This window comes from Frankia sp. RB5 (assembly GCF_059816245.1).
The window spans coordinates 56571-113372 of sequence record NZ_JCBATA010000019.1 but is presented as its reverse complement, the minus strand read 5'-3'; the positions used below and the strand labels follow the sequence as shown (position 1 = coordinate 113372).

The window sequence follows — 56802 nt, the reverse complement described above, 5'->3', positions numbered from 1 at the left end:
CGTCGACGTCCGGGACACCGGCCGGGGCGGTGGTGTGCCGGGGGCGGGATCGGGTGGCCAGGGCCTCGTCGGCATGCGGGAGCGAAGCGCCGTCTACGGCGGCACGGTGCTGGCCGGGCCGGGACCGGAGGGCGGATGGCGGGTCAGCACCCGGATCAACGTTGGTGGGAAGGTGCCCGGGTGACGTCCACCGGTTCGCCGTCCGCCGCCCCGCCCGCCACCACCGTCCTGCTGGTGGACGACCAGCCGCTGCTGCGGATGGGCTTCCGGATGGTGCTCGACTCGCAGGCCGACATCACCGTCGTCGGCGAGGCGGGGGACGGCACCGAGGCGGTCGCGCTCACCGCGGCGCTGCGACCGGACGTGGTGCTGATGGACGTGCGGATGCCGGGGATGAACGGCATCGAGGCGACAGGCCGCATCGTCGCGGCCGGCAGCGCGTCGCGGGTGCTGATCCTCACGACCTTCGACCTCGACGAGTACGCCTTCGCCGGGCTGCGGGCCGGGGCCAGCGGATTCCTGCTGAAGGACGTCCCTCCCGCCGACCTGCTCTCGGCGATCCGGGCGGTCGCGACCGGCGACGCGGTCGTCGCCCCCAGCATCACCCGCCGGCTGCTGGACGCCTTCGCCCACCGCCTCCCCGACGCCGCCGCGCCGGCCGGGTCGACTGGTTCCGGGACCGGCGGCTCCGGCATGCCCGCGACCGGTACCGAGGTCACCGCGACGTCCGGGACCGGCATCACGGGTCCGGGGTCATCGCCGGAAGACCAGCCGGCCGGCCGGTCTCGCGACCGACGCCTGGACCGGCTCACCGAGCGGGAGCGGGACGTGCTGGACGAGGTCGCCGCCGGCTACTCCAACGCCGAGATCGCGGCCCGGCTGGTGCTCTCCGAGGCCACAGTGAAGACCCACGTCGGCCGGATCCTGGCCAAGCTGGAACTGCGGGACCGGGTGCAGGCGGTCGTCTTCGCCTACGAGACCGGCGTCGTCCACCCCTCCGCCAACCCGCCCCGCCCGGACTGAACGGACGACCCCCGGCGGCGGGCCCCGTCCGGACGACCCGGATGGTGGCTCGTCCGCCCGGTGCCGGCGGCGGTACGTCGGGCGGCCGTGGGGTGCCGGGGCGAGACGGATCCGCGCCGGGACCGACGACGACGTGTTTCCCGTGACCGGCGAGGATCCGCTGCGTACGATGGAGCCCAATTGAACAGCCGATGGCTTCCGGTGGCGATCAGAATGCCGGTGAATTCGTGTTGCCCTGACTCTCGTGCACTGCCCCGAGGGCGTCGAGGGACCGGCCTGAATCATGCGGCCGGCCGTGGGATGACCGAGGAGTTGTATATATGGGCAGTCACGAGACGTTGCCGTTCGTCGATACCGACAGTGCCGCCTTCATGCGCGATCCGGCAGGTGCGTCGGCCGAGGCCGGGGCCGTGCGGGGCATCGCTCGCGGCCCGCACGGCGTCGAGGTGTTCGCCTACGACCAGGTGCGCGCGCTGTTAACCGACAAGCGGCTGCGCCCGCCCAGTGCCGCCTATTTCCAGGGCAGGGGCGCCACCGCGCCGATTCTCGAGTTCATCAACGACGGCCTGCTGCTGATGATGGACCCCGAACGGCACGAGAAGCTGCGGAAGATTCTGGTGAAGGGCTTCCGGCCGCGCACCATCGACCTGACCCGGCCGATGATGGCAGCCTTCGCCGAGGAACTGGTCAGCGGTTTCTCCGACCGTCGGACAATAGATTTCGTCGCGGACTTCTCACATCACTACTCCATCGGCGTGATCGCCCGTTACATCGGCGTCGAGCCGGCCGACGTGCCGATCTTCGACAGCGCCACCGTCGAGCTGCGGGTGCTCGCCGAGAACCCGATGACGCCGCACGTGTCGCGGTTGGAGAAGGCTCTCGCGGAGCTGCGCGTCTACACCCGGGGCCTGGTCGCGGCCCGGCACGAGAACCCGCGGCCCGATCTGATCAGCGACCTCATCGAGGCGCAGGAGCTCGAGGGGAGGATGACCGAGACCGAACTGATCTGGGCGGTCGTGAACGTCCTGCTCGCCGGGCACGACACCACCCGCTACCAGCTCGCCTCCTGCGTGCGGGCGCTGGTGGAGGCGGGGGCCTGGGAGCGGGTCGCGGCCGATCCCGGGCTGATCCCGTTCGCCGTGGACGAGGGCATGCGGCTGTGGCCCGTGACGACCCGGGTCGTCCGGCTGGTCACGGAACCGATGGAGATCTGCGGCGAGGCGTTCGACGTCCACGAGCCGGTGGCCCTCAGCTTCCAGGCGGCGGGGCGCGATCCAGCGGTCTTCGCCGAGCCGAACGGCCTGAACCTCGGCCGGGAGCCGGGCTGGGACATCGGCTTCGGCCGCGGCGCCCACTACTGCCTGGGGCACGCGGTGGCACGGACCGAGATGTGCGAGGCGCTGGCGGTGCTCACGCGGCGCCTGACCGACGTCGACCTCGCGGACGAGATCGTCATGCCGCCGGACTCGGCCGCCTTCATGCGCGGGCCGGCATCGCTTCCCCTTGCCTACGCGGTCCGGCCGGCGATCGGCGGTGACCGGCCCGAGCCCGTCCTGGAGCCGTCGAACCACTGAGATACGCACGTGGGGGACGCCTGGGCGCCCGTCCCCCACGTGCGGCATCGCGGCATCCTCGGCACCGCCGAGTCCACCCCTATATTAGACGAGGATCAATAGGGTGGATACCCGCCAGACGGCGTGGCGCCGGCGGGCCGTGAAAGGTTGTCGGGGTGTGGAGATGGACAGCGCGCGCAAGGGCCGCCGGCGCCCGACCCGCGACGAGGGCCCGGCGGTCACGCGGGAGCAGATCGTCGACGCGGCGTACCGCATCGCCCGCACGGAGCATCTCGACCAGATCCAGATCCGCAGGGTCGCCCGCGAGCTCGGGGTGTGGCCGCAGGCGCTCTACCACTACGTCCCCAGCAAGTCCGAGCTGCTCCGGCTCGTCGCGGACCGCGCCCTCGAGACCCGGCGGCCACCCGGCCTGCCCGCGACCGCGCCCTGGGACGAGAGGCTCCTCGACCTGTTCAACCGGACGGAGGAGGTCTTCGCCGCGCATCCGGGCCTCGTCCAGTTCCTGGTCCTGCGGCCGGACTTCGTCGGATCGGCGCACCTGGGCGCACTCGCGGAGGAGGCCCTGGGACTGCTGTTCGAGGGTGGACTGACCCCCGGCCAGGCGCTCGGGGCCTTCGGGGGCCTTGCGTCGCTCATCGTCGGCAAGGCGCAGCTGCTGGAGGCCTTCACCTCGGGGGCGCAGGTCTCGGCGCCCACGGCCGACGAGCAGCGTTTCCCCTGCCTGGCCCGAACCCTCGGCGAGGCCGCCGGCGCGGAGGTCGACCTCGCCGACGACGTCGCGACCTACATAGCCGGCCTGGCGAGTCTGTACGGCCGCGGAGAACCGCGGCGACGGAGGCACCGGTGACGACCCCCGGTCGGGCCGGGTCCGCTCCTGACGACCGGCAGCCCGCGATGGTCGGTCGACGCCCGCGTGCCGATGCCGACGAGACCAGGCTGCAACTCCTGCGGGCCGCCGAGCGCCTGTTCGCCGAGCGCGGCATCGAGGCCGTCTCGCTGCGCGACATCCACCAGGCCGCCGGCCAGCGCAACACCAGCGCGGTGAACTACCACTTCGGCGGCAAGGAAGGACTCATCCGCGCGATCATCGAGGCCCGGGCGGACGTCACGAACGCCCGGCGGATGCAGCTGCTGGCCCAGGCGGAGGCGTCCGGTCGCGGCGAGGACGCCCGGAGCCTGGTCGACGCGCTCGTCTGGCCGTTGGCCGAGGAGATCCGTCAGGGCACCTACTACGTCGGCTTCCTGTCCCGGCTGATCGTCGAGCGCGATCTCGACCGGCCGGTGCGGTACGCCGCGGACCCGGTGTGGTCCAGCGCGGTGGTGGTCGGGCGACGGCTGCGCTCCCTGCTGGCGCACGTCGACCGGTCCGTCTTCGACCTGCGCTTCCGGCTCGCCTTCGACCTGGTCGTCCACGCGCTGGCCACCGAGCAGGCCGCCGGCCGGCGCGGCGGGCCCGACCGGCTGCTGCCGTTGGACGCCTACGTCACCCACCTCGCGGACGCCGTGACGGGCCTGCTGAGCGCGCCGGGTTCGGCGGCGGATGCCTGACCCGACGGGCGGCGTCGCGCGGCCGGACGGGGCCCGCGGCCGCGCGGGCGATGACCGGCCGGTCGTCGCGGCGTTGCCCGGAAGTCATGATGGGGAGATGGCCAACAGTGTCGATGTTCGTTCGCGTCGCAGCTCGTCGACCGTGCGTGAGCTGGTGCTGCAGGCGGCGCGGGAGCTGTTTGACGGGCGGCCCTACGAGGAGGTCGGCACCCGGGAGATCGCCACGCGGGCGGGGGTGACGCACGCCCTGGTGTTCCGTCATTTCGGTACCAAGGCGAACCTGTTCGTCGAGGCCGCGTTCCAGCCCTTCCGCGACTTCGTGACCAGCTACCTCGACCAGTGGGTGCTGGAGGGGCATGGGTCGAGCGGATCGGCGCACTACACGGAGACGTTCGTCCACGGCCTGTACCGGCTGTTGCTCGACAACCGGCCGCTGCTGGTCGCAATGGCCGGGCAGTCCGGTGGCGGCTCGACGGAGCTGCGTGAACGCGCCGCCGCCTTCCTTCAGGAGATCTTCGAGCGGCTGGAGCGCGAGTCGGAGCTGGAGATCGAGGTGAAGCGCACGGTCGTCATGGACATCCGCTGCGCCGTGCGGTTCTCGTTCGGTCTCGTCTACGGGATCACCCTGCTCGACCCGCTGCTGTTCCACGACGCGTCGTCGGCCCCGTCGCGGGAGACGATCGCGGAGGAGATGTCGGGGTTCGTGCTGCGTGGAACGCTCCTTCGGACCGAGGGCCTTGCGGACCCCGGCTGACGCGGGTGACGGTGCCGCCGCACCGCCGTCACTCCGGCACGACGGCAAAGGAATCCATGTCCTACATTTCTACTGGCGCCCGACGAGAGTGCAGGCTATGTTGGCGTTGATCCTGGATAGCTAGCCCTGATCTTCAGGGTGCTGGCCGTCGCATCACGGTCGACCCCCTCGGTGCGTGGCCTGCCGTCGTCGCGGTCGCGCCGCGAGAATGAGGTGTCCGAAGATGAGTGAGCCCTCCGCGAGAAGCGGGCCGGTGGCCGCGGTCGTGGTGATCGTGGCGAAGTCCGGGCGTGCCGACGACCTGGCCGCGCTGCTCACCCGGATGGCCGAGGCGGCGACCGACGAGGGCACCGACGCCTACGCCGTGCATCAGGACTCGCGTCAGCCCGAACGGTTCTTCCTGTTCGAGCACTACCGCGACCGGACGGCCTTCACGCTGCACCGCGGCAACGAGACCCTGAACAGCCTGGGCGAGCAGCTCGGGGAGCTGGCCGAGTCGACGGAGATCATCCTGGGTCGGCCGCTTCCCGGGTCCCGCCCGCCGGGTGCCTCCCCGCGGGGCTGACGGTGGGGGCGAGGATGGCGCAGACGGCTCGCGAGGATCCGGCGGGCGACCGCGGCCACGAGGATGACGACAGCGACCGGGAGTCACTGACCGCGTTCCTGGACCGGGCCCGGGTGTTCCTCGCCGGCGCGCCCGAGGTCGGTCGGCGGTCCGAGACCACGGGCCTCGCCCGGAGCGAGGCCGGTGACGGTGAGCGGGTGGGGGACGGGGACGGTGGTCAGCGCGCGTCACGTCCGCCGCTGGTCTGGGGCGAGGGCTCGGACGAGGTCAACCTGCTGCCGGAGCACAGCCCCGAGGAGGACGAGCGGATCGTCGCCGCGGCGCGCCGGTTCAAGGCGGCCGAGTACGCCGCCGGCTTCGGCTGGATCGACGGGCCGACCGAGTACGGCGGTGCCGGCCTGCCCGTCTCCTACCTGGACGCCTACCTCGACCTGCGCGGCCAGTACGACGTGCCGGACCTCGCGGTCTTCGGCCTCGGCCTGGGCATGATCTCCCCGACGCTGCTCGCCCACGGAAGCGAGTCGGCGAAGCGCATTTACCTTCCCCGGCTGCACGCGGGGGAGGCGATCGGCTGCCAGCTGTTCAGCGAACCCGGCGCGGGGTCGGATCTCGCCTCCCTGCGCACCCGGGCCGTGCGCGACGGCGACGAGTGGGTCATCACCGGGCAGAAGGTCTGGACCACGAACGGGCACCTCAGCGACGTCGGCGAGGTCCTGTGCCGGACCAGTCCGGAGGCGCCCAAGCACCGCGGGATCACCGCCTTCCTCGTCGACATGCACGCCCCCGGGGTCGAGGTGCGGCCGCTGCGCCAGATGACCGGCGGGGCGAGCTTCAACGAGGTGTTCCTGACCGAGGTCCGGGTGCCCGACGAGAACCGCCTCGGCGCCGTGGACGACGGCTGGCGGGTCGCCACCACCACCCTGATGAACGAACGCAGCACCGCGAGCGACCTCGGCGGCAGCCTGGCCGCCATCCTCGATCGGCTGATCATGCTGGCCCGCTGGTCGGGGCGGCTCGCCGATCCGGTGGTGCGGGACCGGTTGAGCGACACCGTCATGCATGTCCGTCTCGCCGGCTACGCCACCGAGCGCGCGCACCTGGCCCGCACGGCCGGCACCCCGGGCCCCGAACACTCGGTCGGCAAGCTGGTCTGGACGAACAACCTGCGCCGCATCTCCGACCTGCTCACCGACATCCTCGGCCCGCGCCTGATCGCCGACACCGGCGAGTGGGGCACGTTCGCCTGGACGACGCTCGTCCTCGGTGTCCCCGGCATCCGGGTCTCGGCCGGCACCGACGAGATCATGAAGAACATCCTCGCCGAACGGGTCCTCGGTCTGCCGCGCGAGCCCTCGCCGGCCCGGACCACCTCGGCACCGGGCGGGAACGGGAAGGACGGGAATGTCTGACGACGCGGCCGCCGAACGGCGGGAGCTGCGGGACACCGCCCGGCGGTTCCTGGCCGAACGCTCCTCGGAGCAGGACGTCCGCCGGCTGATGGACGACCCCGGGCACGACCCGGCGCTCTGGGAGCTGATGGGCCGTGACCTGGGCTGGCAGGGACTCGCGATGCCCGAGGCCCACGGTGGCGCGGGATACGGCTGGGACGAGCTGGTGATCGTCTTCGAGGAGATGGGCCGGGCGCTGCTGGGCGCGCCGTTCCTCGCCACGGTGGCCCTCGCGGCGGGCGCGCTGCTGGAGTCGGGAGACGTCGAGGCGCAGGCCCGGTACCTGCCCGACCTCGCCGCCGGCCGGGTCGTGGCGACGCTCGCCGCGGCCGGCGACGACGGCCTGCCTGACCTCGAGGCGGTCGGTGTGCGGGCGACCTGGGCGGCGCAGGGTGGATGGCGCCTCACCGGCCGGGTTCCGTTCGTGCTCGACGGCCAGCATGCGGCGCTGGTGCTGCTGCCGGCGCGCACCCCCGACGGCGTCACCCTGTTCGCTGTGGACGTCCCCGGCGCGGGCGTCGAGGTGACCGCGCTGGAGACCCTGGACCTGACGCGTGGCCTGGCCGTCGTCCGCGTCGACGACACGCCCGCGCGGCAGGTGGGCCGGTCCGGCGACGGCGCCCGGATCGTCGGCCGGGCGCTGGAGTTCGGCAGCGTCGCGCTTGCCGCCGAGCAGACCGGCGGGGCCGCCCGATGCCTCGACATGGCGGTGGGCTACGCCCGTACCCGGGAACAGTTCGGCCGACCGATCGGCTCCTTTCAGGCGGTGAAGCACATCTGCGCCGACATCTTCGTCGCCGTGGAGGCCGCCCGCAGCGCGCTGTTCGAGGCCACCCGGCAGGCGAACCGGCACGTGGCCGGGGCGGCGGCGGAACTGTCCGCCGCCGCCCACCTCGCGCAGGCCATCTGCTCGGAGTCGTTCGTCCACGCGGCGACCGCGAACATCCAGGTCCACGGCGGCATCGGCTTCACCTGGGAGCACCCGGCGCACCTGTACTTCCGCCGGGCCCGCAGCAGCGAGATCCTCCTGGGTACCCCCGCCCATCACCGCCGTGAATACGCGCGCCTGCTTGGGCTCGCCGCCTGAGCACCCGCCTCAGGCACCGCGGAAGTGGGGCGCGCGACCTTCGCTGAAGGCGAGGAAACCCTCGTGGGCGTCGGCGGTCTCCAACAGGTGATGGTGCCGGTCCATCTCGATCTCGATGAAGGTCCCGAAGTCGGTCTTCTGGGCGGCCAGGTAGTGGCGCTTGAGGGAACGGGCGGCGAGCGGGGGCAGCGCGGCCAGCCTCGCCGTCAGGGCCCCCACGGCGGTGGGAAAGTCGTCGTCGTCATGCACGCTGTGGACCAGACCGTAGCGGAGGGCCTGCTCCGCGTCGATCTTCTCGTCCAGCAGCGATATCCGCTTGGCGGTGGCCTCGCCGACCAGCCGCGGCAGCAGCCACGGTATTCCCATGTCCCCCGCTACGCCCACCGACATAAACGCGGATCGGAACACCGCGCGCCGGGCGGAAATCCGGAGGTCGCAGGCAAGCGCAAAGCCCAGCCCGGCACCCGCGCAGGCGCCGTTGATGGCGGCGACCGTCGGCATGGGGTATTCGTACAGCCGTTTGGGCAGGGAGTTGTCCGCGGTGACCGGCGAGATGCCGGGGCCAGGGCCGCCAGCCGCGCTGAAGCCTCTCACGTCGGCTCCGGGGCAGAAAGACCGTCCCGCGCCGGTGAGCACCAGAACGCGCACATCGTCGCGGCTGGCTGCCTCCGTCAGCGCCCGATCCAGCTCGCCGGCCATGATCAGGTTGAGGCCGTTGAAGTTGTCGGGACGATTGAAGGTGATGGTGCCGACACCGTTGGGGTCGACGGAGAAGAGAATCGACGAGTATCCTGACATTGCGTTCCTCACAACAGCCGCGCGGAATGGGGGCCGGGAAAATATCCCGTCGCCGTGCGATGTACCGTAAACGTATACAGGGATGGTTCGATAACGTCGACAGGGCAGGGATCGTGAGAGCCGACGACCACGGGGCAGCCACGCCGGGCACGGACGCGGCCGGGCCCCCGAACCGCACGCGCGCGGCGTGGGTGGCGCGGCAGATCGAGGCGGACATCATCGCCCGCGGCTGGCCGGTGGGGGAGGCGCTCGGTTCCGAGGCCCAGCTCATCGAGCGGTTCGGGGTGGGGCGGCCGGTGCTGCGGGAGGCGTTCCGCATCCTGGAGAGCCGGTGGGTCGCCAAGCCCCGCCCCGGTCCGGGCGGGGGGCTCGTGGTCACCGCGCCGCGACGCAGCAGCGTGCGCGATGTGGCCCGGCTGTTCCTCGACTATGTCGGATTCGCCGATGACGACCTGTACAGCGTGTGGGAGATCCTCGAGGTCGCCGCCGTCGCCCAGCTCGCGATGCGGATCGACGACGAGGGCATCGCCGCGCTGCGGGCGGCGGTGCGCGTCGAGGAGGACGTCACCGACCTGCGCGAGCAGATCGTCACCGTGCATACCGAGATCGGGCGACTGGTCGGCAACCCGTTCATCGAGCTGTTCCTCTACATCGTCAGCGACCTCAGCCGGGTGCACGGCGTCGACCCGACCGACGAGCAGCGCCGCTGGCTGCACACCCGGCATGTCGAGCTGGTGGAGGCGATCGTGGCCGGTGACGTCCTCGGTGCCCAGCGCCTGACCCGGCGGCTGCTGAGCGCGCTGGCCAGAAGCCGGTCGCTGAACGTCGTCCGCCCGCCCGACCCTGGACGCCGTCAGCAGGACTGACGGCGTGCCGGCCGCCGCCCGCGCGCCTGGGTGATCCGCGAGCACGCTGATCATCAGTCCTGGTCCGCCGCCTTCGTGCGGGCCTCGTGGACCACGCCCTCGGCGATCAGGCCGTCGATCTCGTCCTTCGCGAAGCCCCAGCGCGCGAGTTCCGTGCGGCTGTCCGCCCCGGGTGCCGTCGGCGCCGGCCCGATCCGGCCGGGGGTCCGGGACAGCCGGGGCGCCGGCTGCGGCTGCATGACGCCGAACGCCTCGGTGAAGGTGCCGCGCGCGGCGAGATGGTCACCCGCCGGCGCCTCCGACATGCTCATCACGGGTGAGACGCACGCGTCGACGTCCGTGAAGACCTCGGCCCACTCGTCGCGGGTGCGGGCGGCGAACGCCTCGGTGAACATCGCGCGCATCCGCGGCCAGCCGGCCTGGTCGTGCTGCGCCGGCACGTCGGCCAGCTCCAGCGTCCGGACCAGCGCGGCGAAGAACTGTGGCTCCATGGCACCCACCGCCACGTACCGCCCGTCCGCGCAGCGGTAGGTGTCGTAGAAGGGAGCGGCGCCGTCGAGCAGGTTCGCGCCGCGCTCGTCGGCCCACATCCCGTTCGCGAGCGCGCCGTAGGCCATCGCCATCAGGTAGGAGGCGCCGTCCACCATCGCCGCGTCGACGACCTGGCCGCGGCCGCTGCGCTCCCGCTCGAGCAGGGCGCCGAGGACGCCGACGACGAGGAACATCGCGCCGCCACCGAAGTCGGCGACGAGGTTCAGCGGCGGCACCGGCGCCTCGCCGCGGCGGCCGATGGCGTGCAGCGCCCCGGTGACGGCGAGATAGTTGATGTCGTGCCCGGCCCGCGGGGCCAGCGGACCCTCCTGCCCCCAGCCGGTCATCCGCGAGTAGACCAGCCGGGGATTGCGGGCGACGCACACGTCGGGCCCGACGCCCAGGCGCTCGGCGACACCCGGCCGGAACGCCTCGACGAGGACGTCGGCCCGCTCGACCAGCCGCAGCACGACCTCGGCGCCGCCCGGTTGGCCGAGATTGACCGCGACGGACGGCCGGGAGCGGTGCATGACCTCCCGCTCGGGCGGCGCCCACACCTGGCCGCCGGGACGTTCCACCCGCACGACCTCGGCGCCGAGGTCCGCCATCAGGGTGCAGGCGAGCTGGATCGGGCCGATGCCGGCGAGCTCGACCACCCGGACGCCGGCCAGCGGACCGGGCGGGGTCGGGTCCGTCGCTGCGTTCGTCACGTCGGTCTCCCTGCATTCCAGTAGCTGGATTTCTCGCAGCGGACTGCTGCGTATCGGCTGTCCTGCGGTGGCTGCCCGTCGGAGGCTCGACAGTCGAAGCCTATTCCGACACCATGTTTGCCGTCGAGAGATCCACAGCCGGCCGGGTCGCGGGCCGGGTTCGGAGGTCGTCCGTGAGCCCTCGTTCCAGCCTGACGGATCGTGAGTCGTGTGTGCTCGGCGCGGTGCTGGAGCGCCAGGCACGCACGCGCCCGGACGCGGACTTCGTCCTCTTCGAGGAGGCCGGCGACGCCGGGGGCGCCATGGGCGCCGTGCGGTGGAGTTACGCGGACACGTGGCGGCTGGCCCGGCGCAGTGCCGCCGGGCTGCAGGCGCTGGGCGTCGGGTTCGGTGAGCCCGTGCTGTCCTGGTTACCCAACGGTCCGTGGGCGCTGCGGACCTGGTTCGGGGCCAACCTGCTCGGCTCCGTGTACACGCCGGTGAACACGGCCTACCGCGGCGCCCTGCTCGAACGCGTCCTGCGCAACTCCGAGGCCCGGGTGCTGGTCGCCCACCCGTCCCTGCTCGAACGGTTGCGCCAGGTGGACACGGCCGAGTTGCGCACCGTCGTGGTCGTGGGCGGGCCGGCGGGCGAGGCACGGACGGCGGCCGGGCTGCCGGCGGGCATCGAGGTGCTCGACGTGGACGTCCTCGACCGGGACGACGACGACTGGCCCGGCCCGGCCCGCTCGCCCGAGCCATGGGACACCCAGTCGATCATGTACACGTCCGGGACGACCGGGCCGTCCAAGGGAGTGCTGATCTCCTACCGGCAGCACCACGCGGCCGCCCGGGCCGTCGACGGGATGGACGAGACCGACCGCTACCTGGTCAACACGCCGCTGTTTCACTCCGCCGCCACGCTGCCCATCGCCAACATGCTCGCGGTCGGCGGTTCGGTCGCGGTGGTGCCCGGGTTCCGCACCCAGGACTTCTGGTCGACCGTCGAGCGGACCGGCGTCACCCAGTGCAACCTGCTCGGCGCCATGACGTCGTTCCTGGTCGCGGATGAGGGGGCCGACTTCCGGCCGGAGCGCCACCGGCTGCGCGGCGTCTGCGTCAACCCGTTCACCGCCGACGCCGTCGCCTTCGGCCGTCGGTTCGGGGTCCGGGTGTGGACCGCCTACAACAGCACCGAGCTGTCGACCCCGATCCTGACCGGCGCCGACCGGCCGAGCACACCGGGGACGTGCGGACGGGCCCGCGCCGGCTTCGACCTGCGCCTCGTCGACGACGTCGACCAGGAGGTCGCGGACGGCGAGCCCGGCGAGTTGATCATCCGCGCGGACGAGCCGTGGACGATCAGTACCGGCTACCACCGGATGCCGGCGGCGACCACCGCGGCGTGGCGCAACGGCTGGTTCCACACCGGCGACGCGTTCCGGCGCACCCCGGACGGGGAGTACGTGTTCGTCGACCGGCTCAAGGACGTCATCCGGCGGCGTGGGGAGAACGTCTCGTCGATGGAGGTGGAGGCCGAGGCGGTGACCCATCCTGCGGTCGCCGGCGCGGCGGCGGTCGGCGTGGCCGGCGAGCACGCCGAGCAGGAGATCCTGCTGGTCGTGCAGGCGGCGCCCGGGCGGGAGGTCGATCACCGGGCGCTGGTCGAGCACCTGGCCGGCAGGCTGCCCTACTTCATGGTCCCGCGGTACCTGCGGACGGTCGACGAGCTGCCGCTGACGCCGACCGGCAAAGTGCGCAAGGACGTGCTGCGGGCCGAGGCGGTGACGGCCGACACCTGGGACCGGGAGTCGGCCGGTCTGGTGTTCCGCCGCGAGCGGCTCACCTGAGGCGTTCGCGCGCGCAAACGGGGGCGAAGCGGGTGGTCGACTGACAGAGGTGGGTGCTGAGTCGCTGATGGCATTGACAACGGTTTTCATTTTTTGGAAGCTGTCGGTGATCGATGACTGACTCATCCCCAGCTGGAGGTACCGCATGTCGCTGACCGTCTCTCCCGACCTGCTCGCCGCCGCCGAGGCCGGCGACGTCGACGACGACGCGTTCGTCGCCTGCGTGCGCGACTCGCTGCCGTACGCCTACGGCCTCGTGGCGGACCTGGCCGGGCGGCTGTCCGCGCCGGTCGACCTCGCCGACAACCTCGTCGCCCCGCCGGACGAGCGGGCGCAGGGCGAGCTGCTGCGCGCGATGGCGAGCACGGCCATCCGCGGGGCGCTGGAGCGGCACTTCGGCGTGGCGCTGGCGTTCCAGAACTGCCACCGCGTCGCGGCCTTCCGGCCGCAGGCGGTGGGAGGCGAGGCGTACCGCCGGTTCGTGTCCGTCGAGGGCCAGGTCCTCAACCAGCAGCCGGAGTTCGTCAACTGCTGACGAGGCCGGTGCCCCGGCGGCGTCCGGCTATCGTGGCGGGACCGTCATGGGCGTCCGCCTCGGCCGAACCCCTGCGCCTCGGCACGCGCGCCGTTCACATCGTCCTCTCACGGCTGATGTCCTCGCATGGCGGACGGCCGGGCATCGGCATCGGGGCGTAGCGAGGGGCAGGTGGGGGCGGCGGCGTTCGGGATGGGCCCGGGTGGCCGGCGGCGGCTGGTCAGCGGCGTCGCGGTCGTCGCCGCCGGCGCGCTCGTGGCGCTGCTCGTCCTCGCCGCCGGGCACGACGGCGGGTTCCGGTGGGAACTCGCCGTGCACCGGTGGGCGTTGCGGCACCGCGCGCGCGGGCTGACAGACGCCGCCATCGCCGTGACCACCACGGGCAGCGGTGTCCCGGCCTACGCACTCGCCGCGCTCGCCGGGGTGCTGGCGGCGGGCCGGGGGTCGGCGCGGGCCCGGGTGGCCGCCGTCGGCGCCATGTTCGTCCTCGTCGCGGGGCAGCTGGTGCGGTTCGGGCTGTCCAGGCTCATCGATCGGGCCCGCCCGCCCGCGGCGGACTGGGCGTGGCAGGCCACCGGCGCCGCCCTGCCCTCCGGGCACACCACCACGTCGGCGCTGGTCGCCGCGGGACTGGCCGCGGCGCTGCTGCGGCACGCCCATCGGCGCGGCACCCGGATCGCGGCGGTGGCGCTGCCGCTGGCCTGGGCGTGCGCCGTCGGGCTGAGCCGGATCTACCTCGGCATGCACTGGCCGCTTGACGTGGCCGCCGGCTGGCTGCTGGCCACCGTGCTCGTCAGCGTCACCTTCCCGCTGCTCGCCCGAGCCGGCCGGCGGATCGCGCCCCCGAACCCACCGCCCTCGACGCCGCGCTGACCGGACTCGCCGGCGCCATCGCCGGGCAGGTGCTGCGGCCCGGCATCGACGCCTACGCGGCCGCCGATCCCCGCGTTGAGCGGTGGCGGCGGTCAGCGGGCGCCGACGGCCTGGGCCTTGTGGCGGGGGTGGGCGTGGACCTGGCGGTGCAGGTGGTAGATCCACGGCGGGATCGTCGCCCAGTAGACGAGGATGTTGCCGATCACCACCCCCTTGGCGCCGCCGATCAGCAGGCCGGCGACCGGGCAGGCCAGCAGGAACGGCACGAAGAACAGGTTGATCCAGAAGGTGAGCCTGGTCCGCCCGAAGGCGTAGAGCACGGCCGCCGGGCCGACCGCGAGGCACGGGCCGGCCTGCGCGATCACTCCGAGCAGCAGCAGGTCGTGGGTCTGCCGCCAGGTGTCGCCGAGCAGCGCGGAGCCGAAGTTGCTCGGCAGCACCATGAACGCGAGGCCCCACAGCGTGCTGGAGACGAGCACGAGCCCGCTGACCAGGTGGGCGCCGCGGATGACGGTCCTGGCCGGGAGGTGCTTGCGCCGGGAGAACTCGGGGATGGCGAAGCTCATCAGCGCCACGGCGAGGTTCGTGGTGGGGGCGAGCAGGGTCTGCAGCCCGCGCAGGGCTCCGACGAGGGAAGTGGAGCCGACCGCCCCGATCACGAGGGTGGACGTCTGCTGGGCTCCCTGCAGCGAGAGGAACTCGGCGGTCATGAAACCGGTGGTCTCCCGGTGGCCGGTGAACCAGGCTCGCGCCTGCTTCGGGTCGGGCCACGCGTGGTGCTGCGCGACGCCGACCAGCGCGGCGGCCGCCGCCGCCACGCCCCAGATCAGCACCAGCGCCGCCGCGCCCTCGTCCCCGGGGGCGAGCCTGGTGAGCGAGACGATGCCAACTCCCAGCGCCACCGCCCAGACCAGGTCGTTCGCCACGGCGAGCAGCGGACGGCCGAGGGCGAACGACGCGTAGCGCCAGGCATCCTGCACCAGCAGCGCCGGCATGATCAGGCCCATCGCGACCAGGTTCAGGCCCACCGTGCCGCGCAGGGCGGCGCCGACGAGCAACAGCACCAGCCCCACGGCGGCGCCGAGGGCCAGCGCCGTGCCGGCCGCGCCGCGCACGGCCCGGCGGAACGCCGAGGTCGAGACATCCGCGTAGCTGATGCCCAGCGGCGCGGTCGCCGCGGCCCGGGACAGCCCGACGACCATCGCGAAGATCGTGTAGGCGATGGCGAACGCGCCGAACTCGCCGGAGCCGACCCGCCGCGCGATGACGAAGTTGATCGACGCGTTCGTGCCGCTGGACACGACCTGGTCGAAGACCGTCCACAGGGCGTTGGCCCGGCTGCCCGAACGAGCCGGCGCGGCCTCCTCCTCGGTCGCGGCCTCGCCGGCCGTCGCTACCCGGGCCGTCGCCAGCGGCTCGGTCGGCGGCTCCGGAAACGCCGGCGGCTCGGGCCGAGCCGCCGGCTGCGGGTGAGGTGGGCCCAGGCCGGGAGCGCTCGCGCGCCTGGGCTGCGGCACCGCGCCGTCCACGCCGGTGGGGCGCTGTGCGCCGAACCTCACGTCGTCGTCCACGCCTGCCGACCCCCGTCCGGACTCCAGTCACGTCATCGCGGCTCCGCCGATGCCGGGCTCAACTCTACTGTCACGTAAGGGTCGTCCTGGGTGAGCTTGGTGGCGAAGGTGGATGGTGGCGGTCAGCGCAGCGCAGCGACGATCGTGCGAGTGTTGTGCTCTTCCATGTGGATATAGGTGTCTCCGTCGGACCCCGGAGGTCCGAGTGCGTCTCCGTAGAGAGAGTCCTCGCCCGCCTCGACGCGGACTCCGGCCTCCGCCGCGATCGTGCGCGCGGTCCGCGGTGGCAGGGACGACTCGGAGAACACGGCCTTGGCGCCCGTCTCCCGAATCCGGGCGACCAGCTGTTTGATGCTGCTCCCCGACAGCTCGGCGGCCGTGTCGAAGCTCGGGATGATCGAACCGACGAAGGTCAGGCCGTACCGGGCGATGTAGTACCCGAACGCGTCGTGGTTGGTGACCAGCTTGCGGTCGGCCGGGGGGATGGTCGCGATCTGGCGACGGATGTCGGCGTCGAGGGCGTCGAGCCGGACGTCGTAGGCGGCGAGGTTCGCCTGGTAGGCATGAGCGTTCGCGGGATCCGCCCGGGAGAGACCCCGCTCGATGTTCGCAGCCATGATCTTGACGTTGAGCGGGTCGTGCCAGATGTGCGGATCACCGCCCTTCTCCTCGCTGCCGCCGTCACCGTTGCGGATGCGCACACCCTGGCTGGAGTCGACGCGCACGCCGTGGAAGCCGCCCGCGTCGATCGCGTCGTCGAGCCAGCTCTCGAGGCCGACGCCGTTCTCCACGAGCACGCCGGCGTCGCCGATGGCGCCAAGGTCACGCGGGGTGGGCTCGTAGTCGTGCGGGTCGACGCCGGGACGCAGGATCTGGGTGACGCTGACCCGGTCGCCCCCGACGGTGCGGGCGAAGTCGGCGACCTGGCTCGTCGTCGCCACCACACCGAGGCGCCCATCGGCGCCTGAACCGCCGCTACCCGATCCGCACCCTGCCAGCGACGCGGCCAGGGCGGTGACCAGTAGCCCGAGAGCGGCGAGCCACGCCGCCGGTCGTCGCGAGAGGAGGGAGCGGGCGGACCGGGGGCACGGGGGGCGGTGTGGCGGGGCAGGCACGGACTCGTCTCCTCGTCGGCGGCGGGCTACGCCTCTGATGAAAACGATTTCCGATACGTCTGTCAATAAGTGACATCGCTACGGCGTGATCGCCGGCTGCTGCTGGGTGACGCAGTGCACCCCGCCGCCGTTCGCGAAGAGCACCCGGGCGTCCACCGGCTCGATCCGCCGTCCCGGATACAGCCTGGCAAGCAGGCCGAGGGCCTCGACGTCCCGCGGGTCGTCGAAGACGCCGGCGACGACGAACCCGTTGCCGACGTAGTGGTTCAGGTACGAGTAGCCGGCCGCCCCCCCGTCGACCTCCAGCACCGTGGGCGCGGCGATCTCCACGACCTCCAGCGGCCGCCCGGTGGCGTCCCGGCCAGCCCGCAGCACCGCGGCGAGCTCCTTCATGGGCACATGATCAGGATGATCCGGGTCGGGCTGGGCGTGCGCCGCGACGAGGCCGGGCCGGACGAACGCCGCGACCATGTCGACGTGGCCGCGGGTGCCGTACCGGTCGTAGTCGCGGGTGAGGCCCCGCGGCAGCCACACGGCCCGGGTCGTGCCGAGCTGGGCGTGCAGTTCGGCCTCCACCCGGGCCCGGTCCCAGCCCGGGTTGCGGTGCGGGTCGAGCTGCACGGTCTCGGTGAGCAGCACCGTTCCGGCACCGTCCACGGCGAGGCCGCCGCCCTCGTTGGTCAGCGTCGAGGAGCGCACCCGTGCGCCCGCCCGTGCCGCGACGGCGCCCGCGAGCGCGCGGTCGGCGTCCCAGCACGCCCAGTCCTGGGCGCCCCAGCCGTTGAACACCCAGTCGACCGCGCCCAGCCGGTCGCCGCCGTCGACGGTGAACGTCGGGCCGGTGTCGCGGGCCCACGCGTCGTCGAGGGGCTGCTCGACGACGGTCACCGCGGGTGGCACCAGCCGGCGCGCGGCCGCGGCGGCCCGGCCCGGGCCGGCGAGCAGGATGACCGGCTCGTAACGGCTGATCGTGGTGGCCACCTCGGCCCAGGCGGCGCGCGCGGCCTCGAGACCGGGCGAGCCCTCGGCGCCGAAGGTGGCGTTCGGCGGCGGGAAGGCCATCCAGGTCCGGCGGTGCGGCTCCCACTCCGCCGGCATCCGGCGGCCGGCGGGCAGGGCGCTCATCCCGCCATCATCGCAGGCCCGGCGCACACGACCGGTCACGTACGGCTCCGACGCCGCCGCCGCGGGCGTGAGACCATCGGAGCATGCTGACGATCACCAGCGTCGGCGCCCCGGGATCGCCCGCTCGGGTCTCGCCGCCGACACGTGCGCCACTGCGCATCGCCGCCGTGCAGCACCGCTGGCATCCGGATCCGGCCGAGCACGTCGCCGCGCTGCGCGATGGTGCCGTCGAAGCGGCGCGGCTCGGCGCCCGGCTGGTCTGCTTCCAGGAGCTGACGCTGTCGCGGTACTTCGCGGACACGCCGCCACCCGCCGGCGCCGGGGTGCCCGCCGCGCTCGCCGAGAGCGTCGACGACGGCCCCACCCGCCGGCTCGCCGCCAGTCTCGCCGGCGAACTCGGCATCGCCGTGCACATGTCGCTCTACGAACGGCCCGAGGGCGGGCGGGCCGACGGTGAGGGGCCGCACGGTGAGGCGCGGGACGGTGAGGGGCCCGATGGCCTCGGGTTCAACACCGCGATCGTCGTCGGACCGGACGGCACGCTGCTCGCCCGGACCCGCAAGCTACACATTCCGGTCACCGCGGGCTACCACGAGGACCGCTACTTCCGCCCCGGGCCGGCGGGGCCGGGCAGTTTCCCGGTCGTCGCGCTGGAGCAGGGGCGGCTCGGCTTCCCCACCTGCTGGGACCAGTGGTTCCCGGAGCTCGCCCGGGCCTACTCGCTGGCCGGCGCCGACGTGCTCGTCTACCCGACCGCGATCGGTTCGGAACCGGACCATCCCGGTTTCGACACCGAGCCGCTGTGGCACCGTGTGATCGTCGCCAACGGGATCGCGAACGGCCTGTTCATGGTCGCCGTGAACCGCATCGGCACCGAGGGGGCGCTCACGTTCTATGGCAGCTCGTTCATCAGCGACCCGTACGGGCGCGTGCTGGTCCGGGCGCCGCGCGACCGCCCGGCCGTGCTGGTCGCCGATCTCGATCTCGACCAGCGGCGGGACTGGCTCACGCTGTTCCCGTTCCTGACGACCCGTCGCCCTGACGCGTATGGCCCGCTGGTCGGCGGTGAGGCCGCCGTCGCCGGTCAGCCGCCGCCGGCCAGGGCGGCCAGCGCGCGGGCGTAGCGGGCCGCGCAGTACGGCGTGGGGTGGACGAAGTCCGCGATGCAGCGGTGGCCGTCCAGTGTGGTGGTGAACGTCATCGCCGGGTGGATCGACCGCGCGGCGCGGTCCGAGTAGCGCACCTCGTCCGGGAACGAGGCGGCGAGCTGGCGGTAGAGGTCGTTGAGCCGCGCGCTGCCGAGCATCCAGCCGCCGCGCGCGGAGTCCGGCGAGGTCCAGTCGACCTGCCGGCCGTCGCTGTTGAACGACGACGGCAGCGCCGCCGCCAGCACGATCCGCCGCACCCCGTGCGCCAGGTACCAGCGGATCTGCGCGGTGAGTTCGGCCCGGTAGTCGGCGACGAGCGCGGTGCCGATCAGCAGGCGCGGATTGTTGCCGTTCCAGTTCATGATCACGGTGCGTGGCCGGCCGGCGGCCGCGAAGTCGTCCGGGAGTAACGGCGAGGTGGTGCCGGCGTACACGTCGGGGGCCAGGCCGGGATAACCGACGAGACGCACCGGCGCCGTGTCCGCCGCCCGCGACGCGACCGCCACCACCGAGTCGCCGACGACCAGGGCCGGCCCCGGGCCGCCGCCGGGACGCGGGCCACGGACGGCGAGGATCGCCGCGACCAGCAGCGCCGCCACCACCGCGACCGTCAGCCATGAGCGGGCGCCGGTCGTGGGCCCGTCGGGGCCGCCCCGGCCCGGTGCCCGGCCCCTGTGTCGCAGCGCCCCAGCCATCGGATCGCGCCGCGCGGGGTGGCCGGAAGACACGCCGTCTGGATACCCGGAGCCGTCCCGACAAACCGGCACAGCGTCCGGACCGGCACAGAGCGTCCACACCAGCACGGCGTCCGAACCAGCACGGCCCGTTCGGAGTCGGCGCGGCGCGTTCGGAGTCGGCGCGGCCCGTTCGGAGTCGGCGCGGCCCGTTCGGAGTCGGCGCGCCTCAGTGTCCCTGGTGGGTGCGCCGCGCGTTCAGGGCGGCGACGGTCGGGACGAGATCGCCGATGGTGGTGAAGTCGGTCGCGAGGAAGGTCGGGGCGGCCCGCGTCCTGGGGCACTGGCGTAGGTGGGCCAGCAGGGACGGCGCCCGGTTCACGGCGTCGGCGTAGGTCCGTCCGGGGCCGTCGCCCTCGATCCAGTGGTTGACGAGCAGCATCGGGGCGTGCGGTGAGCCGCGGCCGACGCGGCAGGTGAACGCGGATGCGGTCGGCACGTCTAAGGGCGTGTCCGCGCCATACCGGAAGAACCGGCGATACCAGGTGCCGGGCACGTCGGCGTTCTCGGCGAAGACCACGAGCCGCCGGTCCGTGGCGACGAGGTGCCCCAGCGTCGGCCACCGGCCGTGCGGGTTCGTCGGTGGCGTGAGGAGATGCCGGGTCAGCCCCACCCGGCGGAACGCCGCGATCACCTCGCCGGGAGGCACGGAGTCCTGCAGCATCAGCGTCACGACCTCGGACGGGTTGCGTTCCAGCCAGTCGCCGACGGACCGCAGCGCCACGTCCAGGTTCAGCGAGCCGAACTGGCAGACGCTGTGGCACAGCCAGAGCCCGGGCCGCGCGGAGCGGGCGCCGCGGGCCAGCGGCGCGAGCGCCTCGCGTTCCCGCGGGCTCAGACCCGCCAGGAACGTCCGCACCTGCGTCGGTGTCGTCCAGTGCTGCACGTCGAGCAGCAGGGCCCGCACGCCGGTGTCGAGCTGGCCGACGAGATCGGGGTCCTGGGTGGCGCCGACGAAGTCGGCCGCGCTCGACGCCATGGCGTTGTGGCTGGCCGCGTACACCGCCTGGTCGTAGCGCAGCGTGCACAGCGCACGGCTGCCGTTGCAGCTCGCGGCCTCGGCGCCGCGCAGCCGGGCGGGCGTCGCCAGCCACCCGCAGCTGAACAGCACGGCGGCGGCCATGGTGAAGCCGAGCACGCGCCGCCGGGCGATCGGCCGCGGCACCCCCCGGACGAGCAGCGCGCCGAGGCCGGCGACGCCGCCCACGATCATCACCGCGGCGGCCAGTTCCGTCCAGACGACGCGAATGCCGCCGACGAGACTGCCCTGCAGGTCGCCGACCAGCTCGCGCAACCGCGGCGGCACCGTTGGATAGGCGTCGAGGACACCCGCCGCCGGATCGCCGACCACCCGCGGCAGCGCCAGCCCGGCAAGCAGCGCCAGCAGCCCCCCGGCCAGCATCGTGGCGGCGACCAGCAGCAGGGCGTCCGCGCGCCCGCGCCGAGCGGCCCTGGTGGCGAGCAGCACGACCACGACCGCGAGCGTCGCCAGCAGCACGCTCACCGTCAGGGAACCGGCGCGGCCCAGGCCGTGCAGCGCACGCAGCAGGCCGGTGCCGGCCGACTCGTGCGCGCGGGCCAGCGGCGCGCCGAGGTCGAGCTGATCGCCGGCCACCCGTCGGCGCAGGTCGGCGAGGGCCGCCTCGTCACCGGAGAACAGCAACGGCCCCACCACGGCCAGCGCGGCCGCGAGTTTTCCCTGTCGCAGCAGCCCGAGAACCTGGTCGTGGACACGGCCACGGTCCGCGGGGGGCAGGCGGGCGAGCAGGACCGCGCCGACCCGGGCCGCCTGCCGGTCGGTGAGATCGGTGGCGGGGATGCCTGCCGGCCGGCGCCCCTGGGCCATCTGGTCGAGGCCGGCGATCAGGACCTGGGTGACGGACGCGACGTCGTGGACCTGGAAGGTCGGCGTTCCGGACAGTTCGCCCGCCAGGTAGATGGTCGCCAGTTTCGCGATGGCGACGAACAGCGGGCGCAGGTCGACGCTGAGCGTGAGCTCGGGGCGCGTTCCACCGAGGTAGCCGGCGATCTGGCCGCTCAGGGTGTCCACCGCGCCGCGTACCGCCGGCTCGGGGGCGACGATCCGCAGGTTGTCGACGACGAACGCGGGCGGAACGGGCAGCCCGGCGAGCAGGTCGCGGGTCACGCCCGCGACCGCCGGATCGGCGAGGACCTGGTCGTAGAGCCGGCGGTAGAGATCCGTTTCGTCGACGGCCTGCCGGTAGTAGGCGGCCCGCTGCACCGTGAGGTTCGTCGTCAGGACGGCGATCGCACCCGGCCAGCACAGCATCGCGGTGACCAGCGCGAGGGCGATCCCGATCCGCGCCCGGCGCCCGAGGGCTCCACCGGGCCCACCGCCGGCCGCCCTGCCTGAGCCCTCGCTCACCCTGCTCGGGCCGCCAGGCGTCCTGCCCGGACCGCCGCCAGCCCCGGCCGTGTCCACGTTGAGGTTGTCGCCCGCGGGCCGCGGCGCGGACGCGGCCGATCCCGGGCGCACGGCAGGGTCGACGGGACGGCGCACCGTTCGGGAATGCCCGCCCGGGATCGTCCCGATGCCCCGATGCCGCGCAGCTCACCTCCGCCGGGCGCGGGAAGGGCCCGTGACCCGCCCGGCGCGCGGCGCCGGGGACGGGTCAGTCCGGGTCGTAGGCGAGGTTCGGGCGTAGCCAGCGCTCGATCTCGGCGACCTCGAGGCCGCGCCGGCGGGCGTAGTCCTCGACCTGGTCCCGGCCGATCCGGCCGACGGTGAAGTACGTCGAGTCCGGGTGGCCGAAGATCAGCCCGCTGACCGCGGAGGCCGGGGTCATCGCGAACGACTCGGTCAGCCCGAGGCCGGCCGAACCGGCGTCGAGCAGATCGAACAGGGCCTTCTTCTCGCTGTGGTCGGGGCTCGCGGGATAGCCGAAGGCCGGCCGGATGCCGCGGAAGCGCTCGGCGTGCAGATCCTCGAGGCTCGGTTCGGCGTCCGGCTCGAACCAGTCCCGCCGCGCGGCGAGGTGGACGTACTCGGCGAACGCCTCGGCGAGCCGGTCGGCCAGCGCCTTCACCATGATCGACCGGTAGTCGTCCTGGTTCTCCTCGAAACCGGTGGCCAGTACGTCCGCACCGTGGATGGCCACCGCGAAGGCGCCCAGGTGGTCGCCGGTGGGCGCCACGTAGTCGGCGAGGCCGCGGTTGGGCCGGCCGGTGGGCTTCTGCGTCTGCTGGCGCAGCATCGGCAGCCGCAGCCGGCCACCGACCGTGCCGGGCACCGCGTCCCCGGCCTCGAGCACCAGGTCGTCGCCCTCGGCGGCGGCGGGCCAGAACCCGTATGCGCCCTTCGCCTGCAGGCTGCCGTCCTTGATGATCTGGTCGAGCAGCACGTTCGCCTCGTCGTACAGCTCGCGGGCGACCGGCTGGTCGAGGATCGCCGGGAACTTGCCCTTGAGCTCCCAGGCCAGGAAGAAGAACTGCCAGTCGATCATCTCGCGCAGCGCCGCCAGGTCGGGCGTGACCGCGCGCCGGCCGGTGAACGCGGGCACCGGCAGGTCGCCGAAGTCGACCCGCTCTCGGTTCTCCCGGGCCTGCTCCAGGCTGAGCAGCGGCTGTGACCGCCGGTTCTCGTGCTGCTCGCGCAGCCGCTCCTGCTCCTCGCGGTTGCGCACGTCGAGCTGCTCGGCCCGCACCGGATCGAGCAGGTCCGAGACCACCCCGACCACGCGGGAGGCGTCCAGCACGTGGACGGTGACCGCCTCGTAGGCGGGCGCGATGCGCACGGCGGTGTGCTGGCGTGACGTGGTCGCCCCGCCGATCAGCAGCGGCAGCCGCAGCCCGCGGCGCTGCATCTCGGCGGCGACCGCGACCATCTCATCGAGCGACGGCGTGATCAGGCCGGACAGGCCGATCGCGTCCGCCTTCTCGGCGATCGCGGTGTCCAGGATGACCTTGGCCGGGACCATGACGCCGAGGTCGATGACCTCGTAGTTGTTGCAACCGAGCACGACCCCGACGATGTTCTTGCCGATGTCGTGCACGTCGCCCTTCACGGTGGCGAGCACGATCTTGCCGTTGCCCCGCGGGCCCGACGCCGCCGCGTCCGCCGCCGCGATGTCCGCGTCCGCCTCTGCCTCGGTGGCGTCGGGATCGGCCGCCCGGGCGGCAGCGGCGGCGGCGGCCTGCTCGGCGAGCAGCGCCTTCTCCGCCTCCATGAACGGCTCCAGGTAGGCGACGGAGCGCTTCATCACGCGGGCGCTCTTCACGACCTGCGGCAGGAACATCTTGCCCGAGCCGAACAGATCGCCGACGATCTTCATGCCGTCCATGAGCGGACCCTCGATGACGTCGAGGGGCCGGGCGGCGCTCGCCCGCGCCTCCTCCGTGTCGTCCTCGATGAAGTCGACGATGCCGTGCACCAGCGCGTGCGAGAGCCGCGCCGCGACCGGCGCCTCGCGCCAGGACAGGTCGACGACCCGCTGGGTGCCCGCGCCGCGGACCGTGTCGGCGAAGGCGACGAGCCGGTCGGTGGCGTCCTCACGCCGGTCGAACAGCACGTCCTCGACGAGTTCGAGCAGCTCGGCCGGGATGTCCTCGTAGACGGCGAGCTGCCCGGCGTTGACGATGCCCATGTCGAGGCCGGCGCGCACCGCGTGCAGCAGGAACGCCGAGTGCATCGCCTCGCGGACGACGTCGTTGCCGCGGAAGGAGAACGACAGGTTCGAGATGCCGCCGCTGATCCGCACGCCCGGGCAGCGCTGCTTGATCAGCGGCAGCGCGTCGATGAACGCCTTGGCGTAGCCGTTGTGCTCGGCGATGCCGGTGGCGACCGCCAGCACGTTCGGGTCGAAGATGATGTCCTCGGGCGCGAAGCCGATCCGCTGGGTGAGCAGGTCGTAGGCGCGGCCGCAGATCGCCACCTTGCGCTCGGTGGTGTCGGCCTGGCCCTGCTCGTCGAACGCCATGACGACGACGCCGGCGCCGAACGACTGGATCTGCCGGGCTTGCCCGAGGAAGACCTCCTCGCCCTCCTTGAGGCTGATCGAGTTGACCACGCCCTTGCCCTGCACGCAGCGCAGCCCCGCCTCCAGCACGCTCCACCGCGAGCTGTCGACCATGATCGGGATGCGGGCGACCTCCGGCTCGGTGGCGAGCAGGTTGAGGAAGGTCGTCATCGCCCGCTCGCTGTCGAGCAGGTCGGCGTCCATGTTGACGTCGAGCAGGTTCGCCCCGCCGCGCACCTGCTCGAGGGCGACGTCGATCGCGGCCTGGTAGTTGTCGGCCTCGACGAGCCGGCGGAACCGGGCCGAACCGGTGACGTTCGTCCGCTCGCCGATCATGACGAAGCCGGTGTCCGCGCCGATCTCGAACGTCTCCAGGCCGCTGAACCTGGTCCGCGCCGGCGGCGCCGGGACCTGGCGGGGCGGCAGGCCACCGACGGCGGCGGCGATGCGGGCGATGTGGGCGGGTGTCGTCCCGCAGCAGCCACCGGCGATGTTGACCAGGCCCTCTGCGGCGAACTCGCCGATCAGCCGGCCGGCCTCCTCGGGGGTCTGGTCGTAGCCGCCGAACGCGTTGGGCAGCCCGGCGTTGGGGTGGCAGGCGGTGTGGGTGTCCGCGAGGCGGGCCAGCGCCTCGATGTGCGGGCGCATCTCCTCCGCGCCGAGCGAGCAGTTCACCCCGACGACCAGGGGGTGCGCGTGCGCGATCGACGTCCAGAACGCCTCGACCGTCTGCCCGGACAGCGTCCGCCCGGACAGGTCGACGATCGTCACCGAGATCCACAGCGGCAGGTGGGGGGCGACCTCGCGGGCGGCGGCGATCGCGGCCTTGGCGTTCAGCGTGTCGAAGATCGTCTCGATGAGCAGCAGGTCGACGCCGCCGTCGGCGAGCGCCTGGATCTGCTCGGCGTACGCGGCGCGGACCTGCTCGAAGGTCACCGCCCGGTACGCCGGGTCCTCGACCCGTGGCGACAGCGACAGCGTGACGTTGAGCGGGCCGATGGAGCCCGCGACGAACCGTCCGCCGGCCTCGTCCGCGGCCTGCCGGGCGAGCCGCGCGCCGCGCAGGTTCATCTCCCGGACCAGCGACTCCAGACCGTAGTCGGCCTGGCCGATGCTGGTCGCGGTGAACGTGTTGGTGGTGGTGATGTCGGCGCCGGCGGCAAGATACTGGCGGTGGACGTCGAGGATGACGTCGGGCCGGGTGAGGTTGAGCAGGTCCGGGTCGCCGGTGACGTCCTTCGGGTGATCCCGCAGCGAGTCGAGCTGGTAGTCGGCCGGGGTGAGCCCCGCGTTCTGCAGCATGGTGCCCCAGGCCCCGTCGAGGACGACCACCCGCTGGGACAGCAGCTCCCGCAGCTCCTCGGCGCTGTCCCGCGTACCCGACCGGATCGTCGACCCCTCGCCGACGGACCCTTCCTGGACGGACGTGGCACCGGCCATGCGACACCTCCCTGTCGTGGGAGGCGCCCTTTCGGAGTGGTACGGGCCGAGCGTGGCGGACCTGGGCCCGTTGCAGCGCCTCTCGACCTGAGGGCCACGATACCGTGCTCGAATGATCACTTCGTCCCCGCGCGGCGGTGACGCGGCTCGCGACCGCTTCCCGGCCTCTGGCCGGGAAGCGGCTGCCAGGCTTACGGGTGCTGGCTACTCCCGGACGCCGCTGGCTCGCAAACTCGGCGTGAAGCCGGGCCACCGACTCGTGCTCGCCGCCGCACCCCCCGGTTGGACCGTCCCGGAGCTCCCCGGCGACGTCCGTCCAGTCCTCCTGCCGCTGCCCACGTCCGACGCGCTACCCGCCGACGCGGCCACAGCCGTGGACGTGTGCGTGGCCTTCTGCCGGGAGCCGGTGGACGTGCACGCAGCCGTCGCGGCCTTCGCGGAGCCGATCCGGCCGGCGGGCGCCCTGTGGATCGCCTGGCCGAGGAAGGCGGCCGGGCACCGCAGCGACGTCACCGAGAACCTCGTGCGCGAGGTCGCGCTGCCCCGCGGCCTGGTCGACAACAAGGTCGCCGCGCTCGACGAGAACTGGTCCGGTCTCCGCGTCGTCTGGCGTCGCGAACTGCGCTGACAGTCGGCTCAGCCCGGCGGGTCGGCGCGGACGCCGGCCAGGTGGGACACCGAGTTGAACTCGGCGAGCGCGAGTCGGTCGCCGTCCCGGGCGAAGCGGGTGATGCCGGCGTTGCGCACGCCGCCAGCGGCACTGATTCGGTCCAGATCGGCCCAGGACAGCCCCTCGACGAGCTGGCGCAGCACGACGACGACCGCGTCGTGGGCGACGACGAGCACGCGCCGGCCGGCATGCTCCGCGTGCAGGTCGGCCAGCAGGGAGCCGAGCCGGTCGGCCATGTCGGGGAAGTTCTCGCCACCGGGCGGCCGGTACAGCCACGTCCCCGTGGAGCGCCAGCGCGACAGCTCCGCGGGGAAGAGGGTCTCGATGGCGCGCTGGGTCAGCATCTCCAGCTCGCCCAGCAGCCGGTCGACGAGCCGGTCGTCGAAACGCGGCGCGGGCAGCGTCCGGCCGGCGTTGGCGGCGGCCTCGGCGGCGATCTCATAGGTGTGCCGGGCGCGCAGATAGGGGGAGCAGACGACGACCTCCGGCGGGGCCACGATCGGTGGCTCGGCGGCCAGCGCGCGGCCGAGCGCGGACGCCTGAGCCCGGCCGAGGGCCGTCAGCCTGACGTCCGCGTCCCGGCTGCCGATGCCCGCGTCCAGAAGTCCCGCCGCCCGCGCCGCCGGGAAGGCGACGTTCGACTCGCTCTGCCCGTGTCGCACCGCTGTCAGTTCCGTGATCAGCGCCGCTCACCCCTCGTGGACCGTCCCATGCGCCGTGTGCCGGAACCGACGATGCCACGCCGACCCGGCGGGCCGTGGCCGCGGGCGCGCCCGCGTGACGAGGATCCGATCTGATCGGAATGTCAGTCCCTCGGCCCCGAGCGATGGTCGCCCTGGTCGGCGGGCCGGCGGAAGGCGTCGAGGATGAGCTGAGTGACCGGTGGCGGGATTCGGCGTCGCGCTGGCCCGTCTCGGCCAGCCGCCGGGCGCAGCCGCTGATCATCGTGCGCAGGTCGCCCGGGCGGACGCGACCCGCGCCATTCCCGCCTTCTGCGCCCGCACCACGACCTGATCGACGATCTCCGTCACCTCCGCGCCGCAGTCCCGCATTCCGGGCAGGGCGTCCGGGCGCAGGAAGTCCTGGGCGAGCTGGTTCGACATGATCCGCTCGAACCAGCCGTCGATCAGCCGCTCGAAGCCGCACCTCGGATCGGGATCGGCCAGCGTCGAGGTGGCGAGGTTCCTGAACCAGCGAAGCTGATACGCGACCACCGCGGACAGCAGATCCTCGCGGCTGGGGAAGTTGCGGTAGACCGTCGCCTTGCCGACGCCGGCGCGGGCGGCCACGTCCGGCACTGTCGCCGCCAGCCCGAGCTCGGCGAAGACATCGACCGCGGCCTGGACGACCCGCTCATGGTTGCGCCGCGCATCCGAACGGCGCCTGTCGGCCGCGGCCACCCGCCCATTCCGGCACATCCAGGATGGACATGGGCGGAAGCGGCGGCGCGGGTCACGTGCCCAGAGAAGCGGATCGATCGCCGTGCCGGGCCGGGGCGGCGGGGTCGAGCGGCGCCTCCAGGTGGCGGCGCATCCGGTGCCGGGCAAGCCCCAGATCGCCGTCGATGATGGCCTCGAGGATCCCGCGATGGGCGGCCCGCACGTCATGCACCGCCGCGCCTCGCTGCCCGGTGGAGACGCCCCGGCCAGCCGGGCCGCCCTGCCCGTTGTGCGCGCCTTGCCCGTTGTGCGCGCCCTGCTCGTTGCGCGCGTCGTGCCCGCTCCGCTCGGCCGGGCCGCCCTGGCCGCCCTGGCCGACCGGGCGTCCGCGCACCGCGGAATTCCCGTTCGCGGCCGGACTCCGGAGGGTCACCGAGCCTTCGCCCTGGGCGGCCGAAGCACGGCGGACCGCCCCATGGGGCGACCAGGGGACCGGGGCCGCGGGTGGTTCGAGATGCCGTGGCCAGATCTCCGTGAGTACATGGACGAAGGACAGCAGCGCCTCGTTGCCGGTAAGCCGGGCCAGCTCGAGGTGGCAGTGGTGCCCGTGGCGCGTGCTGATGGCGGCCGCCGACGGGTCGCCGCCGGCGGCGAGCATGATCGAGAGCCGCTCGACCAGCGCCGCGTCCCGGATCTCCACCAGGATGTCGACGCAGCCGATCTCCAGGGCGTCGCGCACGATCCGCAGGTCCTCGGCGCTGGCGCGGCTGTATTCCAGGTAGAGGGCGGTCGCCTCGATCGTCGCGGCCGGGTCCGGCTGGCCAACGACCAGGCCGCCGCCGGGGCCGCGACGCATCCGGGCCACCGAGTGGTATTCGAGCAGGCGGACGGCCTCGCGAAGCACCGACCGGCTCACCCCGTAGCGGACCAGTAGCTCGCTCTCCGAGCCGATGACGGAACCGGCCACGAGACCCGCGCGGCTGACGTCGTCATGGATACGCCCGGCGACCGTCTCGGCGAGCTTGCCGGGCGCCATGTCGCCGGCGCCGGCCCCGACCGAGCGCAGGCCCGGCCCGGAGGAGCGGACCGGCCGGGCGGGACCACCGGCCGACCGCGAGGCCATCCACTGGTGCATGGACCGCAGATGCTCGGTCGCGAGGTGCTCGGAGCGGGCGGCGTCCCCGCCGATCACGGCCTCGGCGATCGCCGCGTGGTCGCGGTTCACCTCGCCGAGGATCTCCGCCCGCCGCTGCGGCGACAGCGCCTGGCGGCTGGCGTCGTAGTCGTTGGCGGCGTAGCGCCGGGTCAGCGAGTCGAGGACGTCGACGAACAGGACGAGCACCGGATTCCCGGTGGCCGCCGCGATGGCGTGGTGCAGGTGATGGTGGGCACCGAGCTCGGTCGGATCCTCGTCTGCCTGGCGGCTGATTATGTCGCGCAGGTCGCGGATGCCGTCCTCGGTGATGCGAGCCGGGGCGAGGGCGGCGGCCAGCGACTCGACGATGTGGCGGGCGCGCAGGATCGACTCGATCGTCACCCCGACCCGCTCCAGGTAGACGCCGAGCGCGGTGGCGACCGCCGCCTCATCCGGGGCGCGCACCACGAGCCCGCCGGCCGGCCCGCGCCGCGTCGTCGCCACCTGGTGGTGCTCGACGATCCGCACCGCCTCGCGGAAGACCGCGCGGCTGACCCCGTACCGCTCGATCAGCGCCTGCTCGGAGCCGAGCACGGCGCCGACCGGCCAGCCCGCGCCGATGATGTCGTCCTCGATCCGCCGGGCCACCTGGGTCGCGAGCTTGTCGCCGAAGCCCGCCAACGGGCCGGAATTTCTGACACTGATTGCCGATGGCGGTCGGGCAGCCCCACTTCGGTCCGCGGAGGGCGTCTGCATCAGTCTCCTCCCCAGGACACGAGCCTGCCTGAGATCACGCGACGCGAGCCCCGTGCACGCGCCCTCTGAGCACCCTGCCCGAACAGATCGGACATATTGCACGGCCGGTCGCCGCGAATGGTCAGCACACCTAGGATATTCGTTGCGGATCGCCCCTGGGTGCTCGTGTCGGGAGGCGCTTCCCGTATTCGGTCGACCTGCCGGCGAGGACGTCAAAGATGCGTCCCTCCGCCCGTCTGGCGCGCCACCCACCCGCCAGCACCCGCCGGCCGCCGCCACCCGGACGGAACCAGATGACACTCTATTGGCGTGCGGCCGGTCTTCCGGCCGCCACCTCGCGGACCTCGCCCAAGGTGGCGGCGTCGCCTTGGACGGAAGGTGACGGCGGCCTGTCGTGTGTGGGTAGTGGGACGCGAGTGTCTGGACACCCTGAGCGTTGGGCAAGAATCCATCTCCACCGCCCGCTCGGCCGGTCCTCCTGTCGTGTAGCATGACCTCCAGATCCTGACGGGCTGCCTCCACGGACCCGGCCGGCATCACAACTGAAGATCGCTGTAGCGCATGGTCCCGTGGTGAAGTCTGGAGTTCACGCCGCCCTGTCAAGGCGGAGGTCGCGGGTTCGAATCCCGTCGGGACCGCGTTCGTATGGCCGGAGAAGCCCTCTGTCCTACGACCCCGCAACACGCTGGGGCAGGTAGCTCAGTCGGTACGAGCGTCCGCCTGAAAAGCGGAAGGTCGGCGGTTCGACCCCGCCCCTGCCCACCATCTCTGGCCAGGTGTTTTGCCCCGCAACAGAGATCGTTTAGCGTCTTTCGTAGATTGTTATGTAGCAACGGGTGTAGCAACGCCGACCGCAAACAGGCGGCGGACGGTCACCCGTACACCCTTGCTGACCTGCACAGACGCTTCAGGCAGACCGTCCGCTTCAGAACAACATCGCGGCTGGTAGAGGGGTTATGGGGCAGCGCCCCGCCGCCGACGGCGGCCAAGACCCTGCAGGGTCACGTATCCAGGCTGCGCCAGGTGCTGGAGCCCGGCCGTCGGTCGAACTGGGAGGTCCTCGTCACCTCCGCGCCGGGATACAGCCTTCGGGTCGATCCGCGGCGCCTCGACGTGACGCTGTTCGAGGAGCTTCTCGAACAGGCCCGACCAGTGCTGGCGGCGGGCGCGCCCGAGCTGGCGCTGACGCGACTGCGACGGGCGTCGCGCCTGTGGCGAGGCGCTGCCTACGAGGACGTGGGCGACGCCGAGTTCGTGCTGGTGGAACGGAACCGACTGGCGGAGCTGCGGCTCGCGGCCACGGCCGACCGACTGGACGCGGAGATCGCGATCGGCCGGGCCGCGGAGCTGGTCGGCGAGCTCCGGCGCCTGGTCGCCGAGTATCCGCTGCGGGAGCGGTTCTGGGCCAGGCTGATGGTCGCCCTGCACGAGTCGGGCCGGCAGGCGGAGGCGCTAGATGTCTATCGCGAGGCCCGCGCCCACCTCGTTCGCGAGGTTGGCGTGGAGCCGGGACCCGAACTGCGCGCGCTAGAGTCCGCGATCCTGGCGGAGCAGCCCTGCCCGCCGCGCTACCCGACGCGGCCGCAGCCGCTTCCGGCCAGCCTGGGCGCTGACCGGAACCCGTTGATCGGCCGGGACGTGGAGATGGGCTGGCTACGCGAGGCCTGGCGGCGGGCGCTCGACGACGACGGCGCGGTGGTGGTCATCGAGAGCGAACCGGCATGGGCGCGAGCCGGCTGGTTGCCGAGTTCGCCCGGGAGGTGGCCGGTCAGGGAGCTGCCGTTCTCCTGGCCGACGCCGTCCTGGGCGAGGCTGCACAGGGCGAGATGGACGCCGAGCGTGTCGCGAGCATCACGAGGGAACGCCCGGTGCTGGTCGTGATCGACCGGCCGCACGATCCGGACCTGCCGGATGGGAATGGGAACGGATCCGCCTCCGGCGACGCCTCATCTCGGGGCCCCCTGGCCTGCCCGCGCGATGCGCGGTGGGAGCAGGCGGTCGAGGGTGTGCCCGCCCTTGTCGTCGTCCTCGCCGGGCCTGGCGACGACGGCACCCGCGGTCTGGAGGGACAAAGGGCGTGCGATCACGGCGTAGCCGCCCGCCCACACAAGGATCTCCGATCACCCCTCCGTAGCCAACCCGCACCCACTGGGGTGTCTCACACGAGTCTGACAGGGAGGGGCTGGCTTGCCACAAGCTGCAGTATTTCGGTAGCAACGGACACTGCGGCTTCGCTTCGCTGGCTCGCCGCGTCGTCAGTGGGCGCTGAGCCGGACACAGGCCTGTGACCAGCTTCAAGTGCTCGCGCCGTCGCCCGGTTTACCCGTCCGCGCTCGCTCGCACGAACCACAGCCATCGAGGCACGCCGCAGCACATCCGTCACCGAGACCGGGCCCCGTGCACCGTCTCCTCCTGAAGACTCCAGGGGGCCTCGAGCGAGAACGGCTCTCCAGCCGCGATTCTACCGACCACAGCTGGAAGTAGCCGGTGTTCCATCTCGAGAACACGCGCGGAGAGACTGTCTACCGTGTCGTCTGCCAGAACTGGAACATCGGCGTGGGCGATGACAGGACCGGCGTCGTATTCGGCATTGACTACGTGAATAGTGGGGCCGCTGACCCGGACTCCAGATGCAAGTATCGCCTCGTGTACCGCCGACCCGAACATCCCCTGCCCGCCGAACTCGGGAAGCGGAGCTGGGTGAACATTAATGATCTTACCATCGAATCGCGCTAGTGTCCGCGCCTCAAGTTTCCTCAGATACCCGGCTGTGACGACCAGTCCGACGTCGGCATCCTCCAAGGCGGAGCACATCGCGGCGTCGAGTGCGCCCGGATTCGGATGGGTCCTCCGAGATAGATGCAGTGCCGGAATTTCTGTGTCCTTAGCGAACGCGAGTGCCGCCGCCCCGGCGTTGTTGCAGATCGCGAGCACTATTTTAAACCCGGAACTCTCCTGGTTGGAAGTCGCGCGTAGCGCGCGAAGGTTCGAGCCCTGGTGCGACGTCAGAACCGCGACGTTCAGGGTCACAAGAGCACCTCTCATAATTCATCGCGAGCGCGGCGGCCAGGCGGCCGGTAGTGTTATTACAGATTTATCCTACCTCAGCGGCCGACTTGCCGTCCGCCAGCGCTTCGACGGCATAGGCCGTGAGACGGGCGCAGTTGCACAGCGATCTGACATCGATATGACGCATCTGCCGGGGGACTCGGCCAGTTCCGCCAAAACTGACGAAGAATGCCTCATGGTTCACCCCGTAGATGGATTCGTCACCATTCCCCAGTCGTCGCCCCGGCTGTGGTAAGCAGCTGACACCAGGACGTCGATACCCTTGGAGCGAGCCCCCGGAATCACGTCATCACGCAGCCGGGCGAACAGTCTCGGGGGCACAGGGTACCCGCGGCCGTCCCCTGAATGTGGTACAACGAGTGCTTCGGAGGGGGAAACGAGAACTCAGACCGATCTGAACGACTACCGAAGATCCCGTCGATGAATATGACCAAGGCGCTGCTGTTCAACTGTCTAAGGATGTGCGGAACAGTCCGACTGAAATAGCCCATCCGGAAGGTTGTGCTCGCCGTCGGACAGCGTGACCGCACACGGCACGCCCAGATCCATGAGAGCTGCCATCGCATGCAGGGCCGTAATAGCGCCGGCTCGATCGTCGATTGCCTTCGCGGATATGATCATGTCATGCTGTGCAGTCAGCTGTCTGTACACCGCCCGGTCACCCAGTCGGACATCGCCTGCAGCGGAACACATAAGACCGTCACCGGCGATCTCGGCGGCGCCATGCGCCACGACCACTGGACAGCCCCCCGCACTCCGACAAACGTAAGTGGCAGTCGCGTGTCGCGGACTCGGTGTTGCCGTGTCGCCCTCGGGTCATGGCGACGTAGGCCGCCGCGGCGCCGGCGGTGTCCCCGATGGCGACGTGCGCTCGGTCGACGGTCTCTCCATGTGCCCCGTGGACGGTGGTGGCGTAGGCGAGCTCGACGAACCTGGTCGCGTACTCCACCGGGAGCATCCAGTCACGGCTCCGACCGCGCAGGGTCAGGCTGCCGTCGTCGTCGATGCCGGTGACAGTCCAGGTCGGCCGCTTCGCGACCCCGAGGTCGGGGTCGTTGCGGCGGGTGGCGACGCGGTCGCCGAGCACGATCCGTTCGCCGCGTGCGGTCACCATCGAATCGGCCGAATCCGCCGGGTCGCCTGTGGCCGGGTCGGCTTGGCGCTGGTCGCGGATCGCGGCGTTGAGGCTGGCCACGTGCTCGCGGGTTCCGGCGACGACGAGGTCGCCGGCCGCTCCCGCCTCGGCGAGGGCGGCGGTGCGCTCAACGTCGCTGGGGTGGACGACGAGCGACCCGCGGCGATGCAACGCGTCGAACACTGCGGCAGGATCCTCGCCGGTGCGCATGCGCAGGGACAGCGCCGCATAGCCGGGGTCGGAGAACCGGTGCACCGTCTCCAGAGTGACGACCGCCGTGGGATGGGCCCACGCGAGGGCGTGGTCAAGGACGCCGCCGCGTCCGACCGCCGGAAGCTGGTGCCGGTCCCCGACCAGCGCGACCCGAGCGCCGGCCTCGTCGGCGATCGTGAGCAAGGCGCGGGTGGTGTCCTGGTCCAGCATTCCCGCCTCGTCGACCAGCAGCAGATCCCCGGGACGCAGGCAGGTGGCCGGTGCGGTGGTGGCGTCAGGTCGTCGTGCCCAGTGCCCGTCGTCGTCCCAGCGCCAGCCGTGCTGGTGGACCATCCAAGCCGCGGAGCGGCCGTCGGCGCCTGTCTCCGCGGCGGCGACCTCGGCCGCCTTCAACGTCGGCGTCACCACCAACAGCCGGTGCCCCTGCCGTGCCAGCAGCTCTTGGGTCGCCCTCAGCGCTGTGGTCTTCCCGGCACCCGCCGCACCCTCCACCACCACCAACGTGCCGTCAACCGCCAACGTGCCCACGACGGCCGCCTGGGTCGGGTCGATCCGCACTAACCCTCGGCCTTGAAGCCGGACACGCCTGGCGGGCGTCTCGGCGCGGCGGGCGAGGCGACGCACGAGGTCGCCCTCGACCGCGAGGACCTGCGGGGAGGTCAGGGCCCGGACATGCTCGGGCACGTCCGGTGAGGCGAGCAGCCGAACACAGCGCGCGGCGGCCCGAGCCGTGATGTCCTCGGCCAGCTCGATCCGCGCCCCTGGCTCGGCAACCAGGTTGGTCTGGGCCAGCAGGACCTCGACCTTGCCCCGGATGGGAGGCGTCGCCGTCCATCGGCCCCGCATGCTCGACACCGTCCGGGGTCGCCGTGAGCCGCTGCGCGACGCCCGTACCCTCACCGAGGTAGTAGTCGTCCGCCCGTGAGCGGTCACGCTCGACATAGGCCCGGGCAGACTTCGCTGCTTCTCGGTAGAACTTCACACCGCCATGCACGCCGACCACCACCTCAACGACGTCCGTCGAGAACCAACGAACCCCTAGAAATGCCGCGTGGGCCACCCGAACGCGGGCGACCCATCTACGTCCTTCGTAGCATGCGTGCCGCTGGAAAGAGAGCGAGGAGTCGGCAGATTGCTGGGGAGATTGGAGAGATTGTGGAGGCCGTGAATAGCCAATGGTTTCCAGTGAAAGGGAGAGTCGTTGGACGCCGTGGCAGCGTTGGAGAACGCCATCTCGGTCAGTGACACGTGGGCGACGACGCGCGCACGCGTGCGTTCCTCGATCCTGTACGACGCCTATCGACTCGTCATCGCGCGCCGAAACGAGCTCGCGGCCTTGATGAGTCTTGAACTTGGGCGCGCATTGCCAGACAGTCATGGCGAACTGACCTGTGGTGCAGTGTTTCTGCGCTGGTTCGCGGAGGAGGCAGTCAGGATCGGTGGCCGCTAAACCGATTCCCAGGGCGGGGCAGGGCGCGTACTCGTGACGAAGGAGCCTGTCGGTCCGTGCCTGGTAATCACGCCGGTATCAGCGCGTCAACCAGCGAGCTCGCCTCGGTAGTCGGAGCTCATGCCTTCGTGTGAGTTGCTGGTAAACCCGGGGACCAGCTCGAGAGCGCGCGTAAGGGGACGATCCACTGCGGATCGCATGACCAGATCAGCATGGGCGACGCTGCTCACGTCAACGTATGGATTTGGAATTGCAATGCAGCGCAGCCCAGCGGCCTGAGCGGATCTCACGCCATGGGGGGTGTCTTCGATCGCTATCGCAGCAGCGGCGGAAATCCCCAGGCGACGGAGGCAGAGCTGATAGATCGTCCGGCTTGGTTTCGGCAGGTCGACCTCGTCGCCGCATGCGAGCACCTCGAATTTGTCCAAGACATCCACTCTGCCGAGATGCTCGACAAGCCACGCCCTGGGTGACGACGAGGCAACGGCGAGCCTGAGGCCCAGGTCCGAAGCTTCGGCCAGCCATTCACGAATGCCAGCGTTCAGTCCCAGATCGGCGTTGAGTGTCTTGCGCAGGGTCAGACGCCGCTTGTTGCTGATTTCCGCGTTGAATCGGGGTCCGACCGCGTTTGCGAGCTTGGTGAAGCGTTCCTCCGTGATGTCGCCGCCGTGGTTCGCGAAGAAGCTGTCCGGGTCTATTTCGAGGCCCCATGCTGCCCACTCGGAGGCCCAGCTCTGAAGCAGAGTCGTCTCGGTGTCCATCAAGACCCCATCAAAGTCAAAGATCACTGCTTGGAGGGGATCGCCATGCATGGTGGGCCTTCTCATTCGTTCACAGGGAGGAGGCAGACTGAGCGTCGGCCATGATCTGGACAGCGACGCCGACGTCGTCGGTCAGGGTCATGAGATTGACGTCGGTAAGGGCGATGTTCCCGTCCGCCGCCACGCGCTCGTGTAGCCAGTCGAACAATCCAGCCCAATAGGCGACACCCATCAGAACGACAGGAGAAGCGGAGACCTTTCCCGTCTGAACCAGCGTGAGGGCCTCAAACAGCTCGTCGAGCGTTCCATACCCGCCGGGCAGAACCACGAAGCCCTGGGAGTACTTCACGAACATCGTCTTTCGGACAAAGAAGTATCGGAAGTTGATGCCTAGATTCACGAAGTCGTTGAGACCTGTCTCCTGCGGCAGCTCGACGTCAAGTCCCACGCTCACGCCGCCGGCTTTGAATGCGCCCTTGTTGGCAGCTTCCATGATGCCGGGACCGCCACCAGTGATGACGGCGAATCCCGCGTTCACCAAACCCGTCGCCACGCTCTGGCCGAGTTGAAAGTACGGGTCGTCTGGATCTGTGCGAGCCGACCCGAAGACCGAGATGGCTGGACCGAGCTCTGCCAAAGCTCCGAACCCGTCGACGAACTCTGCCTGAATACGCAGAACGCGCCAGGGATCGGTGTGGATCCAGGCACCATTGTTGTGGTCGGAGTCGAGAAGCTCCTGATCTTCGGTAACAGCTGGTCGGCGCTTCGACCGTCCGCCTGCCACCGAGCGTCGAGCCCTGGTCATGCGATCCTCCGAATCTTGACTTCCCGCCGCGCTTTCCTCGTGTGGCTGACGGCTAGTCGATACGCGTGCAGGGATCCAGGTCGCTGGCGGCAAAGCCCCTTCTTGTGGGGACTCCAGGGCTGGTTTTGGGCGCAGCTTCGTCCAGCGGGTGCACGCCAGCCACGACGGGATCGTAGGACTCTGTTGACACGCTCAACGTGAAGAGATCGCCTCGCGAGTAGTGGCCGACCACATCGAAGTCGAGCTGGCTACGAGGGATCTCGTCCAGATCCAGCGTTGCGGTGAGCACCGCTTCACCGGAGCGTTCAGGACCGGCAAGAACCTGGCCGAACGGATCCACGATCATGCTGCCCCCGGTGGAGAGGATCTCGCCTGGTGGCACGTCGAGCGGATAGTCCTCCGGATAGTCGCTTCTCCTGCTGAACTGGTTGGAGCTCAAGACGAAGCAGCGCCCTTCCAGCGCGATGTGTCTCATCGTGGCTTCCCAACCGTCTCGGTCGTCTGCCGTTGGGGCGCACCAGATACGCACTCCCTGGCTGTACATGTAAGTGCGCAGCAAGGGCATGTAGTTCTCCCAGCAGATCGCAACTCCGACCTGGCCGTGTCGCGTCGGCACGACTGGGGGACGCGACAGGTCGCCCTGGCCCCACACGACACGCTCGGCCGCCGTGGGAAGTAGCTTCCGTCGCCAGCCGATCAACCCGTCGCCTGGATCGATGACGAGAGCGGTGCAGTAGAGGGTCCCTCCCGAACGTTCAATCACTCCGATGGCCAACGTCATGTCGGTGTCGCGCGAGATGCGTTCCAATTCGGCGACTTGAGGGCCGTCCAGCTCGATGGCTGCCTGGTGGTACCTGCGGTACCACTCGCGACCCTCCGCGCTTCGGCGACCGACTGTGGCACCAAAGGTCATTTCCCGCGGGTATCCGCCCAGGAAGGCCTCAGGGAAGAGTGTGAACCTCGATCCATCGTCGGCTGCCTGGACCGCAAGTCGCCGCGCCCTCTCGAGCGAGGCGTTGGCATCGAAGGGCACTCCGGCAGACTGAACTACGGCGACAGTGAGTGCACTCTTCACGCCGGCACCTCCGCTATCACAGGCGGATGCCGGTCATGACACTGCGCCAGGGTTCGCGCCCGCCATGCATCGTGTCCGGATCGGTGCCACGCTTCCTCGCAAGCTCAGCTGTGAGGCGCTGCAGTGGGAGAATGCTCGACATCGGCTGAAGAAGTGGATGTGGGGTGACGAAGCCGAGTCCACTCGCGTCGCTGTCCCGCATCACTCTGATGGTGATCATGCCCAAATCGTCCAGAACTTGGCCGAGCCTGCTCATCCGCCCGCGGTCGTCGTGGGCAGGATCGATGAGGATCCCGGCGATCCCGCGGTGATAGCTCGCGGGCGTGCCGTGCAGAGCGAACTCCGGAGACATGCCTTCGGTCCACATCCAAGCGCCCTCCTTAATCTTCAGGGCGGCCTCCTGCGCGGTGGCGAAGTCGAGCCCGAACCCGACAATGAGCAGCGCCTCAAGATTCGAGATGCGGGCCGCTACGGCTGCGGGATCTCCCATGCTCAAGGTCTTCTCGAGGGCTGCGGGCAAGTCAACGAGTGCGCTGGCGAACTGGCCCTGAGTGGTTGAGTCAAGGGAAGCAGCGAGCTTTGCCAGAATCGCCAACGACGTGAGATACGACACGGTGAAAGTGCCGGCGGTCTCGTCCGGGCATGCGCGGACCGTGGTGTCGGCTGCCTGCTCGGGAGCCGCCTCCCCGACTACTGCCAGGGTCGCTGCGCCTGCACCCCGCGCTCGGGCGAGCGAAGCGTGCGGGAATGTCTTGGTTCCACGGTGACTAATGACGATGGTCTGCTCATTCGGCAGAATCGTCGACCACGTCCCATAGTCATGAGCATCCACGGCACGGCTTCGCACGGCGCCGTTGCTCAATGTCGTAACCCAGTCCGATGCAATGCGAGCCGCGTGGAGGGAAGTGCCCACGCCAACGAAGCTCACCGGGCGGTCAGGGTCCAGTCTCGGTACGTTGACGTCTGCGATCGTCTTGCCGACGACACTTGGGATCGACGCAATTTGCGAATCCAGATTGTAGCTAATCATTACACTCCTCCTGTGCGCGAACTGAAAATGGTCTCCCGTTGGGAAGGGCTGGTCGGCTATGCGTTCACTCCACTCGCGGCGGAGTTCACCTCGCCATTGGTCACGGAATCCACCTCGCGGGCAGCCCTGATCTCGGCGACCGCGTCGAGGTAATACGACTCGGGCACTTCCTTCTCGCTGTTTGCAATCAGCTCGTCGAACTCCCACATCTTCAGCAGTTTTCCGTTGCGGAAGACTGGCTGAAGAAGATTTTCCTCCGGCGCTACGGACTCGCGCCGTACCGTCTTGAAGTCCTCGCCATCCGTCACCAGTGCGAGGCGGCCGGCTTTCGAGTGCTTGACACCGTCGCCGGAAGGCGCCTTGGACACGTCGCGCCACTCTCCGTTGACACAGATGGCGTTCACCTTCATTCCGAACGCCATCGTGTCCCTGTTCACCTGCTGGAGCAGGCCGCCACCCATTCCATACACAGCGTTGTCGATCGCCAGTCCACGCCGCTCGAGTTCCATGAGGATTCGCGGGAACGAATGCCTGGTGACGCCATCGCCCTGAACGACCTTGACGAAGCTCGGAAGGACCTTGAAGCCCTTGGAGTTGACGGTGTACCCGAAGGACTCCATCAGCCACTCTGCCGTGTCGGCCGTGACTTGAACGGGGTCGCCCGAGTCGGGTCGGATACCGACAAGTCCTGGGAAGTTCTGGACTATCTCCTTGAGCTCTCCGCCGATGATGTTCTTGACTGCATTCTCGTGGTCGTAAGTGTCTGTCAGAACGATTGCGACCCCGACGTGTCGGTAGGTTTCCAGCATATTTCGGATGGCGTCGGCCTCGTTTTCTCGGCCCCAGGACGACAGAACGGCATGCTCCGTGTTGGGCCCAGAGCTCGACGTGTAGGCGGCGTTGTAGTACCGCTTGGCCGCCACGATGCCGGCGATCGTGTCTGACTGGCTGAACGACACGAGACTCGCGAGACCGCCGAGCGCTGCGGACTCCAGCGAGCTGACGCCACGAGCGCCGTAGTCGTGGAGGACCCTCCGGATCAGCCCCTCAGAGTCGGAGGTGGCCTCTGCGACATCTCTGATCTGCTGCTTGGCGCGCCAGGCGATCGTGCCGACGGTCATCGGATACCAGATGGCCCGAATCAGTGCCGTCTCGATGAACGTGGTCACCCAGTGGTACTTGGGGTCGGTGTTCACCAGCTGCACGAGCACGTTGCGGATCGGCAGAACGGTGCCCTCCGAGACAGCTTCGATCTCCACGGGAAGGTATCCGTCGTGGTCTCGTAGGATGCCCATCCAGATGTCTCGGTTGAAGTGCATCCCTTGTTCGCGGGCGATCAGCTCGGCCTCGTTGATGTGCTCGAGGGTGACCGGCTTGGTCAGGTACTCGCGGAGGAATGCCTGCAGGCCCACGAACATTCCCGCGGGAATCTCACCGCCGCGCGCCTCGATGTAGCTGGACACGTACTCGGTGCCCTGCGGGTAGAGGGCGTAGTGACAGTTCTTGTAGCTGTCGGTGTTGGTGATGATGTTGTTGAAATCGAACTGGCTCATCAGTACTCCTGGTAACGCTATTTGAACGATCAGTAAGTTGTCGCAGTCCCGCTTTACCGTGGGCCGGGCTCGCCGAGCAGCAACTTCGATGCGCCGTTCTCGGCCGCCAAGGGGGTCCCCACTGGCGGCCCCACCTCCGCGACTCCGTCGTCCTTGAATCGGTCCAACGCGCTCCATTTCCAGTAGAAGCGGTCAAGGCCGACGAGCTCAGCCTCTTCCGAAACTCGGAGTCCGGTCGTCCGCTCGAGAATAAAGCACAGGATCAGCGCTGCAACGAGTGAGATGCCAACGGTGACGAGCACACCGATCAACTGCCAGAGGAAGGTGATGTGGGCGTGCTGGAAGGCGTACTTGCCGGTGGTGATACCGAAGAATCCGCCGGTCTTGGTGCCTGAGGCAACGATGCCGGGGATGAGGGCGGCGTAGATTCCGGTACCGAGCGTCAAAGGGATCACCTTCGACTCGTCGATTCCGATGCGATCGAGCAACCGGGAAGTGCCCAGACCGATGAACGGTGCGGGCAGTGCGACCAGCAGCATGATCCAAGGCTTGGTCACGTCGAAGAGTGCCGTGCCCGAGATGTAGCCGACGATGGGTCCGGCGAGGATCCAGAAGGAATTCCGTTGCCGGTAGGAAATGATCATTCCCCCGATCAGGCCGCCGCCCATGCCGCAGATGATGTTGATGAACGCAAGGCCGATCCCGCTGTGGGTCATCGAGATGCCGTAGTACCCCTTGCCCGACACCATGTAGCCACAGCCCAGCACGATGAACGGGATGCAGACGAGCAGCACGAGGATGCCCTTGGCCACTGACGGCATGTCCGACGCCTTGGGACCGCTCGTCCGCGAGTCCGGACGCCACTTGCTGCCCAGGCGCGGTCCCAGGCGCCAAGCAAGGACGAGGGCGGTGCAGCCCGCCCAGATGTAGAGACCGAACAGACCGCTGTAGTCGTGCAAACCGTGGTTGGTCAGTGGGCTCGTTGAACCCCACGTCAAGTACAAGATGAACGGAATCACCAAGCCGCCGCTCACCGCGCCGATCACGTACATCGCCGATGACTTGATGCGTTCAGTCCCGGCCCCATGCAGCAGGGCAACGGCGAACGCCACGTAGGTCACGAAGAACAGCAGGAACACTTGGTAGACGTCGACGCTGTCCTGCCGGGTCGGATTGATCTCGTCGGCGAAGTGGGTGACGAACGTTCCACCCAGCCACCAGTCCCTCACCGCGTGCCGAAACGAGCTACCGCCCGGCACGATCTGGTAGTACTGCCAGATCCAGATCGCGTAGCCGATGACCATGAACGCCATACCCGAAACCAGTGCCGCTGTGATCTTGGTGACCCATTGGTCGAGATGGTTCTTTCTGCGGGCCAGGCCACTGTCGATCAATCCGATTCCGAGAATGCCGGCGAGCAGCGCAAGAGTAGCCAAGGAGAAGAACACATCTTGCAGGAAGACGTCTGTGGAGACCTGTTCCTTAAAGGTGGATTCGGACAGATATATGTGCATTCGATGAATCCTCTCGTCTCGGCATTCAGTTGAGCGATAAAGCCTGCTGTCGCTATTGCGGGGATCGACACACAGTCTTGGAAGAATTTCGAGGGCTAAGCCCAGGTCTCAAGCGGAGAAACAAGTCGAAGATGGTCGTTCCCGGGGGGCGATCGCGACCATCTGGTTCTTGGGCTGCAATGACCGCCAGGGTCTGACGGCCTCGGCATCCACGGCGCGCAGCTGAGTCGCGAGTGAGGTCCGTCGTGGTCGCGCAGCACGCCGAGCCAGATGTCCCGGTTGAAGTGCATGCCCTGCTCGCGCGCGATCGCCTCGGCCTCGTTGATGTGCTCCAGCGTCAGCGGCTCGGTCAGGTACGGATGAAGGCCTGAGGCCCGACGAACATGCTGACCGGCATCTCGACACCTCGAGCCTCGATGTAGGCCGAGACGTACTCAGTACCGGACGGGTACATCGGGTAGTGGGAGTTCTTGTAGCTGTCGGTGTCGGTGATGATGTTGTGGAAGTCGAACCTTGTCACTCTCGAACCTCCCTCCTGGAGAACCGCTCAGGAGTAGAAACGTTTTCACTATCGGGTGAAGCGCAGTACACACCGGCTGGGTTACGCGCAGCGCCGCAACGTGTAAACGGCGTGTTATGTTACGTCGACGCGGCCGGGCGAGTGCGCAGCGCGATCGCAGCCTTGTTCGTGGTCGTAGAGGATGCGTGAAGTCCGCTCGGCAGAAGGGATTCCAGGTCGCCTGTCGACCGGAACCCTATCGACGGCAACCGGGAACGCCCCGTGCAAGGACCGATGTCGCCGCGGCTCGACGTGCTCGCAGGGCGCAGAGTTGAACGGATTCTAGTCTGCCGCTCCTGCTCAGCCCCGCCATCGACCTTCGCCGGTCAGTCCGCGGTAGCGGAGGTGGTCGCGGCTCGCCCGGCCGCGAAGGCGAGCCCGGCACGCCGGGCGAGCTGAAGCCCCGCTGCGCGCTGGGTCTGGTTGCCGTCTCCTTCGACGTCGTAGATGAAGAGGCTCTCGACGTCGACGAGGCCGCAGTAGTTGAAGATGCCCATCTCGATTTGGGTCCGCATGGCGCCGTGATAGCCGCGGTTGTCGTAGCGGCGCTGGGTGGAGCCGGCAACGGCCAGCAGCAAGGTGGGCACCGCTGGCAGGACGCTGCCGGCCTCGTCCTGGCGGCGATGAGCCCAGCCGCCGGTGAAGACCCGGTCGATCCAGCCCTTCATCAGCGCCGGCATCGACCACCAGTACACGGGGAAGATCAGGGCGAGACGATCGGCCGCCTCGACCCGGAGCTGCATCTCGGCGACGTCGGGGGGCACCTGCGCGCCCCAGAAGTGCGCGTGGTCGGCCTCGGTGAAACGCGGATCGAAGCCCTCGCCGTGCAGGTCGACCAGATCGATTGTGTGACCGGACTCCCGGAACGGCTCGTGGAAACTGTCCATCACCGCGCCGGTGTAACTCTCGCGGATCGGATGGGCGAACACTGTCAGGAGATGCATGGCCGCGTCTTCGGCCCGATCGCCTTGGCGGCCGGTGGGGCGAGCGGGACGTGCACGCGATAGCGCACGAAGTCGTCGGCAGGGACGAACTCGTCGTACAGCCGGCGCGCCGGGTTGTCCGACCGGGTGTGCCAGTACAGGGAGGACCATCCGCTCCGAGCGGTCAGGTCGAGCAGATCGACGATCAGGCTCCGCCCGATGCCGGTGCCGCGCGACCCGGGATCGACGAAGAGATCCTCCAGATAGCAGGCCCGGCTTGTCGCCCAGCTCGTGGCGTGGGTGACGCTCACGCTGAAGCCGACGGCCTCGGACCCCCTGACCGCCATCCTGCCCAGCAGCTCACCCTGCGGGTCCAGGATTCGCTGCCAGGTCATCGCGGTGGTCTCCGTGGGGATATCCACCTCGTAGAAGCGGTTGTAGCCCTCCCAGAGGCGGCGCCATTCGGCTTCGTCGCGAGCCTGTGCGGCACGGATCACCGCGCCGCCCTCCTGGTTTGCCTCCACCTCAGATCCTTCCCTTCTCGCAGAGCCGAGACCCGTCCCTCTCCCGCACAAGAGTGACACCCAACGGGCGGCGACGGGTCGCTCAGCGCGAGCCGTCGAACAGCGACGTGACGGATCCGTCCTCGAAGACGGCACGGACCGCTTCGCCGAGGAGCGGGGCGATCGTCAGGACCGTGAGCTTGTCCATCGAGATCTCGAGCGCCGAGGGCAGCGTGTTCGTGACGATCACCTCGGTCGCGGGACAATTCTTCAGCCGGTCCACCGCCGGGTCGGATAGAACGGCGTGCGTGGCGGCGATGACCACAGCTGCGGCCCCATCCTCGGCCAGCGCCTCAGCCGCCTTCACGATGGTGCCACCGGTGTCGATGATGTCGTCGGTCAGGACGCACACCCGATCCCGGACATCGCCGACCACACGGTTGGCGACCACCTCGTTCGGTCTGTCGGTACGCCGGGTCTTGTGGATGAAGGCCAGCGGCGCATCCCCCAGCCGCGCCGCCCACCGCTCCGCCACCTTGATCCGGCCGGCATCCGGCGAGACCATGGTCAGCGCAGTTGAGTCATAGTGGTCCTTGACGTAGTCAGCCAGCACCGGCATGGCGAGGAGATGATCCATAGGCCCGTCGAAGAAGCCCTGGAGCTGGTCGGCATGCAGATCGACGGTGATGATCCGGTCAGCGCCCGCCGCCTTGAACATCGAGGCGATCAACCGGGCGGAGATCGGCTCGCGGCCGCGGTGCTTCTTGTCCTGGCGGCTGTATCCGTAGTAGGGCATCACTGCCGTGATGCGCTTGGCGCTCGCGCGCTTCAACGCGTCGATCATGATCAGCTGCTCCATGATCCAGTCGTTGATCGGCGCCGCGTGAGACTGGAAGACGAACGCGTCGCACCCTCGCACCGACTCCTCGTAGCGCACGTAGAGCTCGGAGTTCGCGAACTCGTAGGCCGATGTCGGCACGATGGTGGTGCCCAGGTACTGCGCGACCTCCTGCGCTAGCGTGGGATGCCCGCGGCCGGTGAACAGCAGCAGGTTCTTCTCCGAGGCTCTCTTCATACCGGTCACGCTCGCCTCCTCGCCCCGGGCCGGCCGGTCATCGGGGAGTCCGGGAAGCGAGCTGCGCGTACGCGCTGGCGACCTGGCCCGCGAGGTCGGCGGTGCCCAGGATCAACTGCTTGGTGGCCTCCTTGGTCCGGCCCCCGCTCGCCCGGTTCAGCTCGCCGAGAACGAACGCTGTGATCGCCGGGCCGGTCACTCCTTCCGCCTCGGCGTGTCGCACGCTTTGGGTGATGAGGTCCTGGACGTCGGCGAGCTCGTTGCGGGGAGGCTGACCCAACAGCACCCCACCGTTGCGCCCCAGTGTGTGCCAGTGGTGCCACGCGATGCGGGCCACCTCCGAAACCTCGTCCACGCGCGCCGAGATCCGCGGCCCCCCGTGACCTGTGAAGTACAGCGGGAGTGTGTCGGTGTGCCACCCGAGCGTCGGGACTGCCAGGCTCTCGAGGACCTCCGCGGTGGCCTCGACGTCGAGGAACGACTTCACCCCGCTGGTCACCACCAGCACAGGGGCCGACGCCAGCTCGCTGAGGTCGGCGGAGACGTCCGGCCGCTCGGCGTACCCGCGATGTACGCCGCCGAGCCCGCTGGCCGCGGCGAACCGGATGCCGACCACCTTGGCGATGGCCAGCGTGGCTCCAATCGTGGTCATGCCGAAGCCGCCGTCGACCAGGCACGCAGCCAGGTCGCGCGCGCCGACCTTCCGCGCCCGTTCGCCGGCCTCGGAGAACTCCTTGTGGTCTACGTCCTCCAGGCCGACGAGGATCTCACCGCCGGCGATGCCGAGCGTCGCCGGGACCGCACCGCGACGACGGACCAGGTCCTCGGACTGCCGCACCAGCTCCCAACCGGCCGGCCCTGGGTAGGCGGGGAAGACCGCCGACTCCAGTGCAACCACGGGTCGATCGTTGGCGAGCGCCTCTTGGACCTCGCGGCTGCACCTGATCGTCTGCAATTTGCATGTCCTCCCTGAGAGTGTGGCCGAACCAGTGTAGCATAATCCTTTCTACATCTGGTCGCCTCGTTTGCGATCTCGGTCTGAATGTCCGTCGTTCCAAGGCGGTTCTGCCGAGCCGTGTCGTTCGTGATACGTTTCTACCTCCCGAACATCAGCCTGGAACGGAGTCCTCCCCATGCAGCCAGACACCACTGCAATCGCCCTCCCTCCCGTGGTGATCGAGCACGCCCAGCACCTGTTCATCGACGGCCAGTGGGTCGACCCGGGCGGCACCACGCTGCTCGAGGTGGTCAATCCCGCGACCGAGGACGCCGTCACCTCCATCGGGCTCGGCACCGCTGCGGACGTCGACGCCGCTGTCGCGGCGGCTCGGCGGGCCTTCGAGAGCTTCTCCCAGACCAGTGTCGGGGAGCGGATCGCGCTGCTGGAGAGCATCATTGCCCGCTACGAGCAGCGAATCGAGGAGATCGCCGCCGCGGTGACCCTGGAGATGGGCGCGCCGATCTCGGTGGCTCGGGCACGTCAGGCACCCGCTGGGCTGGGCCACTTCAAGGCGACCCTGGCGGCGTTGAAGGATTTCGCGTTCGAGGAGACCCTCGACCGCACCACCCTGCGCTACGAGCCGATCGGCGTCGCTGGCCTGATCACTCCGTGGAACTGGCCGCTCAACCAGACTGCGCTCAAGGTCGCACCGGCGCTCGCGGTCGGCTGCACGGTCATTCTCAAGCCCTCGGAGGTCGCCCCGCTGAGCTCGGTGGTCTTCGCCTCGGTCCTGGAGGAGGCGGGCGTCCCCGCCGGTGTCTTCAACATGGTCCAGGGCGAGGGGCCTGTCGTCGGCGCGGCGCTGGCCGAGCACCCCGACATCGACATCATCTCGTTCACCGGCTCCAACCGCGCCGGCGCCGACATCGCACGGCGCGCCGCCGACACCTTCAAGCGAGTCGCGCAGGAGATGGGCGGCAAGTCGGCCAACATCGTCCTCGACGACGCCGACCTCGAGACCGTGCTGCTGCGCGACGTCGCGAAGATGTACGTCAACTCCGGTCAGTCCTGCAACGCCGGCACCCGGATCCTCGTGCCGCGCGACCGCATGGAGGAGGCTGCGGCGATCGCGAAGCGCTACGTCGACGACCTAGTGGTCGGGCCGCCCGAGGACGAGGCGACCAATCTCGGCCCGCTGGTCTCCCAGGCACAGTTCGACAAGGTTCAGTCGCTGATCAAGTCGGGCATCGACGAGGGTGCCACTCTGGTCACCGGCGGCCTCGGTCGCCCGGAGGGGCTTGAGACGGGCTACTACGCCAAGCCGACCATCTTCGCCGACGCCACGAACAAGATGCAGATCGCGCGGGAGGAGATCTTCGGGCCGGTGTTGACCATCATCGGCTACGAGGACGAGGACGAGGCCGTGGCCATCGCCAACGACAGCGACTACGGCCTCGCTGGCATGGTCTCCTCGGCAGATCACGAGCGCGCCCGCAAGATCGCGCGCCGGATGCGGACCGGGATGGTGCACATCAACGGCGCCTCGGCGAGTCCGGCCGCTCCGTTCGGCGGATACAAGAAGTCGGGCAACGGCCGGGAGGCCGGAGCGCACGGCATGCGCGAGTTCCTCGAGGTGAAGTCGCTGTTCGGAGACGTGAGCTGAGCAGCGATGTCCAGAGGAGATGACGGCTACGACCCGTTCGCGCCGGGCTCCCGACGCTATCCACGGGTCATCGATCAGGCCGAGATCGACAGCCTCCCGGTGCTGAAGTACAGCTCGGGAATTGAGAGCGCGATCTTCATCAGCCGCGAGCGCGACGACGCGCGCTACTTCCGGCAGGGTGTCTGCACGATCGAGCCCGACGCCGAGCCGTACGAGTGGTTCGCGTCGACGTTCGATGAATCACAGTACTGCACCGAGGGCGTCATCCGCGTCGAGGCCAGCGACGCCGACGGGCGCCTAGTGATTCTCGAGGCCGGGCCCGGCGAGCACCTCTTCCTGCCTGCCGGATACCAGTACCGCTGGGTGCCGACCGGACGTCGGACCACGATGCTGTGGACGAGCGGCCCCTCTGCGCCCGTCGGCCTGAGCGCACGCGAGTACGGCGCCCAGCTGGTCGCCTCCCGAGGGACGGGTGGCGGCGCAGAATGACACTCGACCGGATTCGGTCCACAGGCTTCGGACCTGCCAAGCAGTGGGCGTTCCTCGCGCGGGCCCGGACCATGCGGGTCGCCTCGCTCAACGCCGACGGCTCCATCCACCTGACGCCAGTGTGGTTCGTGACAATCGGCGAGCGGCTCTTCATCGTCGACGACGCGACGCCGCACCGCGACAACTTTGAAGCTGGTCGCGCCTTCTCGGCCGTCGTGGACGAGGGCGATGACTACCGCTCGCTCCACGGGCTGAGGATCCAGGGAGAGGTCAGGCCCGTGGCCGAGAGCGAGCTTGTGGAGAGGATCCCGCAGCTGGTGCTCGAGAAGTACTTCTACGTCGGCCATCCGCATCTCGAGGCCTACGTCGAGTTCGGGCAGTGGGCTGGCCGGCGTAACTTCGAGATCGTACCGACCATCATGACCGGGTGGGACGCGCGGGAGGAGACCCATCCGCAGGGTCGGGAGCGGCGCCGATTCCCCAGGCCCCTCAGCGACCGTCTTCACCTGCCCATCGGGCCGACGAGCAACGGCGGCGTGCCCCACGACGCGTCCCCTGGCTCCGCGCCGGTGTCGTCATCGATGTGAGCTCCTGAGCGCAGGCCCGGCTGCTGGAGCGATCGACCGCACCGCGCGGCCCGCCCGTCCTCAATGTCCCCGATCGACGTGTGTGCTCCGCTAGCCTGGGTGAGTCGGAACATCAGCGGTGACAGGTCCGGTAGCGATGAGGTCAATGTGAATATGAGCTCGCCTCCTCGACGACCAACGATGAAGGACGTCGCGCAGCATGCCAACGTCTCGCTGAGCACGGTCAGTTACGTCCTGAACGACAGTGGCCCGGTGGGCAAGGCACGACGAGCACGGGTGCTGGACGCGGTGCGCGTGTTGGGCTACACCCCGAACGAGTCGGCACGCAGGCTCCGCACCAAGAGCGCGGCAACCATCGGCCTGATCGTTCCCGACCTCAGCAACCAGTTCTTCGCACTGGTCGCCGAGGGGGTCGAGTCGGCCGCGGCGAGCCGGGACGCGTTGGTGGTCCTCTGCGCACCCGAGGCGATTGACCGGACCACCGAGTACTACGTGCGGCTGCTGCGGAGCCAGTCGCTGGACGGACTGGTCTACCTGCCGGGCGGCGATGGCATGACACTGAACTTGGCGCTGGCACTCGCGGAGGCCGGCCCGGTGGTGATGGTCGACGAGCGCATCCGGGGGTTCGACGTCCCCAGTGTGGTCGCCGACAGTCGCAGCGGCGCACGGCAGATCGCCGAGCACGTCCTCTCACAGGGCCACCGCCGGATCGCCATCGTCGGCGGGCCGGAGGCGCTGTGGACCTCCGAGCAGCGCCTGGCCGGCTACCGCGAGGCGTTGGCCGGCTTCAGGATCCCGCCGAAGGACGTCCCCCACTTCGTCGGCGACCACCGTGAGGAGTCTGGCACCCGTGCGGCCGCCCAACTGCTCGCGGAGTCCGGCGCCGACCGTCCAACGGCGCTACTGTGCGTCAACGACCTCATGGCGATGGGCGTCTACCGCTACTGCCGCGAGGCCGGCTTGCGCATTCCGGAGGATGTCAGCGTGGCCGGGTTCGACGACATCACCGTCGCCGGGCTCCTCTCCCCGGGGCTCACGACCGTCCGCCAGCCGGCGCGGGAGATGGGGTTCCAGGCCGCGAATCTACTCTTCGACGTCATCGACGGCCGCGAGGCCACCGACGACGAGATGGTCCTCACCCTGCCCACCGAACTGATACGCCGCGGATCTGTCTCACCACCGCACCCAGATGACGACGAGGCACCGGTGCAGGGCATCGGAGCCTGAGCCGAGCTTCCGCGGGCCGGCCGCATCCACGCAGTCACCGCCGCTCGAGGGCCGAAAACCAGGGGCGGTGTGTGTCGTAGGGTGCGACTACTGTTCGCGAAAGGACCACGGCGGACCCGCGGGGGGAGACCACCACCTGGTCGGTCCGCTGACCGACGAATTCGGATCCGACGACCTCGTCGCCTGGAGTTCCTCGTCGACTCCAGCGCCCACGACGAGCGCTTCGCGACCCAGGTGACGCTCGACGAAACCTGGGTCGCCGGCTCGCTGCCGCCCGCCGACCTCACCGTGCGGCGCTCACTGCTCTATCGCAACCGCAAGCCCCACAACCGCTCCGTAGCCAACCTGCACCCGCTGGGGTGTCTCACACGAGTCTGACAGGGAGGGACCAGCAGGGCTTCGGCGTGTTTGAGGATTGACCGGTTCACCCGGCCTGTCGGATCGGCGCTGATCGTGAGGGTTGCCGGTCGGGACACCGTGCGGAACGCGTGTCGCTGGCAAAGGGGCACTTCACGTGCTCAATCCGGCCGGCCATCCAGGAATGTGGATCGATCCGGCTTCGGCGCCGGTCGCTCTCGGTCATCCCATGGTTCATGGCGTCGTATGAGGACCGGGTGCGCAACCGGCAGCTCGCGGTGACCGCGTCCGGCGGCCAGGTCGTCGAGGAACTGCCTGGGCTGGGTGACGCCCTCGGCATGCGGCCAGTCGGAACCGAGCAGGATCCGTTCGACCGGACAATCCAGGCAATCCGCTGGTGGGGATGCTGGGTGAGGTCGGTGGTGGACGACTTGTCGCGGATATCCTGATCATCATCAGGATGGACTCCATGGTTGGGGGAACGTCGACGTGTCCGCCACGGCCGCCCGGTGGAGCACGCGGAGGCCCCGAACCATGCGGGCTGGCGGCGTACAGTCGGCGGCATGAAGCGGATGGTCCAGATCCCGTACGAGCTGGAGCAGACCGAGGACGGCACCTGGGCGGCCCATGCGTCGTTCCCCAGCGGTGGTGCGCACGGGCTCGGTGACACCCCCGAGGACGCTGTTGCGGATCTTTACGAGGCCGTCAGTCTGGTCATCGAGGAGTTCGGCGTTCCACCGGTCCTGACGATCGTGCAGGACGTCGCCTGATGCCACCACTTCCCGTCCTGCCCGGCGGGGAGGTCGTCAAGGTCCTCGAGAAGCTCGGCTTCGAGGTGATCCGCATCAAGGGCAGTCACCACATGATGAGGAACGCCGAGGGTCGCTTCACAGTCGTACCAGTTCATCCGGGCCGTGACCTCCCGGTCGGGACACTGCGTCGGATCATTCGTGACATGGGGCTGTCGGTCGAGGAGTTCGTCGCCATGCTTTGATCTGCGGCCCGTTGGCCGGAGGTGTAGCAGCGGGTGTAGCAACGTTGGCGATCAAGTGGGTACTTCGGCGGCGCTCCACGGACGAAAACACACGGGCACGGACGCTGGAAATACGGTCAGTTCGGCCTGAAAAGCGGAAGGTCGGCGGTTCGACCCCGCCCCTGCCCACCCTTTTGACCTGCGGAAATAGCAGGATTTGTCGATCACCGGTTGATCGTTATATGGCAACGAGTGTGGCAACGGCGTCACACGATCTCGGTGACGGCCTGTCTCGGACTCCTGTTGACCTGCGAGAACGGTGGAGTTGACCTCCGCTTTCCGGGTGGGAGGTCACGAGGCCTGTGCTCACGGACGTTGCCACAGGGTACGGGCCTCGTATGGCAACGGAGCTCGGCCGGCCTGGTCGCGTCGGCGTCATGACCTGCAACGATGATCAAGATCGAGACTGGTAGACCGTCCGCTTTTGCGGCGGACGGTCCGTTGCCGGCGGCGCGGAACGTGGCGGGTAACAGGTGCGACGAACCGGGCGGCAAAAGGCCGGCGATGGCTATGGGGAGCACGTAGCTCGCGGCCAGCGGGCCGAGCGTAGGCGTGACGCCGGTGGCGACGGCAAGGTCAGACCCCGAGTGGGCCTCCACCGAGCCTGATGGAGCAGGTCTTGCTCACGCGCCTTCTTGTCAATCCGGCGCCGGCGGCCGAGCCGGGCGGGGGAGAACACGTCGGGGACACGCGCGTCGGGAATCGGCGTGCTCACGGAGCTCTCCTTCGTCGCGGAGATCGCGCAAGACGAGAACTCGTTTCAATCCGGGCTGGTCCCGCTGTCAACATCGCGCTGCCGGTCCACTCGCGCAGGCCCTGGCGCTGGCTCCTGCCGACACCACGGTCGGGTGGCCCGCGGCGAGGACGCCCCGAAGGCCAGGCCGGTCGGAGCCGTCGTACCGACGGCGAAGGTCGATCAGCGGGTGCCGGCGGCGACGAGGTCTGCGAGGTCGAGCGCGTCTCCCTTCACCTCGGCCAGCCACTCGTCGCGGATGTAGGCGAAGTCGCCGGTCTCGGTGTCGAACAGACCAATGCTGCCGGCCGTCACCCGTTGTTCGGGGTTGATCGGTTCCGGATCCCACCGGGTGGCCTTAGGCCGCACCAGCTGGTCGAGCGCGTAGGAGGTCGTCCGGCCGTAGCGGCGCGGGCCGTTGGCGTGGTGATAATGGCCGCCGACATGCAGCCGCGGCTGCAGGTGCTCGATGAGCCGGGAAAGCTTCGGCGAGCCCTGCACGCTCCCGCGCCGGTCGCGTGACATCCCGTGCGGGCCGTCGTGGGTGACCAGGACGTCCACGCTGCCTGAGCGAGCGTCCATCAGCCGGGTGCAGGCGCCGTCGTCCAGATCCACCTCCCCGGCGGACTCGATCAGCCCGAGGAACGCCACCCGCGCTCCGGCGACCGTCACCACGTTCCCGCAGGCCACATGGTGGTAGGCGGCAAGCGGGTCCACCGGCACGACCGCGGCGCCCGCCGCGGCCTCGTGCAGCGAGGCCAACCAGTCGTGGTCCTCGTGGTTGCCGCTGACGAACAGCACCGAGGGGATCCGTTCGAGCGCGAGGCGCACGCCTTCGGCGAACGACGGCGACGGATCCAGCAGTCGGAGGAAGTCGCCCTGGGCGGGATGGTCCCGCCCGAAACGGCGGCTGGACTCGTCGAGCCGTTCCGCCGACGAATAGGCGCCCAGATCCCCGACCTGGATCACGGCGTCGAGCCGGATTCCGCGACGTTCTTGGAGAAGTACCGCCGCACCCAACACATGCAGCACACAACCGTGGACGTCACCCACGAAAGCGATGTTCATCGCCTGCCGACCTTCCGCAAAGAGCCATTTGGACATGGCTCGACACCGGTCGGGCGGCGCAACGATGTGGTGTCAACCACCGGCCCTTAAGCGATGACGCATAAGCGACGACGCAGATCCCATGACGCAGGACCGGTGACTCACATCCCAGCGCTCCACCGCCGTCTCGACGACCGAGCCGGATCAAGCATCACAGCCGTCCGCGGAACCGTCAACAAGTCGTCGTCCAAGCGACCGTCCACAGCAAACCGCCCGACGAGTCCAGGAACACCCCGGCCTCGGCGATCGAGCTCCAGCCCGCCCGGCGACGGCCGCCGACCTGGGTAGCGGCGCGCAGTGGGCCCGACGCGTCGGGCCGTGGGCCGGGGCTGCGCCCGGCACCCCGGCCGTGGCGATCCGCGGACACCCCGCCGGGTGAAGTGAGTGGCCGGCGGGTCAAGACACACGCGGTTTCGAGCTCTTTGTCGTCGCCGCGCGGCGCCTGCACGAACGGGTCCGTGGGGTCGCGTCCTGGGCCGGGCGGCGGATGTTGGTCTGACGTCGGCCCAGGACGCGATCTTCCGAGTATCGCTCGGAGCCCGAGTTCCGCTCAGATAGCGGAGGGCGGGGTCGCGGCGGCCTGGCCGAGCTGGACCGGCAGCACGGCGGCACTGTTGGAGAAGAACGACGGAACCGGCGGCAGGGTCGCGGGGTCGGCCGCCAGGCGCAGGTCCGGGTACCGGGCGAACAGGGCGGGCAGGGCGATACCCGCCTCCAGGCGCGCCAGGTGGGCTCCCAGGCACACGTGCGGGCCGCCGCCGAAGGACAGATGCCGTTGGGGGGCGCGGGTGACGTCGAACCGGTCGGCGTCGGGGCCGTACTGGCGGGGGTCCCGCCCGACACCGCTGTACGCGGCGAGAATCGCGTCGCCCTTCGCGATCGTGACGCCCGCGATCGTGACATCCTCGAGCGGATAGCGGGCGGGGAAGTTCCCGATCGGCGCGTCCCAGCGCAACACCTCCTCGACCACACCGGACCAGGTCGTGGCGTCACCGGCGACGGCGATGGCCTTCTGGTCGGGATGTGTGAGCAGGGCGCGTACGCCGTTGGTGATGAGGCTCAGCGTGGTCTCGTGACCGGCGGTGAGCAGCAGCCAGATGGTGTCAATGAGCTCCTCGGTGCTCAGCGCCGCCTCGTCCTCCTCGCGCAGCGTGATCAACGCGCTGGTGAGGTCCTCCCCGGGCTCGTCGCGACGCAGCCGCACCAGCTCGGCGAGCAGGGCCAGGCGCTGCCGCTCGGTGGCCACCGCCTCCTCGCTGCTGGTGTCCGTGCGGAAGATGCTGTCGACAAGCCGGCGCAGCTCGGAGCGCCACTCCCGCGGGACGCCCAACAGCTCGCAGATCACCTGCATCGGCACCGGGTAGGCGTACTGCGACCGCAGATCCACCGACCCGTCGGGGCCGGCCTGGGCGGGGAGCTCGGTCAGCAGCTCGGCGACGATCTGGTTGATACGCGGACGGAGCTGTTCCACCCGGCCGCGCGTGAACACCCGGGTCACCGGCCGGCGCAGGCGGGAGTGCGCGGCGGCGTCGCTGGTCACCATGTTGGTCACCTTGATCATGCCGACCAGCGGCCAGTCGTCGGTGATCGTCCCGTCCTGGATGGCGCTCCAGTTCCGCCAGTTCTTGCTCACCCGCTCGTCCGCCACCAGCTCGGCGAGCAGGGCGTGGTCGGTGACCACCCACACCCGGATGCCGCCGGGCAGCTCGGCCTGCGCCACCGGACCTGCCTCCCGCAGCCGGCGCTGTTCGCCGTGGTGATCGGCGCCGAAGGGGTCCAGGGGTACCAGCGGGACGGTGGTCGGGTCAGCCATGCGAGACCTCCTGCTCAACGATGGGCACGTCGGATGCGACGAAACGCACGGGAAGGCTCGCCGGGCAGCGGGTCCACGGCGAGGGCAACAGCTCGATCTCCTCCGGACGAATGGCCAGGGTGAGGTCGTGCAGTTCTGTCAAGGCGGTCGTGACGGCTGTGCGGGTGATCAGACGGCTGGGATCCAGGGCCGGGCAGGTGTGCGGGCCGGCGGAGAACGCCAGGTGCGAACGGTTGCCGGTCTCCAGCCAGGGGTCGTCGGTGTGCATGCGCGCGTCGGCGTTCGCCGCGCCCAGGCCGAGGATCAGGGCGTCGCCCGCGCGGATGGGCTGCCCGGCGAGCTCGGTGTCGGCGAGCGCGTACCGGGCGGGCATGTTGGCCATGGGGGGATCGCGGAACAGCACCTCGTCGAGCGCGTCGTCCACGCCCAGGCGGCCGCCGTGCAGGCGCCCGGCGAACCGAGGATCGGTGAGCATCAGCCGGATGGTCTGCGCGATCCACGAGGTCGTCGTCTCGTAGCCGGCCGAGATCATCAGAACGATGGACTGCACGACCTCGTCGCTGTCGTGCAGGTTCGGGTGCGTCAGGAAGGCGGTGGTGAGGTCCTTGGCCGGGCTGGCCGCGTGCGACTGCATGACCTCGGTCAGGATGCGTTCGAAGGTGCGGTTGCCCTCCTGCGAGTCCTCGCCGCTGCCGAACAGGGCGATCAGGCCGGCCCGCAGCTGATGGCCGTGCTCGGTGGAGATTCCGAACAGGCTGGAGACCGCGAGCATGGGAATGACCGATGCGTACTCGGTGACCAGGTCGGCCTCGCCGCGTTCCGCGAACCCGCGGATCAGGTCCCGGCAGGTCGCCTGCAGCGAGCGCACGAGGGCGTGCTGGTCAATGCCCGCGATGCCCTCGTCGAGCGGGGCCCGCAGCCGGCGGTGCCGTACTCCGTCCGCGAAGTAGGCGTTGTCCCGCGGGAACATCATCGGGCCCAGTCCGGAGTCCTGGCGA

The 56802-nt window shown here is 70.1% G+C and carries 51 protein-coding genes and 3 tRNA genes (2 of these 54 running past the window's edge); 27 read left to right on the top strand and 27 right to left on the bottom strand.

Translation table 11 applies throughout. From position 1 onward, the window contains the following. The 9 genes from AC6EXY_RS12650 to AC6EXY_RS12610 form a co-directional block, all read left to right on the top strand. Positions 1–184, top strand: the 3' end of a protein-coding gene (locus AC6EXY_RS12650; RefSeq protein ID WP_499817490.1) for a sensor histidine kinase. It extends 1166 nt beyond the left edge of the window; 184 of the gene's 1350 nt are visible here — the last part of the coding sequence; its start codon lies off the left edge, out of view; the stop codon is at positions 182–184. A 74-nt stretch (positions 185–258) separates the two neighbouring features. Continuing rightward, positions 259–1023 carry a response regulator gene (locus AC6EXY_RS12645; RefSeq protein WP_243407248.1) on the top strand — a complete coding sequence of 255 codons (765 nt, stop codon included), beginning with the start codon at positions 259–261 and terminating at the stop codon, positions 1021–1023. Between the two features lie 320 nt (positions 1024–1343). Beyond that, positions 1344–2597 carry a cytochrome P450 gene (locus AC6EXY_RS12640; protein WP_499817491.1) on the top strand — a complete coding sequence of 418 codons (1254 nt, stop codon included), beginning with the start codon at positions 1344–1346 and terminating at the stop codon, positions 2595–2597. Positions 2598–2760: 163 nt separating this feature from the next. Then, positions 2761–3444, top strand: a complete 684-nt coding sequence (locus AC6EXY_RS12635) for a TetR/AcrR family transcriptional regulator (RefSeq protein WP_243407249.1) — start codon at positions 2761–2763, stop codon at positions 3442–3444. Further along, a complete protein-coding gene (locus AC6EXY_RS12630) occupies positions 3441–4145 on the top strand; it encodes a TetR/AcrR family transcriptional regulator (protein WP_133150577.1) in 705 nt (234 codons plus the stop codon). Before AC6EXY_RS12635 ends, AC6EXY_RS12630 begins: the two co-directional genes overlap by 4 nt. A gap of 97 nt (positions 4146–4242) precedes the next feature. After that, a complete protein-coding gene (locus tag AC6EXY_RS12625; protein WP_165818249.1) occupies positions 4243–4899 on the top strand; it encodes a TetR/AcrR family transcriptional regulator in 657 nt (218 codons plus the stop codon). A gap of 223 nt (positions 4900–5122) precedes the next feature. Further along, the gene (locus AC6EXY_RS12620; RefSeq protein ID WP_165818250.1) at positions 5123–5464 is read left to right on the top strand and encodes a putative quinol monooxygenase; all 342 of its coding nucleotides are present in this window, start codon (positions 5123–5125) and stop codon (positions 5462–5464) included. Positions 5465–5478: 14 nt separating this feature from the next. Continuing rightward, positions 5479–6873, top strand: a complete 1395-nt coding sequence (locus AC6EXY_RS12615) for an acyl-CoA dehydrogenase family protein (protein WP_101830570.1) — start codon at positions 5479–5481, stop codon at positions 6871–6873. Next, positions 6866–7999: an acyl-CoA dehydrogenase family protein gene (locus AC6EXY_RS12610; RefSeq protein WP_499817492.1), complete on the top strand. Its 1134-nt coding sequence runs from the start codon at positions 6866–6868 to the stop codon at positions 7997–7999. The genes AC6EXY_RS12615 and AC6EXY_RS12610 overlap by 8 nt, the downstream gene beginning before the upstream one ends. A gap of 9 nt (positions 8000–8008) precedes the next feature. On the opposite strand, the gene AC6EXY_RS12605 is transcribed toward AC6EXY_RS12610, so the two are convergent. Next, complete coding sequence (locus tag AC6EXY_RS12605; protein ID WP_101830572.1) at positions 8009–8797, bottom strand: enoyl-CoA hydratase/isomerase family protein; 789 nt, start codon at positions 8795–8797, stop codon at positions 8009–8011. A gap of 113 nt (positions 8798–8910) precedes the next feature. Here AC6EXY_RS12605 and AC6EXY_RS12600 point away from each other — a divergent pair, with 113 nt between their 5' ends. After that, positions 8911–9663: a FadR/GntR family transcriptional regulator gene (locus AC6EXY_RS12600; RefSeq protein ID WP_499817493.1), complete on the top strand. Its 753-nt coding sequence runs from the start codon at positions 8911–8913 to the stop codon at positions 9661–9663. Positions 9664–9716: 53 nt separating this feature from the next. Here the strand turns inward: AC6EXY_RS12600 and AC6EXY_RS12595 are convergent, their stop codons facing one another. After that, a complete protein-coding gene (locus AC6EXY_RS12595; RefSeq protein ID WP_101830574.1) occupies positions 9717–10904 on the bottom strand; it encodes a CaiB/BaiF CoA transferase family protein in 1188 nt (395 codons plus the stop codon). A gap of 173 nt (positions 10905–11077) precedes the next feature. On the opposite strand from AC6EXY_RS12595, the gene AC6EXY_RS12590 reads away from it, so the two are divergent. From AC6EXY_RS12590 to AC6EXY_RS12580, 3 genes are all read left to right on the top strand, one after another. Next, positions 11078–12733 carry an AMP-binding protein gene (locus AC6EXY_RS12590; RefSeq protein WP_499817494.1) on the top strand — a complete coding sequence of 552 codons (1656 nt, stop codon included), beginning with the start codon at positions 11078–11080 and terminating at the stop codon, positions 12731–12733. A 145-nt stretch (positions 12734–12878) separates the two neighbouring features. Next, positions 12879–13268 (top strand): SCO5389 family protein, encoded by a 390-nt coding sequence (locus tag AC6EXY_RS12585; protein ID WP_101830576.1) that lies wholly within the window; start codon positions 12879–12881, stop codon positions 13266–13268. A 171-nt stretch (positions 13269–13439) separates the two neighbouring features. Then, complete coding sequence (locus tag AC6EXY_RS12580) at positions 13440–14141, top strand: phosphatase PAP2 family protein (protein WP_243407247.1); 702 nt, start codon at positions 13440–13442, stop codon at positions 14139–14141. A gap of 92 nt (positions 14142–14233) precedes the next feature. Here the strand turns inward: AC6EXY_RS12580 and AC6EXY_RS12575 are convergent, their stop codons facing one another. The 3 genes from AC6EXY_RS12575 to AC6EXY_RS12565 form a co-directional block, all read right to left on the bottom strand. After that, complete coding sequence (locus AC6EXY_RS12575; RefSeq protein WP_499817495.1) at positions 14234–15712, bottom strand: hypothetical protein; 1479 nt, start codon at positions 15710–15712, stop codon at positions 14234–14236. A 122-nt stretch (positions 15713–15834) separates the two neighbouring features. Then, a complete protein-coding gene (locus tag AC6EXY_RS12570) occupies positions 15835–16734 on the bottom strand; it encodes a metal ABC transporter substrate-binding protein (protein WP_499842340.1) in 900 nt (299 codons plus the stop codon). A 171-nt stretch (positions 16735–16905) separates the two neighbouring features. After that, positions 16906–17952: an agmatine deiminase family protein gene (locus AC6EXY_RS12565; RefSeq protein WP_499817497.1), complete on the bottom strand. Its 1047-nt coding sequence runs from the start codon at positions 17950–17952 to the stop codon at positions 16906–16908. A gap of 83 nt (positions 17953–18035) precedes the next feature. Here AC6EXY_RS12565 and AC6EXY_RS12560 point away from each other — a divergent pair, with 83 nt between their 5' ends. Continuing rightward, positions 18036–19076 (top strand): nitrilase-related carbon-nitrogen hydrolase, encoded by a 1041-nt coding sequence (locus tag AC6EXY_RS12560; protein WP_499817498.1) that lies wholly within the window; start codon positions 18036–18038, stop codon positions 19074–19076. On the opposite strand, the gene AC6EXY_RS12555 is transcribed toward AC6EXY_RS12560, so the two are convergent. From AC6EXY_RS12555 to metH, 3 genes are all read right to left on the bottom strand, one after another. Beyond that, complete coding sequence (locus AC6EXY_RS12555; RefSeq protein WP_499817499.1) at positions 19037–19795, bottom strand: hypothetical protein; 759 nt, start codon at positions 19793–19795, stop codon at positions 19037–19039. The two genes, AC6EXY_RS12560 and AC6EXY_RS12555, sit on opposite strands and share 40 nt — an antisense overlap. A gap of 208 nt (positions 19796–20003) precedes the next feature. Then, positions 20004–22331 carry a phosphoinositide-specific phospholipase C-related protein gene (locus AC6EXY_RS12550; protein ID WP_499842338.1) on the bottom strand — a complete coding sequence of 776 codons (2328 nt, stop codon included), beginning with the start codon at positions 22329–22331 and terminating at the stop codon, positions 20004–20006. Positions 22332–22467: 136 nt separating this feature from the next. Then, positions 22468–26250: a methionine synthase gene (gene metH / locus AC6EXY_RS12545; protein ID WP_499817501.1), complete on the bottom strand. Its 3783-nt coding sequence runs from the start codon at positions 26248–26250 to the stop codon at positions 22468–22470. Between the two features lie 112 nt (positions 26251–26362). On the opposite strand from metH, the gene AC6EXY_RS12540 reads away from it, so the two are divergent. Beyond that, positions 26363–26878 (top strand): DUF3052 family protein, encoded by a 516-nt coding sequence (locus AC6EXY_RS12540; protein WP_101833164.1) that lies wholly within the window; start codon positions 26363–26365, stop codon positions 26876–26878. An 8-nt stretch (positions 26879–26886) separates the two neighbouring features. Here the strand turns inward: AC6EXY_RS12540 and AC6EXY_RS12535 are convergent, their stop codons facing one another. The 3 genes from AC6EXY_RS12535 to AC6EXY_RS12525 all read right to left on the bottom strand — a co-directional run bounded on the left by AC6EXY_RS12535 (position 26887) and on the right by AC6EXY_RS12525 (position 30115). Continuing rightward, on the bottom strand, positions 26887–27582 hold the full coding sequence (locus AC6EXY_RS12535; protein ID WP_243407786.1) for a histidine phosphatase family protein: 696 nt from the start codon (positions 27580–27582) through the stop codon (positions 26887–26889). Between the two features lie 279 nt (positions 27583–27861). Further along, on the bottom strand, positions 27862–28320 hold the full coding sequence (locus tag AC6EXY_RS12530) for a TetR/AcrR family transcriptional regulator (protein WP_243407787.1): 459 nt from the start codon (positions 28318–28320) through the stop codon (positions 27862–27864). Positions 28321–28372: 52 nt separating this feature from the next. After that, positions 28373–30115 carry a FadR/GntR family transcriptional regulator gene (locus AC6EXY_RS12525; protein ID WP_243407788.1) on the bottom strand — a complete coding sequence of 581 codons (1743 nt, stop codon included), beginning with the start codon at positions 30113–30115 and terminating at the stop codon, positions 28373–28375. A gap of 638 nt (positions 30116–30753) precedes the next feature. Here AC6EXY_RS12525 and AC6EXY_RS12520 point away from each other — a divergent pair. From AC6EXY_RS12520 to AC6EXY_RS12510, 3 genes are all read left to right on the top strand, one after another. Beyond that, a tRNA-Asp gene (locus AC6EXY_RS12520) sits at positions 30754–30828 on the top strand. A 50-nt stretch (positions 30829–30878) separates the two neighbouring features. Continuing rightward, a tRNA-Phe gene (locus AC6EXY_RS12515) sits at positions 30879–30955 on the top strand. 258 nt (positions 30956–31213) lie between these two features. Then, positions 31214–32071 (top strand): AfsR/SARP family transcriptional regulator, encoded by an 858-nt coding sequence (locus AC6EXY_RS12510; RefSeq protein ID WP_165818514.1) that lies wholly within the window; start codon positions 31214–31216, stop codon positions 32069–32071. 498 nt (positions 32072–32569) lie between these two features. Here the strand turns inward: AC6EXY_RS12510 and purN are convergent, their stop codons facing one another. Together purN and AC6EXY_RS12500 are read right to left on the bottom strand one after the other, a co-directional pair. After that, positions 32570–33220, bottom strand: a complete 651-nt coding sequence (purN, locus tag AC6EXY_RS12505; RefSeq protein ID WP_243407789.1) for a phosphoribosylglycinamide formyltransferase — start codon at positions 33218–33220, stop codon at positions 32570–32572. A gap of 739 nt (positions 33221–33959) precedes the next feature. Next, the gene (locus AC6EXY_RS12500) at positions 33960–35453 is read right to left on the bottom strand and encodes an ATP-dependent DNA helicase (protein WP_207770414.1); all 1494 of its coding nucleotides are present in this window, start codon (positions 35451–35453) and stop codon (positions 33960–33962) included. A 364-nt stretch (positions 35454–35817) separates the two neighbouring features. Here AC6EXY_RS12500 and AC6EXY_RS12495 point away from each other — a divergent pair, with 364 nt between their 5' ends. Next, positions 35818–36057: an aldehyde dehydrogenase family protein gene (locus AC6EXY_RS12495; protein WP_243407791.1), complete on the top strand. Its 240-nt coding sequence runs from the start codon at positions 35818–35820 to the stop codon at positions 36055–36057. A gap of 86 nt (positions 36058–36143) precedes the next feature. Here the strand turns inward: AC6EXY_RS12495 and AC6EXY_RS12490 are convergent, their stop codons facing one another. The 11 genes from AC6EXY_RS12490 to AC6EXY_RS12440 form a co-directional block, all read right to left on the bottom strand. Next, positions 36144–36869, bottom strand: coding sequence for an HAD family hydrolase (locus AC6EXY_RS12490; protein ID WP_207770416.1), 726 nt, complete (start codon positions 36867–36869; stop codon positions 36144–36146). Between the two features lie 19 nt (positions 36870–36888). Continuing rightward, the gene (locus tag AC6EXY_RS12485) at positions 36889–37623 is read right to left on the bottom strand and encodes an LOG family protein (RefSeq protein ID WP_101833171.1); all 735 of its coding nucleotides are present in this window, start codon (positions 37621–37623) and stop codon (positions 36889–36891) included. Between the two features lie 52 nt (positions 37624–37675). Further along, on the bottom strand, positions 37676–38698 hold the full coding sequence (locus tag AC6EXY_RS12480) for a carbon-nitrogen hydrolase family protein (protein WP_101833172.1): 1023 nt from the start codon (positions 38696–38698) through the stop codon (positions 37676–37678). Between the two features lie 16 nt (positions 38699–38714). Then, complete coding sequence (locus tag AC6EXY_RS12475) at positions 38715–39728, bottom strand: SIS domain-containing protein (protein WP_133150767.1); 1014 nt, start codon at positions 39726–39728, stop codon at positions 38715–38717. Positions 39729–39784: 56 nt separating this feature from the next. Continuing rightward, on the bottom strand, positions 39785–41281 hold the full coding sequence (locus AC6EXY_RS12470) for a nicotinate phosphoribosyltransferase (RefSeq protein WP_101833174.1): 1497 nt from the start codon (positions 41279–41281) through the stop codon (positions 39785–39787). A 53-nt stretch (positions 41282–41334) separates the two neighbouring features. After that, positions 41335–42795: an ammonium transporter family protein gene (locus AC6EXY_RS12465; RefSeq protein ID WP_101833175.1), complete on the bottom strand. Its 1461-nt coding sequence runs from the start codon at positions 42793–42795 to the stop codon at positions 41335–41337. Between the two features lie 349 nt (positions 42796–43144). Continuing rightward, entirely contained in the window at positions 43145–43315 is a 171-nt protein-coding gene (locus AC6EXY_RS12460) for a nicotinamide phosphoribosyltransferase domain-containing protein (protein WP_207770417.1), read from the bottom strand. Between the two features lie 365 nt (positions 43316–43680). Next, positions 43681–44298, bottom strand: a complete 618-nt coding sequence (locus AC6EXY_RS12455; RefSeq protein WP_101833176.1) for an NAD(P)H-dependent oxidoreductase — start codon at positions 44296–44298, stop codon at positions 43681–43683. Then, a complete protein-coding gene (locus AC6EXY_RS12450) occupies positions 44286–44801 on the bottom strand; it encodes a GNAT family N-acetyltransferase (RefSeq protein WP_207770418.1) in 516 nt (171 codons plus the stop codon). Before AC6EXY_RS12450 ends, AC6EXY_RS12455 begins: the two co-directional genes overlap by 13 nt. An 82-nt stretch (positions 44802–44883) precedes the next feature. Then, the gene (locus AC6EXY_RS12445; RefSeq protein WP_101833177.1) at positions 44884–45855 is read right to left on the bottom strand and encodes a ribose-phosphate diphosphokinase; all 972 of its coding nucleotides are present in this window, start codon (positions 45853–45855) and stop codon (positions 44884–44886) included. Positions 45856–45892: 37 nt separating this feature from the next. Continuing rightward, on the bottom strand, positions 45893–46810 hold the full coding sequence (locus tag AC6EXY_RS12440) for a pseudouridine-5'-phosphate glycosidase (protein WP_101833178.1): 918 nt from the start codon (positions 46808–46810) through the stop codon (positions 45893–45895). A gap of 178 nt (positions 46811–46988) precedes the next feature. Here AC6EXY_RS12440 and AC6EXY_RS12435 point away from each other — a divergent pair, with 178 nt between their 5' ends. The 8 genes from AC6EXY_RS12435 to AC6EXY_RS12400 all read left to right on the top strand — a co-directional run bounded on the left by AC6EXY_RS12435 (position 46989) and on the right by AC6EXY_RS12400 (position 52280). Then, positions 46989–48458: an aldehyde dehydrogenase family protein gene (locus AC6EXY_RS12435; protein ID WP_207770419.1), complete on the top strand. Its 1470-nt coding sequence runs from the start codon at positions 46989–46991 to the stop codon at positions 48456–48458. A gap of 6 nt (positions 48459–48464) precedes the next feature. Continuing rightward, positions 48465–48947 (top strand): cupin domain-containing protein, encoded by a 483-nt coding sequence (locus AC6EXY_RS12430; RefSeq protein ID WP_207770420.1) that lies wholly within the window; start codon positions 48465–48467, stop codon positions 48945–48947. Further along, positions 48944–49534 carry a pyridoxamine 5'-phosphate oxidase family protein gene (locus AC6EXY_RS12425; protein ID WP_499817502.1) on the top strand — a complete coding sequence of 197 codons (591 nt, stop codon included), beginning with the start codon at positions 48944–48946 and terminating at the stop codon, positions 49532–49534. Before AC6EXY_RS12430 ends, AC6EXY_RS12425 begins: the two co-directional genes overlap by 4 nt. Before the next feature lie 180 nt (positions 49535–49714). Then, positions 49715–50761, top strand: coding sequence for a LacI family DNA-binding transcriptional regulator (locus AC6EXY_RS12420; protein ID WP_101833180.1), 1047 nt, complete (start codon positions 49715–49717; stop codon positions 50759–50761). A 593-nt stretch (positions 50762–51354) separates the two neighbouring features. Continuing rightward, positions 51355–51567, top strand: coding sequence for a hypothetical protein (locus AC6EXY_RS12415; RefSeq protein WP_101833182.1), 213 nt, complete (start codon positions 51355–51357; stop codon positions 51565–51567). Between the two features lie 114 nt (positions 51568–51681). Beyond that, positions 51682–51888 (top strand): type II toxin-antitoxin system HicB family antitoxin, encoded by a 207-nt coding sequence (locus AC6EXY_RS12410; protein WP_041938635.1) that lies wholly within the window; start codon positions 51682–51684, stop codon positions 51886–51888. After that, positions 51888–52112 carry a type II toxin-antitoxin system HicA family toxin gene (locus tag AC6EXY_RS12405; RefSeq protein WP_101833183.1) on the top strand — a complete coding sequence of 75 codons (225 nt, stop codon included), beginning with the start codon at positions 51888–51890 and terminating at the stop codon, positions 52110–52112. Before AC6EXY_RS12410 ends, AC6EXY_RS12405 begins: the two co-directional genes overlap by 1 nt. A gap of 93 nt (positions 52113–52205) precedes the next feature. Beyond that, positions 52206–52280 (top strand) — tRNA-Ser (locus AC6EXY_RS12400). Between the two features lie 787 nt (positions 52281–53067). Here the strand turns inward: AC6EXY_RS12400 and AC6EXY_RS12395 are convergent. The 3 genes from AC6EXY_RS12395 to AC6EXY_RS12385 form a co-directional block, all read right to left on the bottom strand. Further along, entirely contained in the window at positions 53068–53952 is an 885-nt protein-coding gene (locus AC6EXY_RS12395) for a metallophosphoesterase family protein (protein WP_101833184.1), read from the bottom strand. A 589-nt stretch (positions 53953–54541) separates the two neighbouring features. Further along, positions 54542–55804 carry a cytochrome P450 family protein gene (locus tag AC6EXY_RS12390; RefSeq protein ID WP_499817503.1) on the bottom strand — a complete coding sequence of 421 codons (1263 nt, stop codon included), beginning with the start codon at positions 55802–55804 and terminating at the stop codon, positions 54542–54544. Then, positions 55797–56802 carry the 3' portion of a cytochrome P450 gene (locus tag AC6EXY_RS12385; protein ID WP_101833186.1) on the bottom strand. 254 nt of this gene lie beyond the right edge of the window, so 1006 of the gene's 1260 nt are visible here — the last part of the coding sequence; its start codon lies beyond the right edge, outside the window; its stop codon occupies positions 55797–55799. The genes AC6EXY_RS12390 and AC6EXY_RS12385 overlap by 8 nt, the downstream gene beginning before the upstream one ends.

Coding starts and splice junctions, on each gene's coding strand:
- AC6EXY_RS12540 (WP_101833164.1), top strand. CDS start 26,363: ATGATCACTTCGTCCCCGCGCGGCGGTGACGCGGCTCGCGACCGCTTC.
- AC6EXY_RS12560 (WP_499817498.1), top strand. CDS start 18,036: ATGCTGACGATCACCAGCGTCGGCGCCCCGGGATCGCCCGCTCGGGTC.
- AC6EXY_RS12615 (WP_101830570.1), top strand. CDS start 5,479: ATGGCGCAGACGGCTCGCGAGGATCCGGCGGGCGACCGCGGCCACGAG.
- AC6EXY_RS12620 (WP_165818250.1), top strand. CDS start 5,123: ATGAGTGAGCCCTCCGCGAGAAGCGGGCCGGTGGCCGCGGTCGTGGTG.
- AC6EXY_RS12465 (WP_101833175.1), bottom strand. CDS start 42,795: ATGCACATATATCTGTCCGAATCCACCTTTAAGGAACAGGTCTCCACA.
- AC6EXY_RS12415 (WP_101833182.1), top strand. CDS start 51,355: ATGGCGTCGTATGAGGACCGGGTGCGCAACCGGCAGCTCGCGGTGACC.
- AC6EXY_RS12610 (WP_499817492.1), top strand. CDS start 6,866: ATGTCTGACGACGCGGCCGCCGAACGGCGGGAGCTGCGGGACACCGCC.
- AC6EXY_RS12500 (WP_207770414.1), bottom strand. CDS start 35,453: ATGCGGGGCCGATGGACGGCGACGCCTCCCATCCGGGGCAAGGTCGAG.
- AC6EXY_RS12410 (WP_041938635.1), top strand. CDS start 51,682: ATGAAGCGGATGGTCCAGATCCCGTACGAGCTGGAGCAGACCGAGGAC.
- AC6EXY_RS12635 (WP_243407249.1), top strand. CDS start 2,761: ATGGACAGCGCGCGCAAGGGCCGCCGGCGCCCGACCCGCGACGAGGGC.
- AC6EXY_RS12585 (WP_101830576.1), top strand. CDS start 12,879: ATGTCGCTGACCGTCTCTCCCGACCTGCTCGCCGCCGCCGAGGCCGGC.
- AC6EXY_RS12605 (WP_101830572.1), bottom strand. CDS start 8,797: ATGTCAGGATACTCGTCGATTCTCTTCTCCGTCGACCCCAACGGTGTC.
- AC6EXY_RS12645 (WP_243407248.1), top strand. CDS start 259: ATGGGCTTCCGGATGGTGCTCGACTCGCAGGCCGACATCACCGTCGTC.
- AC6EXY_RS12475 (WP_133150767.1), bottom strand. CDS start 39,728: ATGATTAGCTACAATCTGGATTCGCAAATTGCGTCGATCCCAAGTGTC.
- AC6EXY_RS12455 (WP_101833176.1), bottom strand. CDS start 44,298: ATGCATCTCCTGACAGTGTTCGCCCATCCGATCCGCGAGAGTTACACC.
- AC6EXY_RS12485 (WP_101833171.1), bottom strand. CDS start 37,623: ATGACCAGGGCTCGACGCTCGGTGGCAGGCGGACGGTCGAAGCGCCGA.
- AC6EXY_RS12395 (WP_101833184.1), bottom strand. CDS start 53,952: ATGAACATCGCTTTCGTGGGTGACGTCCACGGTTGTGTGCTGCATGTG.
- AC6EXY_RS12445 (WP_101833177.1), bottom strand. CDS start 45,855: ATGAAGAGAGCCTCGGAGAAGAACCTGCTGCTGTTCACCGGCCGCGGG.
- AC6EXY_RS12625 (WP_165818249.1), top strand. CDS start 4,243: ATGGCCAACAGTGTCGATGTTCGTTCGCGTCGCAGCTCGTCGACCGTG.
- AC6EXY_RS12405 (WP_101833183.1), top strand. CDS start 51,888: ATGCCACCACTTCCCGTCCTGCCCGGCGGGGAGGTCGTCAAGGTCCTC.
- AC6EXY_RS12565 (WP_499817497.1), bottom strand. CDS start 17,952: ATGAGCGCCCTGCCCGCCGGCCGCCGGATGCCGGCGGAGTGGGAGCCG.
- AC6EXY_RS12555 (WP_499817499.1), bottom strand. CDS start 19,795: ATGGCTGGGGCGCTGCGACACAGGGGCCGGGCACCGGGCCGGGGCGGC.
- metH (WP_499817501.1), bottom strand. CDS start 26,250: ATGGCCGGTGCCACGTCCGTCCAGGAAGGGTCCGTCGGCGAGGGGTCG.
- AC6EXY_RS12420 (WP_101833180.1), top strand. CDS start 49,715: ATGAAGGACGTCGCGCAGCATGCCAACGTCTCGCTGAGCACGGTCAGT.
- AC6EXY_RS12430 (WP_207770420.1), top strand. CDS start 48,465: ATGTCCAGAGGAGATGACGGCTACGACCCGTTCGCGCCGGGCTCCCGA.
- AC6EXY_RS12490 (WP_207770416.1), bottom strand. CDS start 36,869: ATGCATGGCGATCCCCTCCAAGCAGTGATCTTTGACTTTGATGGGGTC.
- AC6EXY_RS12640 (WP_499817491.1), top strand. CDS start 1,344: ATGGGCAGTCACGAGACGTTGCCGTTCGTCGATACCGACAGTGCCGCC.
- AC6EXY_RS12425 (WP_499817502.1), top strand. CDS start 48,944: ATGACACTCGACCGGATTCGGTCCACAGGCTTCGGACCTGCCAAGCAG.
- AC6EXY_RS12435 (WP_207770419.1), top strand. CDS start 46,989: ATGCAGCCAGACACCACTGCAATCGCCCTCCCTCCCGTGGTGATCGAG.
- AC6EXY_RS12390 (WP_499817503.1), bottom strand. CDS start 55,804: ATGGCTGACCCGACCACCGTCCCGCTGGTACCCCTGGACCCCTTCGGC.
- AC6EXY_RS12470 (WP_101833174.1), bottom strand. CDS start 41,281: ATGAGCCAGTTCGATTTCAACAACATCATCACCAACACCGACAGCTAC.